Source organism: Cronobacter dublinensis subsp. dublinensis LMG 23823 (assembly GCF_001277235.1).
Classification (GTDB): domain Bacteria; phylum Pseudomonadota; class Gammaproteobacteria; order Enterobacterales; family Enterobacteriaceae; genus Cronobacter; species Cronobacter dublinensis.
Genome location: NZ_CP012267.1, coordinates 115,343 through 173,013, shown reverse-complemented (window position 1 = coordinate 173,013; position 57,671 = coordinate 115,343). Strand labels below are relative to the sequence as shown.

The window sequence follows — 57,671 nt, the reverse complement described above, 5'->3', positions numbered from 1 at the left end:
GCCATGATAACCACCGTGATCGCAGGCAGCATCAATACCTTCCAGTACATTCGACAGGTTCGTGACGGCGAGATAACCGCCGAAGAAGCGACCGTGCAAATTCTCCAGAATACGGTGATCGCCGCCGGAGACAGCGCGCTGAAAGCGGGTGTCGGCACCGCGAGCGTCGCCATAGCCGCCCGCTCTCTGCCTGGCCTGTTTGCAGGCTCTGTTTTTAAACGAACGCTTGCGAACGGCGGTATTGCTGGCGCGGCCGTGTGTGCGGTGGATGTGGTGCAAAACGTCGTGCTTTTCGCAGCAGGAAAAATCACAGCGCAAGAGCTGGAATCGCGAACGGGCAAAGGCCTTTTCCAGACCGGCGCTGGCGTTACCGGGGCATCTGTTGGCGCCGCCGTCGGCGCGCCTGCCGGCCCTTTGGGCGTACTGGTGGGAAGCCTTATTGGCGGCGTTATCACCACCCTTGCGATGAATATCGCGCTGGATAACCACCTCGAAAAGAATTTTGAACTCACCCTCGCCAATACCGCGCTCGTCCTGAACAACGGACTCAAGATGCACGATGCGCTGGATTATCTGCATCAGTCGCAGAACTGGTATGCCGATTTCCATAAAGGGCTTTATTTATCTGAAAAACACTTTGCCAGTCAGGTAAAAACGCTGGCATCACAAAGTCATCGTTTAAAGAATAAAATCAAAGATCTGTAAGGAACAAAAATGACTGACATTACAGCAGAGTCTCAGCAACAGATATTTCATCAACCGCTGGAAGGCGCGGAGCTCGACGCCGTTAATGGCCTCGTCAGACAGCACAAAGCTAACGCGGCGCTCACACAACAGCTGGCGCTTGATGCATCAAAACTGATCGCCAGCAGCCAGGATCGTTTACAAAAACAGAGCAGCAGTGGTTTCTTTAAACGTTTTGCTGGCGCAGTGACGGGCAAAAATACTGAAAATCAGCTACAGAATCAGGCTGACACGCTGCAAATGCAGAAATTCGCGTGGCACTATCTGCAGCAGCTCCAGCAGCAAAATCTTATCAACGCGCAGAGCATCGCCCTGATCCGTAATAACCTGGGTACGATGAATGAATACCTCATCGAAACGCGGGACTTCCTTGAAGAAGCCATCGACAGAATAAACCAGCGGCTGGTGCACGTAGAAAATAACACCAGTTTCAGCAAATGGTCGCTCAATATAGAGGCGAATAAGCGCCGCTATAAATCTCTGCCAGGAACCATTCTGGTATTGAGCCTGACCTATGATTTTATGCGCACCCACCAGAACATCGCGCTGACAGCCTCTGATATCAACCATCTCATCGTCACGCTTGAGAATCTGGGCGTGAATTGTGATGAAGAGGTCCGGCTGCTTGATTTTATTCTGGATCTTATCGACCAGATTGAAATAGTCGGTATCGATCGCTATCGCTCAATGATTGCGCTGGCGGTTGATGAGCATCAGATTGACTCCCACTTCATTCAGAACAATATCTCCGGCATCGCTTTTAACGCCCTTTATTTCCTCTCTGAACAGTATGAAAAAATCCTCTCGCTCACGGAAGACGATACGCTGTGCATGAACGACGAGGCGCGCGAAAAGCTCATTTCCCGGTTCTTTGGCGAAGCGTTCTCCGGCCTGTCGACGACTTACAGCCTTCGCGATCTGCTGAGCGAAGCGCTTGGCGGTAGTCTGTTAACTATGGATATCTATAAAGACGTCAACGGGCTCAATGTGAGTGCGTATGATGAGCTCGCGGCTGACGACAGCGCCGCACTGACGCTCGTCTCCGCCTTACCCGATATTCATCACCACAGTTTCTTTGACGCAACGGAAAGCGCGGAAGAGAAACGGCAATATCTCCTGCTGCTGGCGCTCTGTGTCGAAAACGCCGCCGCATTAAGCCGGGAAGGCCAGGAGTTTCTGGCCCTGCTCAGCGAGAAAGCGGGCTGCCCTGCGGTGATGGATGAGCTCATTACGCTTGCTGATAACAGCGTCAAATTCCAGGCGCACCAGCAGACTTTACTGGATGTGCTAAAAGATGATGACGCGCGTTATACCTGGCTTTTTGATGCGTTTTTCCTGCTGGCGCGTTGCAACAAACCGATGGAAAACCCGCAGGTCATGCGCCTGCTGGGGATGCTCAAGCCTGCGCAATTTAAAGATAATTTCTCCCATATCCAGACGCTGCTGAAGGAAAGTGACGAGACGTCGCTGCTGGAGAGCGCCGCGAAACTGAACGCGTTCACGCATGGCTGGAAAAATATCGTTCGTTATCGTGAGCGGCATTTTCGCCAGTACTACGACGAGACGATTAAGCAGCTTTACGCGGCTGACAGCGCCGCGATGCGGCTCAGCCTTGAACTCATGAAAGTGACGGACAAGGCGTCCGACTACGGCTGGTACATGGGATCGTTTGAGAATGACGGTTTCCTGAGCAAAATGGGCTCTGCTGTTGGCAGCTCGGCTTACGCTATCGGGCGCAAATCCTGCCTTTCCAGCCTGAATGAGTTCCGTAAAAAAGCCGAAGCGTTTTTATCCGCCAACGCGGCGCCGTTCCATACGGCAAACAGAATGACGGCGCGCTGGGGCCTGCCTGTTTTTGCCTACGAAGACCGGCTCGGTTATGGCGATTATGAGCTGGATAACTCCACGGATAACGATGACTGGTATAACCAGTTCAGTGAGTATGAACAGCGTATTGACGGCACACTGACGGCGTTCTCGACCGCCTGTAGCGACGCCGCCGATCAACTCGAACGCTTCGCTAAAGGCGAATTTGACCAGTCTGTGATCCGCCTGAAAGCACAGAAGCATGCAGAGTGGCTGTTGCAGCAGGAACAGGAAAAGCAAAATAAACAGTCTGTCTCCGTGAGCAAAGAAGGCGAGACGTATCGGCTCAGTATCGACTGGCAGGACATCACTAACCCGCCCTGTGAACCGGAAAACATCCGTCACATCAAAACGGACGGGCGTATCTGGTTAATTGTGGATTCAGACAACCGGCTTTATCGCAGCGAAGATACGCAGAGCTGGCAGCACGTGACGCTCAACAGCACCGGCGATACGCCGTACATCACGAAAATTCTGCTTGTCGAACACACCTGGATTATCTTTGCGGGGTACGACCCAGGGTTCTACTACTCCTCTGATGCGTTGCAGTGGGCGCAGAGCCAGCATCCGGATGTTCCCAACACCTGGGATTACACCGCGACAGAAGATATCGTCTTCTTTAATAACCAGTGGCTGTGGCGTTTTAAAGAGCGCAAAGAGTATGAGTATAAAGAAGAAGGTTTCTTCTTTGATTCCACAAAAACCTCAACCTACGACAAGCCGCTGATTTACTGCGCCGATCAGCCGGGCGCGCCGTGGCGACGCTATGATGACGCGCCTCGTTTTAGCGAAGGCGTGGAAATAGAGCGCCTGGTGGCGCTGCCGGGCGTTGATTGCTTGCTCGCTTTTGCGAAATACAGCGGCTACTACATCATGGTCAAAAAGCGCCCGGAGGCCGAGCCGCTTATTGAGTACCATATGCCTGGCAAAGGCTGGCGCAGCAGCACCTGGAATGGCGATAAAGTTTTTTACAGCGATATCCTGACGACCCGAATGAAAGACAAACTGATGTGCTTTTATTCACAGCATCTGATGACATCGGATAAAGGTTATGAATGGGATCGCCACGTCAGCGAATTGCACGTCGCGAATTGTTTCCATTTGCAGGACTTCAGTCTGTTTCCGTCCAGTTACAAGCGTCAGTTGGTTTATATCAGCCAGGACGGGCAGGAATTTCAGGAGCTGCTGATGGGCGAAGGCGACTGGCAATACCTTGCCGCGAATGAGCAGGGCGTGCTGTGCGTCTATTCACCCAACTCGCATGAAACCTTCCTGCGGCTGGGGAAATATAACTGGCGTCGTCAGGCGTAACCGGACACCCCCTGCGTCTGCATTATCTGCTCGTACCGCTTACGCGAACGAGCAGATAATCTCGCGACACCCGCCGCCCCACTCTGCCGGTAAGGCCAGCCTGATGGCGCTAAGACGTTCCTCTTCTTTCCTGCGCCAGTAAATTCCCGCGAATGAAATCGTCGATGTCTTCCTGCGCCTGGCGGAACGCCTCGTCGGACGGCAGCGTGTAGAGATGATCGCTGTAGCCAAACAGCATGGCATCAAGCTGACGGGCGACACGCGAGGCATTGACGCGGCGGAACACGCCTTCGCTTTCACCCGCGACGATAATCGCCACCAGCGCCTCGTGCCAGCGCGTCAGGATAGCGTCCATCATCTGCGCATAGACCGGATTATGCGCAGCCAGTTGCCACAGCGATCCGTAAAGCCGGGCGGTCGGGTCGGGCGTCGGCGAAATTACGCCGTCGATAAACGCCTGCAATCTGTCACTTGCCGGTAACGACGCGGTCCGCGAGACAAATTCGTGAAGCTCATTGTCAAGAAACGAGGAAATCGACTCCACGCACAGCGCCTGCCAGTTGGTGAAATAGTGATAAATATGGCTGCGCGAAATCGCTAAATGCTCCGTTAAATCCCGCGTTTTGACGTTTTCGATACCTTTTTCAATAAACAGCGCGATCGCCGCGTTGACGATTTTCTCTTTCACGAAAAACTCACCCTGTATTTTCTCCGGTTGACTTTGAGCACTTGCTCAAATAGCATCCCACCCCACTTGAGCAGGTGCTCTAACGCAAGATTACCAGAAACCATGAATACGCACAGCCAGAATCTCCCGGCATCCGTCGCGGCCACCAGCGCCTCCGGCACGCTGAAAACCCTCGCCAGACGCCACCGGCATAAGCTCTTTTTCACCTTTTTGCTGGTGATTGCCGAGAACGTCACGTATCTGCTTTATCCGGTGCTGGCGGGCATCTGCATTAACGCCATTCTTTCCGGCAGGATGGTCAGCGCGATGCTGTACGGGCTAATGGTGCTGTTTATCTGGACGCTGGGCGCCATGCGCCGCAGCGTCGACACGCGCACTTTCGCGCGCATTTACGCGGGCCTCGCCGTCTCGGTGGTGCTGGCGCAGCGTAAAAAACAGCTGGCCGCGTCCACCGTCGCCGCGCGCGTGACGCTCTCACGGGAATTTGTCGACTTCTTCGAGCTGCACCTGCCGACGCTCATCACCTCGGTGGCGTCTATGGTGGGTGCCGCCGTCATGCTGCTGCTGATTGAGTTCTGGACGGGCATGCTGTGCCTTGCTGTCTTAGGCGTGTTGGCCTGCTTTCTCACGCGCTTTACCCGCCGCAACGAGGCGCTGTATGGCAGGCTCAACAACCGGCTGGAAAAAGAGATAGACGTCGTGACGCACGCCGCGTCGCACACCCTGCAACGGCATTATCACGTGCTGGCGCGGCTGCGCATTTCGCTCTCGGATCGCGAGGCGATGGGCTATCTCACCATCGGCGTGCTGGCGGCGCTGCTGTTCAGCGTTACGATTGTGCTGATGACGCGCTCGCCCGATATCAACGCCGGGCATATTTACTCGGTGATGACCTACCTGTGGATGTTTGCCACAAGCCTCGACGACGGCCCGCAGCTGCTGGAAAAGTATTCGCAGCTGAAGGATATCGGCAGGCGCGTGGCAACAGAAGCGGAAGAATAACGCGGCGGCATCAGCGCCTGAAATGAGACTGCTGAAGTTTGCCCGGCGTTTCGCCAAAACGTTCGCGAAACGCCTGAATATAGGCGCTGACATTACTGAATCCGCTTTCCATCGCCGCCTCACTTACCGGCACACCCGCGAGAATGCGCGACAGAGAGGCAATAACTTTCGCCTGCTGACGCCACAGGCTGAAACGAAGCCCCGTCTGCTCGCGAAAAAGCCGACTCAGCGTTCGGACGCTGAGACCGTACTTAACGGCAAGCTGCGTCTGACTGAGTCCGTTACCGGGATGCAATAACAGCGCATCGGCTATCTGCCTGGCGCGTCGGTCCTGCGGCATGGTCAGATGCAGCGGACACGGCGCCGCTGCCATTATCTCATCGCACAACACGGCCAGTAACCGGGCCTGGCGCACCTCGCTTACTTCGTGGAACAGCCGTTCAATCAGCATCAGCATGAAGGTATCAGCACTGAAAATCCCCTCTTCGGGCGGGAGTGGCGGATGATCGCCCGTGTTGAAGTAGATAGCACCGCCGTGCATCTGGCCTGGAAAAAGGGCCTTATGACGAACGCCTGCCGGGATCCAGCCAATAACGCCTGGCGTAACCGCCCAGCGGGCACGATCGGTTTCAATCATCATGACACCTGCGATTGCCCGGTAAATCTGCCCACCGTCGTGCGTGTGCCAGCGCGTTTCATGCCGGGGTGGATGGGTAAAGTGTTCAGACGTAAGAAGCATGGCCGGTTAACCGTATTTTTTGACGTAATACGGATAATAGCCTTTACGCCCCCGGCCGTATCCTGCTTTCTCACTACACTATGAGGAGAACCCAATGGATACCGCCAAAAAAAGGGTGACCGACGCCCTGGAGCAGGTAGTTTGTCATCCCGCGCATGACGAACGCACCATTGCCCGTTTTTTTGCACCGAACTATCAACAGGTTGTGGACGGCGTGTCGCTGGATTATGCGCATTTTGTCGAACACATGGCCGCGCTTAAAGCTATCACACGGCGCATTAACCTGCGCATCCTGGCGGCCGTTATCGAGGGTGAGCAGGTGTTTACGCATCATCTCGTTGAGGTGGAAAAACGTCACGGGGCTGACGCTCAGGTGGAAGTGTTCGCGCACTTTACGCTGGCGGAAGGAAAAATCGTCCGTTGTGAAGAGCTCACGCGCCTGATTAACGGCGATGAAAGCGATAAAGCGCTGGGGCAAATGCGCCGCACAGCGTCCCATTAACAAGATGGCGAAACGCCGCCCCGGCGGGCGGCGTGGTTAACGGTGACGCTCGCGCAGAAAAATGGTCATCACATCTTTAAAGGCGCTGCCGCCGCACTCCGCGACGAGCCAGCCCACCGCGCCCCGGTGATAGGTACCGTGAAACAGCATATGGGTGATCATATCAATAGCTTTCATTTCGCCGGGCGAGCCGTCGGTAAACTGGAAGCGGATCGTCCTGGTAAAATCGGCCTCAGACATCGCGCTTACATGGGCGATATACCCGTCAGTGCTCTCGCGCAGGTTCGCTTCAAGCTCCTCCACCGATGGGGTTTGCGGCGTGTTCAGCGCCGTGTAACCGTGCGGCTGCTCCGCCAGATTGGCCTGGAAAATCCGGTCCACCACATAAATATGGTTCATCAGCCGCTGCATCAGGCGGCGCTTCTCCGGGTGCGCGGTTTCATCAACCGCTCTGACCGACGCCAGCGTGCCGGCATCCGCCCAGCGTTTATATTCCAGTAGCGTAACCAGCGTGTCCCTGTCCATTTTCTTTCTCCGTTAAGGATGAGCGTAAGCCGTTAAATTAACTTAATGCGGGGCTTGCCGTCGCTACCAATATTCAGGGTTAAGAAACACCTGCACCTGCGTCCCATGCGGTTTTCGGTATACTCTCTGGCCGCTATCACCGAAACACGTGACGATTTAATCGCCCGCTATCAAGGAGCCCGTATGCGCACACGCCCCGCCGCCCGGTTGTTGATAATGAGCCCGGAAAAACGGCTGCTGCTGTTTCGTTTCAGCCATCGCGATGACGCGCTCGCCGGGCATTCCTACTGGGCGACGCCGGGCGGCGGCGTTGAGGAGGGCGAGTCGTTCGCCGACGCGGCGCTGCGCGAATTGTATGAAGAGACGGGCATCGTGCGCGACTTCCCCGGCCCGGAAGTGGCGCAGCGCACCTTCACGATGCGCCTGCCGTGCGGCGAAGACGTTATCGCCGACGAGCACTTTTTTATCATTGATGTCGCCCGCGAAGAGGCCGACTTCTCACGCTGGAGCGACAATGAAAAACGCGTCATTCACGACCACCGCTGGTGGACGCGCGATGCGCTCGCCGACGCCCGCGAGACGATCTACCCGCGGGAATTACTCCTTGAGCTGATGCCAGCGTCGTGATCCCTCACGCGTCAGCCTTGCCCTCACGACGCCGCTGAAGCAGCAGGCTGAACGCCGCGGGCAGTACGGTGAGCGTCACCAGCGTCGCCACTATCAGCCCGCCGATAATGGCGTACGCCATCGGCCCCCAGAACACCTGATGCGAAATCGGGATCATGCCGAGAATAGCCGCGCAGGCGGTTAACATGATGGGCCGCGCCCGGTGCTCTGCGGCGGTCGCAATCGCCGCATGCGCGTCCATGCCCAGTTGCAGGTTGCCATCCACCTCGGTTATCAGGATCACGGCGTTGCGAATGATCATGCCGGCGAGCGCGATAATGCCGAGCAGCGCGACAAACCCCAGCGGCGTGCCGGTCGGCAGCATCGCCAGTACGATGCCCGGCAGGCCGAACGGCGCCATCAGCAGCGCCAGCAGCATCCGTGAAAACCGCCGCAGCTGCGCCATCAGCAGCACCAGCATAACGATAAGCGTCACCGGCAGGACGTTGTACACCGAGCTGTTGCCTTTATCCGACTCCGCCACCGCGCCATCTTCTTTGATCTCATAACCGGCAGGCAGCCGCGCGCGAAACGCCTCTATGGCGGGGCGCAGCCCGGCGGACACGGCTTCGGCGCGCAGGCCCGGCGCGAGATCGGTCTGCACGGTGATAAACGGCAGGCGCTGTCGACGCCAGATAACCGGATCGTCCAGCCCCCACGCGGGCGTCGCCACTTCGCTGAGCGGCACTTTCCCGCCGCTGGCGGTCGGCACCATCAGCGCGGAGAACGTGGCGAGGTCAAGCCGCTCGGGGTCGTTGCCGCGCAGCACCACATCCACCAGCCGATCGTTATCGCGAACCGAGGTGACGGTCGAGCCGGACCAGACGGTGTTGAGCAACTGCGCCAGACGTTGCGATGAAACGCCCGCCGCCCGCGCCGCCGTCTGGTTAACCCTGAACGTGATGACCCGCTCCGGCTCGCCTGCCGTCAGGTTCACCTCGCGGGTGAGCGGCGATTTGCCGAGCGTGTCGGCTAACGCCTGCGCCGTGCGCTGCACCTGCGCATAATCGGGCCCGCTGACGCGGTATTTCAGCGGCCAGCCGACGGGCGGGCCAAGCTCCAGCGGCGACACGCGGGTGGTGATATCGCTAAAGCGCTTCGCCAGCAGCGCGTTGAGCTGGTCGCGCAGGCGATCGCGCGCCGCCAGGTCTTTTGCCACGATCACCAGCTGCGCCGTGTTTTCGTCGTCGTCGAGAATATTCATCGGCAGATAAAAGCGCACCGCGCCGGTGCCGACATACGCCGAGTAGTGGTCGATATTGCGGTTGCCGCGAAGCGCCTGCTCAAGGCGCACCGTCTGGCGTTGCGTCTCCTGCTGCGAGGCGCTGGCGGGCAGCGAGAGCGTCACCAGGAGCTCCGGGCGGTCGGACGCCGGGAAAAACTCGCCCTGCATAAAGGGGGTGCCCCAGAGCGACAGCGCCAGCGCCAGTAGCGCCGCGCCGCACGTCGCAAGCCGGTGACCGAGCGCGAGACGCAGCAGCCGCTGATAAAACCGGCCCAGCCTCCCCGGCCCCTGATGCGCCTTTTTCATCTGCGCCGGCAAAAGCCAGGTGCCGGTGAGCGGCGAAAACAGAATTGCCACCACCCATGAGCAGAGCAGCGCTATCAACACCACGGCGAACAGCGAGTAGCAATATTCCCCGGCGCTGGAGGCCGCGAACCCGACCGGAATAAACCCGGCAATCATCACCAGCGTGCCGGTGAGCATCGGAAACGCCGTGGTTTTAAACGCCCAGGAGGCTGCGCTTTTGCGCGAATCGCCCGCCTCCAGCCGCGCCACCATCGTTTCGACGGTGATCATCGCGTCATCCACCAGCAGCCCGAGCGCGATGATGAGCGCGCCGAGCGAAATACGTTGCAGGCCGATGCCCGCGAGCATCATCCCGGCAAATGTCATCGCCAGCACCAGCGGAATGGCGGCGGCCACCACCAGCCCGGCGCGCAGGCCAAGCGACACAAACGAGACGGCAAGCACAATCAGCACGGCCTCGACCAGCACCCGGACAAATCCGCTCACCGCCTCGCTCACCACGGCGGACTGATCGGCGACTTTTACCACCTCGATGCCGTGCGGCAGCTGCGCCGCTACCTGCGCCATCCGCGCGTTCAGCGCCTCGCCAAAGGCCTGCATATTTCCGGTCGGCGCCATTGAGATAGCAAGCCCGATGGCGGGCTCGCCGTTCACGCGAAACTGCGGCACGGGCGGCTCGGCAGGCTGGCGGCTGACCGTCGCGATATCCGTCAGCGGAATATAGCGGTTGTTGATATGCAGCGTGACGGCGCGCAGGCTCTCTTCGGTGGTCAGCGCGCCGCTGACGCGAAGCGCCACGTTGTCCTGCCCGGTGCGCAGGGTGCCCGACGGCTCAACGGCGTTCTGCGCCGCAAGCGCCTCGCCGACCTGCGTAATATCCACCCCCATACCGGCGAGCTGGCGCGGGGAAAACGCGATAACGATCTGCTCCTGCGGCTCGCCCAGCAGCGTGATTTTGCCGATATCCTGCACGGACATGAGCGTGCGGCGCACGGCCTCCACGCGGTCGCGCAACTCGCGAGGCGAAAAACCCTCGGCGGTAAAGCCGTAAATCGTGCCCCAGGTGTCGTCAAACTCGTCGTTCACGGCGGGCCCCCGCGCGCCCTGCGGCAGCGACGGGGCGATATCCTGCATTTTGGTGCGCAGCTTGTACCAGATGGCGGGCACTTCCTGCGGCGGCGTGTCGTCGCGCAGGTTGACGTTAATCACCGAACGCCCGGCGCGGGTCTGGCTCTCGATGTTGTCCAGCCACGGCAGCTCCTGGAGTTTTTTCTCCAGCACATCCGTCACCAGATGCGTGGTATCCGCCACCGTCGCGCCCGGCCACAGGGTCGATACCACCGCCGTTTTGATGGTGAACGCCGGATCTTCATTGCGCGGCAGCTTTTCATAGCACAGCACGCCGGTCGCCATAATCAGCAGCATAAAAAAGCTCACCAGCTGCTGATGCGCCAGCGCCCAGGCGGAGAGGTTGAATTTTTCTTTCAGTGACGGGGCGTTCATGGCGGCGTCTCCCCAGGAATGACCTTCTCGCCGGGGCGCAGCTTGCTGACGCCTGCCGTGATAACCCGATCGCCAGGGCTGACGCCGCCGGTGAGAAGAACGTCACTGGCGGTGTAGGCGGCGATGGTGACCGGTCGCGGCTGCGCCTGCTGGCGGGCATCAATGATAAACACGACAGGGCGGCCATTCAGCCGGGTCAGCGCGGCGGCGGGCACCCTGACGCCTTTCTCCCGCGTCTGGGGCAGCGAGACCATGACGTTCGCGCCCAGCGCCATCGCCGCAGGCGGCGACGGTAGCGTAAGGCGCACCCGCCATGTCCGGGTCTGCGGGTCGGCCTGCGGGCTGATGTCCCGCAGGCGCGCGGTGGCGGTTATCGCAGGCGACGTCAGCAGTGCGACCGGAAACACCGTTTGCGCCTGGTCGGCGAACCGCTGCGGATCGCTGACATCAAGCACCACATCGCGCGCGTCGCTGGTAGCGAGCGTAAAGACGCTCTGCCCGGCGCTCACCACCTGCCCGGCCGAGGCATTAACGCCGGTTATCACGCCATCGGCGGGCGCGACAAGCTGCGTCCATGAGAGATTCTCCCCGGCGTTACGCAGCGCGGCCTCGCTGCTTTTGAGGCGCGCGACGGCGCTCTGCCAGTCGGCGCGGGCGCTGTCGAGCTGGCTGCGGGCAATCGCGCCGGACGGCATCAGCGCCTGCATGCGCTTAAGGTTGAGCGCCGCCACCCGCTCCGCCGCCTGCGCGCTCTGGCGATCGGCCTGCGCGCTCGCCGCCTGATTCTCACCGGTCGCGCGCTCAAGCGTGGCGAGCAGCTGACCTGCGCGCACCGCCGCGCCGATATCCACCAGGCGGCGTGTGATGCGCCCGTCCGTGCGAAAGCTCAGCGTCGTTTCATCATGGGCGCGGATGTCGCCGGTGCGTACGCTGGCGGGCGCGGGCGCGTCAGGCGCTATCACGAGATAGCGCACCGGGCGCGGCGGTGCGGGCTGGTCGCTATGGTGGTCGTCGCCGCAGCCGGTTAACAGCGGCAGAGTGACGGCGAGCGCCACCAACGGCAACAGCGAGAGAAAAGAAAAATGGCGCGCCGCACCGTACAGATGATGCAGGCAGTGACGGAAATAATCGCTAAAGGCTTCTGACATGACGCCGCTCCTGAGTGAAGACGGCGCCATTTCAGCGTGCCTGCGTCGAGATTCGTTCGGTTTTTCGTCAAGAAACCATCAAGGGTGACAATTTTCTGCCGTGTCGCTGGTCGCGGGCAGCGTCACGGTCATCAGCAGCCCGCCCTCTGAAGGCAGCGAAGCCTGAATGTCGCCGCCGTGCGCCGCGCAGATAGCCCGTGCGATGGACAGCCCCAGCCCGCTGCCGCCGGAGTGCCGGGCGCGCGAGGTTTCGGCGCGGGTAAAGCGCTCGAACATCACCGGCAGAAAGCCCGGATCCACGCCCGGCCCGTCATCGAGAAACGCAATGCGGTAGCCCGCCTGCGTGCAGTGCAGTCGAATATCAAGACGCCCGCCGTGCTTGCCGTAGCGCAGCGTGTTTTCCATCAACACCGTGAAAACCTGCCCGAGACGCAGCGGATCTGCCCACAGCGGCGCGGGCGACGCGGCATGAATAACCACGCGGATCCCTGACGCATCGGCCTGCGGTTTTAACCAGGCGGCGCGCTCGCGCAGCAGTTCGCTCAGGCATATCGCCTCGCGATCGAGCGTCAGCTGCCCGGCGTCAGCCAGCGACAGCAGATGCAGTTCATCGGTGAGGCGGTTCAACAGCTGAAGCTGGCGCATCACCATTGTCAGTTGCTGCGCGTCGGGCGTGAAAACGCCGTCCAGCATCCCCTGCAGGCGGCCCATCGCGGCGGTAAGCGGCGATCTTAACTCGTGCGCCATCGCCACATGCGAGGCGCGCAGCTCCTTTTCATAGCGCGCGAGCTGGCGGGTCATGGCGTTGAAATCGCTCGCGAAGCGCACCATCTCTTCAGGCGCGTTTTCAACCAGCTCCGCCTGACGCCCGAACTCGCCCTGCGTCACGTCTTCGGCCACATCTCGCAGGCGGCTGAACTGGACAGAAAGCGGCCGGGCATATTTCAGGCCCATAAAAATGATAAAGGGGATCATCACCAGCACCAGCACGCCGAGCAAAATCCAGTCGCTGGAGGCGATAGACGGCGTGGAGTATTCAAGCCCCCACCAGGCGTCGACGATGTCATGAAAACGTGCCGGATCCAGCTGCGGGTTATCCGCCAGCCGGAGAAATTCCTCGCGCAGCGCAGGTGGCATCCGGTGCATTATCCAGTAATTCTGCACCGCGAAGCGCAGCCACATGCAGACCGCGATGACAATCACCGTGCCGAGCGCCAGCGCGATGATCCGCCCGCAGAGCCAGCGCCAGAGCGACTGATATGCGTGATTTTTCATGGTTGCCGGAACCTGTAGCCGATGCCGCGCACGTTGATAAGCACCCCGCGCAGGCCCGCGCTCTCAAGCTTTCTGCGCAGGTTATAGACATGCGTATCCACCACGCGCTCCAGCGCCTCGCTCTCCGGCAGGCAGTGTTCCAGCAGATAGTGGCGGGCAAACGGCCGCGTGGGGTGACGCAACAGCACGGTCAGCAGGGAAAATTCGGTGGGCGTGAGGTCCAGATGCGTGACGTCGCCGTCGCGATCGAGGGTTGCGGTGATCGCGACTGTGTCTACCGTCAGCGCCTCCCAGCGCAGGACTTCTTCCTGCGTCGGCGTTTTGGCAGTACGGCGCAACACCGCCTGGACGCGGGCCACCACTTCGCCGGGGTGGTAGGGTTTGACGACGTAATCATCGGCGCCGTAGCGCAGCGCGCCTATCCGGTCCGGCGTGTCGCCCATCGCCGTGACCATAATCACCGGCACGTCGCTTGCGCGGCGCAGCGCCGCCAGCACTTCCGTGCCGTTCAGCACCGGCAGCATCACGTCCAGCAGCACCAGATCCGGCTTCCAGCGCTGCGCGTTATCAAGCCCCGACTGGCCGTCCGCCGCGATCTCCACGTCGTAATTTTCACGCCGCAAATAGGCCTCCAGCACGCTGGCGGCATCGGCGTCGTCCTCAATAATCAGTACCCTTTTGGTTACCATCTGTTCACCTTGACAGTTTCTTAACAGTTTCCTGACCGTTCATTGATAAGAGTGGCCCAGAATGCGCATCGAACCCGGTAGCCAACCGTTCAAGCCCATTTCCCGTCCAAAAGGAGCCACGATGATAATACGAAACTGGACGCTGTACATGCTCATCGCGTTATCGGGCGTCGCCACGACCGCGGCGGCGCAGGAGAGCAGCCCTGACAGCCTGACGCTCGGCGTGGGCGGACAGTACGCGCCGCGCTACAGCGGGGCGAACCACCAGACGCTGACCGTTGCGCCCGTCGTGCAGGCCCGTCACGGCGCGTTCTTTTTCGATACCGAAAAGGGGCTCGGCTACGATCTGCAAAGCGACAGCGGCGTCTATTTTGAGCACGCGCTCGGCGTAAGCCTCGGACGCGCGGACAAAAACAGCGACTGGCGCGAAGGCGCGAATTCGCTCAAAGGCATGGGCACCATTAAAACCGCGCTGAACACGAGCCTCGCGCTCGGCTGGTCCGCCACGCCGTGGCTGGTGGTGGAAGGCAAAGCGACGCTGCCGTTAACCGACAGTCAGGGCGTACAGTATCAGACATCCCTCACCCTGCTGCCCTTCCAGAACACCACCGACACCGTCGCGTTTCAGTCGGCCGCGCTGTTCGGCGACAGCCGCTACATGAATACGTTTTACGGGGTCAGCGCGCGTCAGAGCGCGCGCACCGGTTACGGGAGTTACGACACGCAAGGCGGGTTTTACGGCGTCAGTACTAACCTGAGCTGGAGCCACCAGTTTGGCGAGCACTGGGGCACCACCCTGAGCGCCGGTTACACCTGGCTTGGCGATAAAGCGGCGGACAGCCCGATTGTGCGCCAGCGCCATCAGACGACGGCCGCCGTGGCTGTAACGTACACGTTCTGATGGCGTCGCCCGCTCCCGCATGAAAAAACGCGAAGTCGGGTTCTGGAGCATGGTCGCGCTGGCTATTCTGGCGACGTATATCGCGGTCTATTACGTCTACGTGCGGGCTTAATGTTTCCTTAACCCGACGCGACGACAATAGGCTTTTATTTCGCGCCTGAAAGCGCGCGCGATAACAGCGACTGACTTACACAGCAAAAGATTACAGGTGCGGTATTATGCAAGTTAAAACCGTTGTCGGCCGTCTGACTGGCTGGCAGAAATCCGACGCGCAGACTTATCAGCGTCTTTATCATCAGTTTGGCGGCTCGGTCTGCTGTCACCCGGACGTGCTGGCATTTTTAAGCCATGAGCAAAATCTGACGCTCGACTATTTCGCGCTGAAAGACGGAAATAACGACGTGGGCGCGTGCTTTTCCGTTAACGGTAAAAGCAGCCTCCAGCACAGAAATTTTCCGGTGGTCTTTGATGATGTGTGGTTCCCCGTGCGACCGCAGGGGCGCCTCTACCTGCCGATCACGAGCAAACGCCTCTCTCCGTCGCACAACGGCGCGTTTATCAACACGCTGTTCTCCGGGCGTCTGAAGCATAAAGTGGCGTATATCAAAGAGAAAATCTCGAATACGTCCGAGAAAAAACGCCGCAAAGAGTTTGAGAAATTCTGCGCGATGGGCGGCGTGGTCCGCGAGGCGAGCAGCTTTTCATCGCACGAGCTCGCCACGATTTACACCACGCTTTTTACCCTGCGCTGGCAGGGCAAAATATACTGCTTCGCCCATGACGATCTGGTCCGTACCTTTGACGCGCTGCGGCATCTTATTTTCGGCAGCGTGCTGTTTATCGATAATCGCCCGTGCGCGTTCGATATTATTTTTATGAGCCGCAACGCGTCGTGGATCTATTTCGACGACATTAACGGCGGTTACGATCCGCAGTACACCACGCTCAATCTCGGCAGTATTTTACTGTGGCTCAATACCAGCAACGCCCGCGCGCTCTGCGCGGCGGAAAATAAACAGATGCGCTTTTCGCTGGGGATTTATAAGGATTTCTGGAGTTATAAAAAGCAGTGGTGCGACATTATTCCGCTCGGCAGAACTTTTTTCTGACGCGCGGGAACCGGAAAACGGGCCGCGGCCCGTTTCCTTTTTGTTACGCCCGTGAGCGCGCCATTATTGCTCAGGGTTCAGAAAGCAGACGCGCAGGCGGTGGCCGTCCGGGTCCACTACCGCGAAGGTGTAACCAAAATCCAGCTCCACCGGGCTCTGGATCACCGTCGCCTGACGCTCCATGCACCACAGCGCGTAAAAATGGTCGACCTCTTCCCGCGCCTGCACTTTAAAGACGATTTCGCCAGCGGGCACCGGCGCGCGCTGGTTCACCACCGGCTCGACGGTATAGCAGGACCACAATCCGAGCTTAAAGCCATTATCCAGCACGAATAACGCGAACGTCGGCTGTTTCTCAACCGGCTGCGCGCCGAGCAGATCCGCGTAAAATTCAACGCTTTTCAGGACGTTATGAACGTAAAGAATAGACATATCGGCAGTTAACATGGTGCTCTCCTTGTGGGTGAGCCCTGACAATATCAGCCGGGTGTGTCAGTTTTTGTCAGTAGGTTTTCGCCTGCGCGATCCCCTCGGCAGTTTTCCACGCTTTCAGAAGCTGATAGCGCGACTGCGGACACAGCTCGTCGCTTATCGTCACCCCGGTGATGCGATCGAGACGGAAATGCCGGAACGCCTGGCGCAGCTCGCACCAGCACGCCAGCACCCTCGCCTCCTCGAAAAACCCTAACGCAATCGGCCAGACGCAACGCGAGGACGGCGCGCCGTGTTTGTCGGCATAGACCATGTTGAGCTTGCGCCGCTTATGGATGGCCTGGCGAATATCCGCCAGAAACCGCAGGCTGCTGTCATTGCCGGGCGGGGCCACCATCAGCGAGGGGTAGTTTATCTGCTGTGCGAGGGTGTCCGGCAGGATGGCGCGAATTTTCGCGACCGCGTTGCGTGCCGCCGCCTCAAGCTGCGGGTCGGTATGGCGCATCACCCAGTGCAGGCCTAGCATCAGGGCATCCACTTCGTGCGCGTCAAACATCAGCGGCGGCAGCTGATAATCTGACTGTAAAATGTAGCCAATCCCAGCGCTGCCTTCGATTTCAACACCCTGCATCTTCAGCGTATCAATATCACGGTAAACACTGCGCACGCTAACGCCGAGCCGCTCCGCAAGCGTCGTCGCAGTGACCGGGTAGCGATGAGACCGTAAAAGCTGCAGCAATTCCAGAAGCCGTTGTGTGCGGGTCATGTCGGTTCTCGGGTTACGCGCCTGTCGCAGGCAGAAATGTGATGAATTCAGTAGAGCAGATCGAGCGGCTCGGGGCTGCGCGTCAGCCTGAGTTTGCCATGCGCATCGCGCGTAAAAAAGGCCTGGTAACGCACGTTTTTGTTGCCGCTGATGAGATTATCGAGTTCTGTATCGGCCATGCGCAGCGAAGCATTCTTAGCCCATTCAGGCAACGCGGACAGTGCATAGGTAAACGTCACCTGGACGCCATCGCGCTGCGAGTGGATCTCGCGTATCGTGCCGACCCGCATTCTCCCGTAGCAAAAATCGTGATGACGGTGATATTCCGCGCGGCCTTTATGGCTCAGCGTCCAGACTTTCTGGTGGCCTTCCTGATGCGTAACGACAAGCCCGGCATCGACCAGCGCCTCCATGCGGGCGTTCAGCCACGGCTCGGTACCCGCACGGCTGGTCACAGGCCAGGTGGTTTCCCCAAGACAAAGTGACCTCTCGTCCAGCGCCTGCTGAATAAGCGAACGGTAGGGCTCGTCCTGTTGCGCGGCGCTGCTGACGCGGATAAAAAACAGGGCCAGCACCGCCCACGCTCTCACGAAAACTTATCCATGTTCAGCGTGCGGAACGCGTCGTCGATATCGTTAAAGGACGTATCGGTGGTATACGCCCCTGCGGGTTGCCAGAAAAACGCGGAGACGCCTGGGTCCTGCGTGTTGCTTGCTATCCGGTAGCGCGTGAATGTTACGGCAGTGGCATCGGTTAAATCAGCACTTTCTGATGCGTCGGCCACTTTCACCGCACTGACCAGATAAAAAATATGGTTCGCCTGATAGAGTTCGTAACCGCTGATTTTGGTCGTTGAAGCAGAGAGACGGAAATCGCTCCAGGTAAAGCCCTCGCCGTCCGGTACCGGTACAATTAACCACGCGTGGTCTTTCTGGATATATATCGTCAGCGTGCTGCTGGGGTGCGAGGTATTATTATCGTACGTGGCGGATAAAAGCAGATCGGCAATGCCGTCCTGATTCAGATCGAGCATATTCGGGCCATCTTTCAGCGCAACAGGCGTTATCGGTTCCGCATGGACGCAGGCGCTCGCAAGCAGCGAAGCGAAAAATAGCGCACTCAGTTTCATCTTAATCATTCCCTTTAAAATAGATGATTATGGTTATTACCTGTTGCGGTGCGCTGGCTTGACCAGGCCCGCGCACTACGATAACGGCTGCGAAAAATTAATCCAGCGTAACCGCTGCCGCTTTAATTGTTTAACGACGCCGGGACGGCGCGCTTATCGGTGATCAACGCCAGTAACGCGACCACGAGCGGCACCAGCGAACACCACAGCACCGCATTCCAGCCCACCAGGCTTAGCAACGCGCCGGAAGAAAACGAGCCCACTATCATCACGCCAAACACCACAAAATCGTTCAGCGACTGCACCTGCGTTTTCTCCTCCGGGCGATGGTAGTCAATAATCTGCGCCGACGCGCCGGTAAAGCCGAAGTTCCAGCCGATGCCAAGCAGGATCAATGACAGCCAGTAATGCCCGACCGCCGTGCCGGCAAGCCCCGCCGCCACCGAAAGCGCGGTGATCGCAAGGCCCACTGCGGCGATGCGTTTCGCGCCGAAGCGGCTAATCAGCCTGCCGGTAAAAAAGCCGGGCGCGTACATTGCAATCACGTGCCACTGAATGCCGAGGTTCGCATCCTGCTGCGACAGGCCGTGCATGTGCATCGACAGCGGGGCGGCGGTCATCAGAAAATTCATCACCATATACGCCACCGCGCCGCTGAAAACGGTGCGGCCAAAGCCTGGCTGGCGCACGATTTCGCGAAGCGGCCGCCCGCGCACCTGATGTTCAGGGGCGACCGGCGCGGGGGCTTTCACGCCCCACAGCACCAGCGCGGAGACTGCCGCCACCAGCGCCTGGGCGAGATACGTGGCGGCAAACGTATAGGGCGGCCAGAGATCCATCGTGCCGGTCACCAGCATCGGGCCGACAATGCCCGCCGCGACGCCGCCGCCCATCACCAGCGACAGCGCCCGCGCGCGTCGTTCGCGGGCCACGCCGTCCGTCGCCGCAAAGCGAAAAGAGATAGCGACAGCGGCATACGCGCCGCTCATAAATCCGGCAAAACAGAACAGCCAGAAAGAGCCGATGACCACCGCCAGCGCCGCCGTCAGCCCGGTCAGTACGCCAGTGCTGGTGCCCGCGAGGAACGCCGCGCGTCGGCCATACCGGCGCGCCAGCGCGCCAAAGGGTAAAATCAGCGCCGCCATGCCGACGACAAAAATCGTCAGCGGCAACGTGGCGAGCGCGCGGTCGGGCGCCATCGCGTCGCCGACTATCGCGCCGGTGGCATAAAACACCACCGAGTTGGCGCCCGCCAGCGCCTGGGCCGTCGCCAGACGGACAATATTCTTATTCTGTTGCCCGACGGGCAGCGTCACTTCCGCACTCATTACAGCTCCTTTAATAATAAGCGCCGGGTAACGCGCTTTCAGTGTGGCTAAATTATCAACCATACCTGTAAATTGATACTTCGTTTTTTTATATTCGTCATTGAAATACTTGGGATATATGCCCTCTCAGCGCCACGCGCCGTCGCGTTCTGTCGTGCAGGCGTTGTCACAACAGCCATACAATCCTCAGGAAATGCTTATGTTTTTGCAGACGACGCGTTTACTTCTTCGCCCGGTTTCAGCAACGGATGTGGACGATTTATTTCGTATTTACGGCGATCCGGCGACGAACGCCTTCAACCCGGCGGGCCCCTACCCGGATCGCCTGCATGCCGAAGACGTGATGGGCCGCTGGCTGGCGCACTGGCAGGCCAATGGCTTTGGCAACTGGCGCATCGCGTTAAAAACCGCGCCCGATGAGACGATTGGCTTTGGCGGGCTCAGCCTCAGCCGCTATGCGGACGTGGAAATCAACAACCTCGGCTACCGTTTTGCAACCGCGGCGTGGGGACAGGGGCTCGCGACGGAGTTCGCCCTGCGCGCCGTGCGCTGCGGGTTTGAGATCCTGGAGCTTGGGGAGATTTCAGCGGTAGTGCGCGGCAATCACCTCGCGTCGCGCAAGGTGCTGACCAACGCCGGGCTGCGCTATGTACGCGACATTCATGATGTGCCGGACGCGCCGCCGAGCCTGCTGTATACGCTGACGCGCGACGACTGGCGCGCCGGTTGAGGGTTACCCGGCGCTCTCCGGCGGGGTTTCCGTGCCGTTCAGCACATTCTTGAGATGCATCTCGTGCCCGTGGCGGCGCAGGTACGCGGTGACCTCCCGCGCCCAGCCTTCGCCGTTGCCGAGAATGGCGCGGCTGTGGGTTTCGGCATAGAGATAGCGCCGGTCCCAGAGGTTAATCAGTGTCTGGTTAATGCCGTCGATATTGCAGCCGGGGTTTTTCGCCTGCTGCAATGCCAGTGCGCGGTTGACGCGCTCGCGCTGTTCTTCATCCGCCGGGAACTGGCGTTCCGCGAATTCGCTCAGCACCAAAAATGTCGGCGGGATGCCCTCTTCCATTGCCGCATGCAGACGATAATGGCCGTCCAGCACCACATAGGATGACAGCCCGGCGATATACCAGACCAGCACCGGCGGCAGCGCGCCCTCGCGGCATTTTTTACGCCACCACTTGAGCCGCCCGGCATCCGGATCGACCGGATAACGGCCCATCAGCAGATGACCGCCCCACCACCAGTCCACCAGACGGACCACGTCAGGGTCGGTCAGCGAGCGAAGATCCTCGCCATATAACGCCCAGTCCAGCCCCCAGTCGCCCGCGCTGGCAGGCGTTTTAAAGCGCCACTGGTCGATGTCAGGCGTCGTACTGAGAGCACGGGGCGCCTTCGTCTGCACGGGCAGCATCGGGCGCAGCAGCCAGTCGCGCGGGGCCAGCAACGGCGTGGGCGCGTCCATCAACTGGCGCGCGAAATAGCGGCACCATTCGCCCGTCCATGCGGCCTCGCCTTTGCGTTTAATGGCTTCGATATCTTCGGAGCGCACCGGCGGCAGCAGGTTCTGCTGATCGGGATGTTCGCGGTTGGTCACCAGCCAGACGCCGGAGTAATCCTTCAGGACCGCCCCCCAGAAGAGGGTCTCGCCGCGCAGCTGGAGCGCCATACGTCCGTGATTGCCGCTCAGCATCTCCAGCGCAAGACCGGCGGGCGTTTCGCCCTTCACGGTCAGCGCCAGCCCCACCCAGGCCTCGTTGCGATCGTGTAAATCTTTCCACCAGTAGTGTGTCATGCGAGCTCCCTGCGTGTGTAATAACAGACAGTGTACGACACGGGAACGTGAGGGCAAAACCGGCGTGCGCAAGTGAAAACGACACACCCGCGGCGTGCGCCGCGGGGAGCAGGAGGGATCAGAAGACCGGCGTGCGTTTTTTCAGCGCGGCGCGATGCGGAAATATCCACAGGCAGAGCAGGATCAGGCCAATCAGCGTGGCTGACGCGCCATAGCGGCTAAGTTCAAGACCGCCATTCGCCACCGGTTTATCGAGGAAATCGCCCACCACTGCGCCAAGCGGACGGGTGAGGATAAACGCGGCCCAGAACAGCACGGTGCGTGAGACCGTCGTAAAGCGGCTTGCCAGCCAGATAACCGCCAGCGCGCCGACGAACAAGAGGATGCCGCCGTCGTAACCGAAGCCTTCGCTGTCTGCCGTCCAGTCGCCAAGCGCCGTGCCGAGGGTCTGGGAGAACATAATCGTCACCCAGTAAAAGCTCTCGGTACGCACGTTATTCACTGAATCCACCGCGATGGTGCCGCACGTCACGCGCCAGACCAGCAGCGAGATGACCAGCAGGCTGCTTAACAGCACCGTGCCGCCGAGGTAGCCAATGCCTAACGAGCGGTCGGCGAAATCCGCAAGCGTGGTGCCAACCGTGGTGGTGGCAATCACCGTGAACCAGTAGATCCACTTATTAAAGCTGCGATGGCGAATTTGCACGACCACCGCCGCGAGGAAGATCGCCGCGAAGATGAGCGTGCCGGTGAGATAACCGAGATCCATCGACATCGTGACCGCGTCGCCGCCGGTTTCACCGAGCGTCGTGGCGGCGATTTTCGTCAGCCAGAACGCGGCGGTGACGGCAGGAACTTTGCTGAGCGCAGAGGTAGAGTTTTGCATAAGGTGTGCTCCGGTACGGCCCGACAGGGGCAGGATCCAGAGTGAAGTTATAGGATTAATCTTAAGGAAGACTTAAGGACGGGAAGACTTTTTACGTTTGTGACAGGTGTCGCAAATGGGTGGCGATGCCCCACTGAATGACGTCGCACAGGTCGGGAGCGACGCTTAACCGCGCATAGCTCGCATTCGGCTGCGCATAGCGCGGGAAGTTATCGATATTGCCATCTTTGAGGAGCGCCAGCGCGCCCTGAAGGATATGCCCGTGCGTCACAACGCAGCAGGTGGTGTGAGGGGTTGCGGCAAGTTTATTGTTAATAAAAGACAGCAGACGCTGCGCGGCGGCTGCGAGCGATTCCCCGCCAGGCGGTGTGAATGCGGCATCGGTTGAAAACAGCGCCTCTGCGCGGGCAGGCTCATCACGCTGCAACTGCACCCTCGACAGGCCTTCGTAATCGCCGAACGACTGTTCCTGTACCAGCGGCTCAACAGAGAGCGGGCAGCCAAAATGGCTCGCGATGGCGTCACCCATATGACGTGCGCGGCCCGCAGGCGAGGTGTACACCCTGTCAACCGAGGGGAAATCGTGCGCCAGGGCTGCAAGGAGCGCGGTGGTTTCCTGCACGCCACGCGCCGTCAGCGCGCTGTCCTGATGCCCCTGAATGAGTCCGCCGCGGTTCCACGCTGTTTCAGCGTGGCGAATAAGGATAAGGTTCATGGGTTGGAGATTTAATTAAAACATCATATCGAAATATTTTAGCAAACCTTATCAAAATAACTCAATGTCTGTATAACCATAACCGTGTAGAATAAAAAAATATTTAATATGATTTTATTTTTTTAAGAAATTAATCTCCCCATATGGATACATGGGTTGCAAAAGAAAGTCGTTGTTGTAAATATATATTTTAGGGCATAAAGCTAAGACATCATCAGCGTTTGCAGCGATAAGAGACAGGGTTGTTTCAAAAATAGGGACATCTACATCATCCGCAAAAACAAAAACCTTATCATCCTTTACGACGCCACTTTTCAAAAGCTCCTGGAAGTCATTATAAAGCGTATAGCTTTTGATACCCCAGTCAATATATCCATTGGTGGCCCCATGCTCATATAAGATTTTAATTGCCATTTCCTCATCATTACCAGCTACGATGGTAAAGTTAGGCTTCAATACTTCCGCACACTCTTCGAATAAGGTCATGTCAATTACCTGTTCAGTTGATTAACTATATTTACGAACGTTTCTTCATTACCTTCAAATGGTATAACTATTTTTTCTGCCTTTCCAATGCCTTTACCTTTAGTATAGTTCCATATATTTATATATACACCTTTTTGTGGGTCGTAATCCACTCGCCAGTTTTTTGTCATGAGATTGCCAGCCAATGACTCTACTATATCCCGCGCTAGTTCCCTTTCGCCCGATTGCTGGGGAAGAACCCGCCCCTAATCCCTAACGATATAGACAGTTTTACTACGTACTCTTTCCCTATTTTTTCCGGGGAAAGAATTTTTTCAATTTCAACATTATCATTTACCCCAAAATTTTTGTTGCATCCATTAGTTCCTTTGGATAAATTCACAGGCGGCATTGAATTCTAAATTTCTTTATTAAATAGCCAAACCACGAATTATCAAGTGCGTTTTTTGCATCTCCAGCGCTTCCGCTTCATTTGAATGATAAATAAGATATCTATCAAGATATCCCTCATTGTCATTAGCAAAATTTTCTAATATCTCTTTTACGGTCATCATATCAGAACAATACCATTAAAATTCATGCGCTTATCTAAAAAATTCGCACGCACCCCGGCAGGCCTATTAGATGGATTACGGGTCATATAACAATCTACCCCATCAACCTTTTTCTTTGAGTCAACCACGATAAAATGGCCGCCTTTATCAGTATCAATGTTTAAAATAGTGATACGTCCTTGAGATACGTAATCTCTCAGTTGATTGGGTGATAATGTGTGGCTGGCTGATTCAAAGCTCCATTATCCGTATACATTTCATTTTCCCCTTAGAAGTTGAAAAAGATAAATCAGTATCCTGGATAAAAGGCACCAGACGCGGTACCCGCGACAGGCCTTCGTAATCGCCAAACGCCTGCTCCTGTACCAGCGGCTCAACAGAGATCGGGCAGCCAAAATGGCTCGCGATGGCGTCACCCATATGGCGCGCGCGGCCCGCAGGCGAGGTGTACACCCTGTCAACCGAGGGGAAATCGTGCGCCAGGGCTGCAAGGAGCGCGGTGGTTTCCTGCAAACCACGCGCCGTCAGCGCGCTGTCCTGATGCCCCTGAATGAGTCCGCCGCGGTTCCACGCTGTTTCAGCGTGGCGAATAAGGATAAGGTGCATGGGTTGGGCTCTGTGTTTAATCGCTTGTTTACGGCCATGATACCTTAACGTCGGGATGAAGAATCAGGTTTTAGGGCGGTTAAGTGAAACTACCTATGTTGGGTATTGGTGCAACGCACAATGTACAGAATAAGTAGAATGTTGCTTTTATTGTATAAAGCATGTTCATCACACATTTAAGTCAAACCTGGATAATATAGCAGCTAATTATTTTATTCCGAACAGGTATATTGAAGGAGTCATTGTTTACTTCAATATTAAACTTTTCATATGAACGATGCTGATGTCATTAAAATCTAGCTCTAAATCGTTACAAAGAGAGAGAGCTCTGGCATACTCTTTCTCAGTTATAGGAATATCATATTCACTGATGTGATCGCATATCGTTTCAAAGGCCAACCCTCTCTCGCCATGTTCGACATATCTAATCGCATCCTGCAACATTTCTGTGTCTATGCGGTCAAAAAAAAGAGCGCCAAATTCTTTAATCTTACAGTCTAATTCATACATCGCTTTCCCTCTATTTATATTCATTTGAACCTTACCAGGTTTTAAAAAACGTTATGATGAGTTGATTCATTTAGTCTTTCAGGCACATTCACCTGAGGCTGCTGGGACATCTTTACCGAACTGCTGGCTCTCAACATCTTGTTCAGTAAGCCTATGATAAAGAGCGGTGACAGGCGTATTGGATAACGCTGAAATCTGATAAAAGCTCCGGGCGCTGTGAATGCGATTCGAGTTCAGCTGTAGAAGTAGATATCGATAGAGCTTTCCGCACCGATCTCACCTAAAAACCGGTTTGTATCTATTGACCAGTAAATCGCTGGTTTTTCTCCATTTTCAACTTCTATTAGAAGAGAAAAAATAAATGTAACATTATCATTTTCTTTTATTTTATTCAGAGTAGAGACCTTATCCTTTAATAAGGATAACAACTTATCGGTTTGTTCTCCAACATCATAGGATTCTTCTTTCTCAGTACATTTTGACCAACTGGTTTCTGTACTTGGTCTCTTTCTTGTTCCACTTATAACGCCTTTTAGACAAACTTCCGTTGGTTCAATCTGTAAAAGAGTCGTTATTTCATGAGGATCAAAAACATCCCCACATATTGAAAACTCCGCCTTTACTGTTGTTTTATCCATGATTAATTCTACTTATTGATGTATTCACCGGTTGGAATGCCTTCGCCTTTACCGCCTTTTCTAAAAATCCATAACTGCCTACTGTTTTTATCGACATAAATATCGTAAAGCTTGATTTCCGCCTTCGCACCAAGAAAATATTTTTTGATCCGATGAGCATCAACCCCGTTGTTCTTTGAGAATTTATCATCAGCAACTTTGATATTAGTTGGCTTCTCCGCGCCATTATCTTGTCCGGCACTTTCATAATGAGTCGGTAAATTAGGAGCATCTTCCGTATTCCCCGTATCGCTCGACAGCTGTTCTGCTGTCTGATTTCCACCGTTATGATTTGGCCCGGTATCGACCTGACTATTGCTATTACCAGTATGGTTCGTTTGCTGTACTGGTAGCTGATTTCCCCCGTATTTGTGGGGCCAGAATCAGCTATCTGATCGCCTCCCGTATTATTGGGCACTTTTGGCACATCATTCCCAAATATCGCCAACAGTATTGCAGCAAAAGTAATTGCGCCACCGCCGCCGCTAGACATGTTACTGCCAATTGTGCTGCCTCCGTACATGAATTCGTCACCGAGCCTTGAGCAGCACACATCCTTGGGTCGCAGCCCACAGAATTATTCTCAACCTCAACCCTGGCGGCGTTTGAACCACTGCTGATACTGGTGCTGTTCCCTGCGGCCATGCTACCGCCCGCCGCGCCCAGTGCTGCAACGAGGTTAACAATGACCGTTTTTTCATCCGGAAAGAGTTCTTCTGACTTTGTATTATAAAACGCCGCAGACAGCCTTTCCGAACCTGACGCGGCAACAAATCCTCCGGCTGCACCTGCGGCGGCATTTCCTCCCTGGGCTTTTACCAATACGGCAGAAGCGAGCGTATGCAGAGCGATACGTGCAGGTTCACTGCCGTTGGCGACGCTTTTCTTTTACACAGACCTGTCACACAGGGCGCTGCACCAGCAGCCATCCTCCCGGATTCCCATTAAGGGTAGAGTTGGGTCGAGGGCTTAAGCCTGCTACCCGTCAGTAAGAAGAAAATGAAACAGTGCATCAGGGCGTTTCCGGGCGCGCTGAACGACACCAGCGATCTGCCGATGTACAAGCGCGGGGATGGGCACTGTGGGTAAGTCTGACGACTAAAAAGAAGATCCCGGCTCGAAGGTCGGGATCTTCTTTAAAAAATTTTTAAATCAAATTACAAGACAAAAAAACACTCTCGGCATCTTTTGCCATAGAAAGTACATTTTCCCATTCATTCTTAGCAAGATATTCTTTATCTGATAATTCTGTCCCGTATTTATCAAATATTATATCCAATGCCTTCACTAAGTTGGTTATAACATCAGCTTCATTTTTTCCCGTTAGTATCCAACCAATCAATGACATGGGATCGTCAGCTAAGTCTGTGTCATCGTACAAAAAATGGATAGCGTAATCTAATTCGTCATGTCCACCGCCGGGGCGATTATCTTCAACCCATGCTTGATACTGATATTCTCTATCACTCAATCCATGAATATAATCGATAAGTTCTTTACGCATTTCTGGATACTTTAATTGGGAGAGTTCCAATTTTTCCATGTCATATACTCACTTAAAGGAATATGGGCTTTTTCTGCATTATCAGCTATTGAACCTTGTATTGGCTTACCATCCCGTCCAATAACTTTACCGTTGAAACGAACAATTACATGATCAACTTGCTGAGTTGGTTGGCTTATATTTGGGTTCCCCTGATCGATCCGAACGCCATTGCCTTTATTGTTTGGATCTTGCCATCTAAAACCAACACCTTTTATATTTGCGGTCGAGCTTCCCCAGCCAGAAGGAAATTTATCAGAGACAGAGCCGGGGACACCCCACGCTGCGCTAGTTGTTCCTTTACTCCCCGCGACAATCTCAGCCAGCTTACCGCCTATCGTCTGACCTTTGGCGATAATCAACACGCCCAAACCCGACTCAATCAGCTTCCAGCCCTTCTTGTTTGAGCAGGCCTCCCAGCCCATACCTATGCAGTCGATCGCATTCTTGAATGTCTCTACGCCCAGACCTTCCTTGTAGGTATTGGCCGCATCTGAACCTATCTGAGCTGTAAGCGCATCATAACCTGTTGCTTTCTTTATCCCGCTCAGCTTGTCATTGATGCACGCCTTGTCCCCTGATTTCAGGCAATCGCTAAACCCGCCGATATTCTTGTTCGACGTCTCCGCCATCTCCTTCATGACGTTAGCTCGGCAACTACCATCATCACCGCAGGCGGCCAGTTTCTTCGCGAACTCCTCCGGTTCCTTGCCGCTCAGATAGTTATTCTCCACCCTGGCGGCGTTTGCACCACTGCCGATACCGGTGCTGTTCCCTGCGGCCATACTACCGCCCGCCGCGCCCGGTGCTGCAACGAGGTTAGCAATGACCGTTTTTTCATCTCTTCTGACTTTGTATTATAAAACGCCGCAGACAGTCTTTCCGAACCTGACGCGGCAACAAATCCTCCGGCAGCACCTGCGGCGGCATTTCCTCCCTGCGCTTTTACCAATACGGCAGAAGCGAGCGTATGCAGAGCGATACGTGCAGGCTCACTGCCGTTGGCGACGCTTTTCTTTTACTCAGACCTGTCACACAGGGCGCTGCACCAGCAGCCATCCTCCCGGATTCCCGTTAAGGGTAGAGTTGGGCCGAGGGCTTAAGCCTGCTACCCGTCAGTAAGAAGAAAATGAAACAGTGCATCGGGGCGTTTCCGGGCGCGCTGGTACACCGGCGATCTGCCGGTGTACCAGCGCGGGAACGGGCATTTTGGATAAAGGCTGATAGCAACAACGATACCGGCCAGAACATGCTGGTCGGAATTCGGGCTACATCTGTAATTTCCAAAAATTCATGCCATCAATTAACCAATATTGTTCTTTATCCGGAACAAGCAGGCCAAAGTTATTGTTTGCCTGAGTTTCCCATCCTGAAGGAACAGAACTTTCATGGTTTCTATCCCAATCCGTATGGCGAAAGATTTTTTTATCAAAATTAATATAAAACTTAGGCAATCTCATTCTCCAACTGTCCCACTTATCTGACACTGGTTCATTTAGATTAGATAAGAACCTTTCGATGTAATCATAAAATCCCGCAAACTCGTCATTTCTTCTATTAAAAACAAAAATGATTTCATCCAGTCAGAAGAACGAATTATCACGTTATTTCTATTGATGCAATCTGAATAAGTCTCTTTTGTTAATAGGGGGACACCACTCCTGAAAGCATTAACTGCATCATCGTATAGAGCTTCATTCAACCATCCTTTAGCTATATAATTTTTAATTCCATTCTGACATCAATGCAGTAATTATCCTTAGTATCAATTACGTAATGATGCTTGCCATCAATGACAAAAATAGCGATTTCCTTCTCACCATTAAAAATGGCATCAATCTTTTCCAGATAATCATTTTCCCAATTCATTCATTAACTCCTCTTTAGTTAAACATCGAGATGTCGATGAATTCTGCTCAACCAGTCTACCCTGTACCTCTGCTAATTCTAAAGATAAACCTGTATCCCTTGCCCAGGAATAATATTACCATTAATTATCAAATTAAAAATACCGCTGGGAGAACATAGCATATCTATTTTCCTGTCTGTATAGAAATTTAATACGAACCACCCATAATTATTACCGCCCGCTTCCTGCTTACGTAGCTATGAATTTTTTATCGTCCATAACTAAAACCTGTTCAGTGGTCTGTCCCCATGTTCTCTGGAAAATCGATGTGTTACACTGCCTTTATTCATTCAATAATGTGAATATGGCTATTTTTTCATCAAATACGTGATGTATCTTTTAAAAATAAAATAATTTTTAGCAAACTTAATCACTTTTGGCATTGTTTTTTTGTTTCCCACTCATCAACCACTCTCAAAATCACGATTCTTGCGCCGCATGCAATCCCTATAATACAACTAACTATAGAAAAATAGTACAAGGAATCGCCTGACAAATTAACACCACCTGTAAATATAAAATCAATAATCAAATCACAAACAACAAAAAGAAATAAAAATGAAAAAACACCATAATAAAGAGACAGCCAAATAAATAGCACAGCTTTATTTAGTTTCTTGATTTTTGTTATTCCCATTAGCTTTGTCCTTAACACGATTACTTATCACCTCCGCTACCAAGCCACCAAATATATCATTAATCGGCTCATAGAAAATTTCCAGCTCTCCAAATTTTCCGCCAGCCCATGCACCAATTGTAGAACCTGCAATAGACCCCATGTTAGGACCATCAGTAAAAAAAGCGCTACCAGCAGCAATCCCCGTATTTGCCCATAAAGTTCGACCTGGTGCAAGCAAGCCTGATATCCCGGCACTGAAACTGCTTTTATAATCCCACTTTTTCCTTTCATTCCCCGGCTGACTTAAATCGAACCACTGGTAGCTTCCATTAGCGATTTCTGCAATGATTCCGCTGCTTATCACTTTGCGTACTGATGCAGCGGGTCCGAGGTACCAAGCCCCAGCAATCATGACCCCATCCTGATAGCCTTCAACAATAACCTTCGTGATGTTAGCGCCCTCAGGCAAATCACCTCTTGCAAGCTTATCCAACCCCAACTAATCAGTAATCTTAGACTTATTAATAGCATCTTTTAATACATCACGGGCATTCTTTTTAGCCTTACCTTTTCCCTGTATCGTTTTCATATACTCGTCTACTGAAATAATTTCATTTTTAACTATTGTGTTATCTATTTTTGACAAGTCGAACTCAATAACATGCTTACCGTTAACGAGATAAGCATAAATATCCACACCTTGATCTATTGCTTGATATAAAAAACAAGCAGAATCAACCACACCAAACTCTTTTTTTAAAAATGGAATGATGTAAAATGCCTCTAATTTATTAAAATCATACAACATTTCATCCACTGACTTATCTGTTTCCATATTACATCCTTCCCGGAGTGGCCGTTATCAAATTACCTTTTTTATCGGTTAAGATCGTCATAGTATTTGTCGGATTACCCCCACTGAATTCATCAATACCAATATTCTTATCAAAAATAATAACACGCTCACAAAGTGTTTCTTGCTGACCAGTCGCTTTATTAATTGATTTGTGAGTATTGCTGATTGGTATTTTAGCCACATCAGAACTTTGAAGAATACTTTTCACTTCAGTCTGACTGAGAGTAAATTGACTTGCATTCTCTTTACCAGAGAAATGACGTTTTACAACATGCTCCCAACCTTCTCTGGCATTACCATTCTGGACATTAATCCGAGATTGAACAATTTGATGCTCCAAGTCAGCTTTAGAAATAGCCTTATCAGCACCATTAGAGATATTATACCCGTTAGCTGTCGGTCCTTTACTTCCCGCAATCGCCTCGGCCAGCTTACCGCCTATCGTCTGACCTCCGGCGATAATCAACACGCCCAAACCCGACTCAATCAACTTCCAGCCCTTCTTGTTTGAGCATGCTTCCCAGCCCATACCCATACAGTCCAGCGCGTTGTTGAATGTCTCTACGCCTAACCCTTCCTTGTAGGTATTGGCCACATCTGCACCTATATGTGCTGTCAGCGCATCATAACCAGTTGCATTCTTATCCCGTTCAGCTTGTCACTGATGCATGCTTTGTCCCTGCTTTCAGGCAGTCGCTGAACCCTTCGATATTCTTGTTCGACGTCTCAGCCAGTTCCTTCATGACGTCTGCCCGACAACTGCCATTGTCACCGCAATCGGCCAGTTTCTTCGCGAACATTTCCGGTTCTTTGCCACTCAGATAGTTATTCTCAACCTCAACCCTGGCGGCGTTTGCACCACTGCCAATACCGGTGCTGTTCCCTGCGGCCATGCTACCGCCCGCCGCGCCCAGTGCTGCAACGAGGTTAACAATGACCGTTTTTTCATCCGGAGAGAGTTCTTCTGGCTTTTTATTATAAAACGCCAGAGACAGCGCAGCAGAACCTGACGCGGCAACAAATCCTCCGGCTGCACCTGTGGCGGCATTTCCTCCCTGCGCTTTTACCAATACGGCAGAAGCGAGCGTATGCAGAGCGATACGTGCAGGCTCACTGCCGTTGGCGACGCTTTTCTTTTACTCAGACCTGTCACACAGGGCGCTGCACCAGCAGCCATCCTCCCGGATTCCCGTTAAGGGTAGAGTTGGGCCGAGGGCTTAAGCCTGCTACCCGTCAGTAAGAAGAAAATGAAACAGTGCATCGGGGCGTTTCCGGGCGCGCTGGTACACCGGCGATCTGCCGGTGTACCAGCGCGGGAACGGGCATTTTGGGTAAAGGCTGATAGCAACAACGATACCGGCCAGAACATGCTGGTCGGAATTCGGGCTACATCTGTAATTTCCAAAAATTCATGCCATCAATTAACCAATATTGTTCTTTATCCGGAACAAGCAGGCCAAAGTTATTGTTTGCCTGAGTTTCCCATCCTGAAGGAACAGAACTTTCATGGTTTCTATCCCAATCCGTATGGCGAAAGATTTTTTTATCAAAATTAATATAAAACTTAGGCAATCTCATTCTCCAACTGTCCCACTTATCTGACACTGGTTCATTTAGATTAGATAAGAACCTTTCGATGTAATCATAAAATCCCGCAAACTCGTCATTTCTTCTATTAAAAACAAAAATGATTTCATCCAGTCAGAAGAACGAATTATCACGTTATTTCTATTGATGCAATCTGAATAAGTCTCTTTTGTTAATAGGGGGACACCACTCCTGAAAGCATTAACTGCATCATCGTATAGAGCTTCATTCAACCATCCTTTAGCTATATAATTTTTAATTCCATTCTGACATCAATGCAGTAATTATCCTTAGTATCAATTACGTAATGATGCTTGCCATCAATGACAAAAATAGCGATTTCCTTCTCACCATTAAAAATGGCATCAATCTTTTCCAGATAATCATTTTCCCAATTCATTCATTAACTCCTCTTTAGTTAAACATCGAGATGTCGATGAATTCTGCTCAACCAGTCTACCCTGTACCTCTGCTAATTCTAAAGATAAACCTGTATCCCTTGCCCAGGAATAATATTACCATTAATTATCAAATTAAAAATACCGCTGGGAGAACATAGCATATCTATTTTCCTGTCTGTATAGAAATTTAATACGAACCACCCATAATTATTACCGCCCGCTTCCTGCTTACGTAGCTATGAATTTTTTATCGTCCATAACTAAAACCTGTTCAGTGGTCTGTCCCCATGTTCTCTGGAAAATCGATGTGTTACACTGCCTTTATTCATTCATTCAATAATGTGAATATGGCTATTTTTTTCATCAAAGACGTGATGCTTCAATGATATGTTTATTGCCACTTACTTGTTATTATCTTCGTATACAAAAGAGCGCAGGACTCATTAACATCCGCAGCTTCCGAAGAGACTTTCAAATCAAGAATGTCGCTTATTTTTGCCTTATCATTTTTCGTTACCGATAATATACCACTCGTATCAATAAGATAATCACTCATGGAAAATTCAGCTACCGCGATCAATATTGAAAGGAACATTAAAAACTTACCGCAGTGAGGGTCAAAATTAATTTCGGTAATCGAAAACTCGTTTAGTTGCTCTTCACTATGGTACTGCCAGTGTTCATCAGACCCGTATAAAAAATACCCACCACTTAAAAAGATATTATTCTCAATGACACTGTACACTTGAGTTACATCAGGTTTTACTTTTTTTTATAACGTTGCCTTTTGCAGCATAAACACCAAAATCAAGGTAAGTATCCTTTTGCCCGGATAAAATCCTAAATATTTTACTTGCTTCTATAATTGGCTCAGAAACATCTATGTTTAATGATTCGTTAAAAAATAGACTTAGCGATATGCTCATTACTGCCTCTCAGGCTTTGAATTTATTATCGTACAAATGTGATAGTGATTAAATTTTTCTTTGTAACAACGATTTGATTGATAATTTATATTTCTGTTTATTTTATTACGGGCGCGATTTATTAATAAGCACACCGATTCCCACCACCAGCATCAGGTAATACAGCCGCGCCGAGAATATAGCGTGTTTTACATCAACCGGCAGAAGGTGAAGCTGTGGCTGGAATGGGTGCCGGTGCGCTGAATGACAACGGCGATCTGCCGGTGTATAAGCGCGGGGATGGGCGTTTTGGGTAAATTTAACGTCGAAAAACACGAAGATCCCGGTGTGAGAACCGGGCTCATTGATGACTAATCGTCGTAACGGAAATCTATACTGAGCTTCATTTTATCCACATCCAGCGTCACCTCACATCCATGCCACGCAGGGCGGCCATTGGTCAGGTTGTTTTCAATATAGTAATGACGGAGTTTCACGAGGCAATCCATCAACTCACTGTCGGTCTTTGCACTTTCGGGAGTAAACCAGTTCTTCTTTCCCGCATTATCAATGTAATCAAATGAAAATTTAACATGATCACTTTCTGGAGACAACTCTGCATCTAATAATACAGCTTTTGCATTATCTGGTGCCGTGCTGTAAAGGGAGCGCCCAATACACAAGTACAATTCATTTTCAGTAGACATAATTACTTCCCACCTGGAGCATTCTGGAATGTTTCTCTTATAGGCTTATTGTTACCGATCTGATTTTGAATAGTAAAATTATCCGGCCTCACACTACTACCAGAATAAACTGGATCTATCTTAAATTTCACCTGTTTACCCTCCTTCAGGGCAGTAACCCACGTATTTTCCATTTGTTTCCAGGCTCCCTTATTCAGATTGCCATTCATTGGAACTATATTAAGCTTCTCACCAAATCCACCAAAAATGCTGGCTATCAGGTGCCCACCTTCATCCAAAAATTATTGAATGGGTTTACAGGGATAACTTTTACTGTCCGATTACCATGAAGAATTTCGTTTTCATCTTCATCGCTGAGAGCATTATTCTCAACCACTATAGCGGCTAATTTATCTTTGTAATTATAATATCATTAGTTTTATCCATAATTAGCGTATCTGCCAAAGGCAATGTCCTGATTAATTTCTCTATCGTCCCTCTAGGAAAGCGACTCTCGTTAAAACCACTTTCAAAATCTAAAGTATAGATTAGACGATCTTCATTACCGTCAAATCCCAACCAAAAAGCACACCCGTAATCATATAATTCAGCAACATTCAATGATATTAATTTTTCAGGTGTTCCTTCGGAAAAATCAATTTTATCTATAGAAACATTGCCAATATCCTCATTTATTTCTCGGACTCCAGCTTCCAGACTCTCTTTTAATGAAGATATTACAATATAAAGATCTATAGTAACTCCTTTGCCGGGGATGAACATATCGTTGATAATAAAATTAAAAATTCCACTAGGAGAGCATAAAACATCTACCTGCTCTACTTGTATTGCAATTTGATAAGGATTACCAATTATCATTTAATTTTCCATCCTTCTTGCTTACGAAATTGGGCATTGGTCTTATTATCTAGTCGCATCTGATTTTTTGAATCACCCGGACTTCCAGACCAATGATAGGTTCCTGTATTATCAGGAAAATAACGGTGAATAGAACCATCATCGCTCATATTATAACGAGCTTTATCTCCATCAATTGATACTGAATTTTCAAATAAATCTAAGGAATTTTTGGTTCAATGCCAGCATTAAGTCTAAACCCTTGTGCGCCGGGTGTGTGTTTAGAATTGGATTCAACTTTTAATCCATTGCTTGCCACAAGAGGTTCAGGAATAGGCAATCTGTTATCTCTACCCTCAGCCAGATAAGCCAGATCATCCTTACCCGGCCCGTCAGGGATCGGTGTTACCGTGGTGTTTCCGCCTGTATCTGGCGCACCACTGGTATTCCCGGTATGACTGGCTCCATTCTGACTTTGCTGATCCGGCGTTGTCAGCATCGTTCCCTTGTTCTGATCCTGAGCCGGGTTAATCAGCTTATCGTCTGTTAAATCCCTGTCCGGTTTCGGAAAGATGGTGATTAAACCTTTCTGATCCTGACCCACCATATAATTATAGGCAGCCCGTTGTTCTGGCGTCAGTTTTTCTATTAAATCAGCCTTACCCGACATCGCCACACTAAAGACATAGTCCCGCTCTGTTGAAGAGAGATTATCTAGCGCGGTTTTAGCTGCTCCCACACCCAGCAGCGCACCAAGACCTTTTTCAACCAGCGCATTACGACAGGCTGCTACTTTGGCACATCCTTTAATCGCCAGTACACTACCCCGGACAACCACACTCAGCGCATTATTCTCAACCTCCACCCTGGCGGCGTTTGCACCACTGCCGATACCGGTGCTGTTCCCTGCGGCCATGCTACCGCCCGCCGCGCCCGGTGCTGCAACGAGGTTAACAATGACCGTTTTTTCATCCGGAAAGAGTTCTTCTGACTTTGTATTATAAAACGCCGCAGACAGCCTTTCCGAACCTGACGCGGCAATAAATCCTCCGGCTGCGCCAGCAGCTTATTCTTCCCCGGCTCCGGTGAATAGTAAAGTTGCGCCGAAGGCCATCAACGGCAAAAAAATGGAATGGTAGCTTCGGTAGATTCCGGCGTACTAAACGACATTAGTCATCTTTCGTTTGGGTGCACAAGCGCAGCACCTGAAGACTCACCGTAGCATCTCACTGCTGGGTCCAGATAAACATTCAAGTGATTAAATGTAGTTTTGTCTCATTAAAGACCGCATGGACTCCACTGGCTAATATATCCATGCGATTAATTCTTCGTAACAGGAGTCGTTAAAAACGCATGTCTTCGGATCCTGAACAACTGAAGTGTCCCATCTGAGTTTTACCGTGAGGGCCTGTACCCTCAGGCAAGCGATATCGCACTCTCTATTTTATCTTGTAATGTTACACAAGCTTTTTTAATAAAAAGAACAATACCCCCTGTCATTCTATTCTCCACGCATCACTTATTATTCTCTCATACAAAAGAGCACAGGATTTTTTAATGTCATCATCGACTGAAGTAATCTTTAATGCAAGGATATCGTCTATTTTAGCTTTATCATCGTTAGTAATAGAAAGTATGCCACTTGTATCAAAAATATAATCGCACCCTGAATAATCGGCTATCACAATTACCATTGACAGCGCGATTAAAAAAATGACGCTGTCAGAGTTAAAATTAATTTCAGTAACCGAAAACTCATTCAATTGCTCTTCACTATGATATTGCCAGTATTCATCCGGACCGTATAAAAAGCATCCACCACAAAATGCAATATTGTTTTCAATGAACCTATACACCTGAGCTGCATCTGGCTCTATTTTTTTTATAGCTGTTCCTTCCGAATCAAATATTTCGAAATTCAAATATGCACCATCACATCCTAACAAGGAATTAAACACCCTGTTTGTATCCACAGTGAAGGTGGAAACGTCAATGCTTAATGCTTTTTTAGAAAAAACACTTAAGGATACACTCATTACCACCCCTTAGGCTTCTGATTCTTAACAGCACCAGCTTCAATGGTTACGAACCCATCGTTTGTTCTTACCACTACGCGATCGATGACGCCTTGCTGCAATGCTTTCCCGCTCAAAGGACCATTATTAGCAAATTTTATTAATTGTTCACTGGACATGTTTTTCGCGTCAACAAACATAGTTGAATTAGAAATCCCAAATTCTTTACCCGTTTTATTCGCTTTACTAACGTCCTGTAATATTGACAAAGGGTTTCTTGAAGACAATTCTTTCAAACTAACAGAAATTTTCTCTCCAGACGAGGTTTTGTACCACCCATCAATCACGGGGTAATCAGGTGACGTTACTGGTTTTCCATTTAGTTTTTCACCGACGTTAAGTTTAGGTACCCCTTCAAATGCCCCACCGAGCTCATTCACTATACTTTGCGCCTGCTTAAGCTCGTGCGGTTTTAAGTCATTTGCGATAACGGTTCCTGCGTTACCCTTAGCGATTGCAGATTTGCCAGCAGCCAGGTTAGCCGCGGCATTTAAAGCCCAGGTGATACGTTCAGCATCAGTCGGTACCTTACCGCTGATAGGGTTTGCGCCGCCGAATGCACTGTAAGACTGGCACAATGCGGAAGCAACGCCTGGCATTCCGCAACCACCTTCAAAGTAGGCTGCGCCTAACGCTTTGATATAATCTTCTGTCTTTTCGTTCTTATATTTCTCTGTAATTGCTTGTACTTCGTTTGCGGGCTCAAGCTTCCACTCCTTTCCGTCTACGGCAGACACATCGGTCACTGTGCAGTATCCGTTGCTGGAACCAACACAGGAGACTACATCACCAGGGCTGTGCTTAATGCTGTCCACTCCGCCCAGCTGGAAATCCGGTCCAAGCTCACTGTATTCGGTCTTATCAATGCTTTGCCCTTTTTCGTTCAGCTTATCGATATCCTGCTTAAGCGCTTTGCATGATTCATTATCAGCATTCTCGCCCTGGCAGGATGAGCTGTATTCTTTTTTCTTATTACTCAGCGACAGTTTTTCCAGGGTATTAAGATGGTTGTTCTCAACGGCATTCTTCCCGGCTTGCGCGCCAGTAAATGCGCTGTCGCTGCTATCGCCAACAACCCCACCTGCAAGGCCTGCCGCCAGAGTTGAGAGCGCACTGAGCGTTTGCTTTTCTTCTTCGGACAATTGCGAGGCCGTTTTACCTGGGTAAAGCTCTGTCATTAACGCTTTGGCTGCAAGCTCCCCGGATGCCGCACCTGCGGCGCCTGCAAGACCATTTCTGCCAGAAAGCTCTGCGACGATGCCACCGACTATCGCGTGAGCAATCGCATTGGCAGCAATGTTGTCTTCACCAATCTGCTTTTTAACCTGCTCTGCCAGATAGGGTGCGGCACCACCAGCGAGTGCAGCCTGAACGTTACCCCCCGCCAGGCCCTGCACTGCCGCCGTCACTGCCTGAACGGCTCGCTGATATTTGCCGCCAGTGCCATAGTCACTGTTTTTTTGCGCATTATTGAAAAAGTTTTGCCAGACCTGCTGGTTTATCTCCTTGTCGCTGTACTGCTTTTTCGGGTTCTGTGCTTTCAGTTCTTCCAGCGCTTTATTTTTCTGAGCCTGAGTAGCGCTCGCCATCTGGCTATTCGCTTTCTGTGCAGCCTCTATAGCACCCTGCGTTTTGACAATATCCGAGGCCTGTAAACCGATATCGCTAATCAGTTGTGCTGCCTGCAGGCGATTCTGTTCTTTCTCTTTATTGAATATTGGGCTAATGCTGTCATTGGCATGAGCCGTATCACGGCTTAAATCAGCCAGGTTCTGCTGCTGATTTGCCTTATCACGAATCGTAATCGTGCCTTCTGAGACTGCGGCTTGTGTCGTGCCCTCGGCATGACCACTGCTACCAAGTCCGGCCAGTGCAGTATTCGCTACGTTGCTAATGATATTGCCTGCAATACCGCCACCCGAACTGAAGCCCGCGCCCTGATGCTCAACCTTATAATCCGCTTTATTACGGATATCGGTGAAGCCCAGCGTGCCGGTCTCCAGGCGGTTTTTATCGGCGGTGGCGGTTGAGCCAATCACTGCGCCGTTAAGCTGCGTGTGGTTGCCAACGGTGATATCGAAACCACCTTTGCCTGCATAGATACCCGCCTGTTCGATGACCGAGTCGTAATTACTCTTTATGGCGTCGCGGCTGTAGCTGACGTTCGCCGAACCGCCCGGCGCGCCAATGGTTACGCTGCCACCCGCGCTGACGCTCTGCTGCTTACTCTTATAGTTGTCACTGTCCTGCAGGCTGGTGATGTTAAGATCGCGGCCAATGTCGGCTTTCACCGTCTGGCCGTTCACCTGCGCACCGGAAAGCGTGGCATCGCGTCCGGTAGTGAGGTTGACCTGCCGCCCCGCATCAAGTGTGGTCTCATTCCAGGTGGTGCCATTGCCCTTTTCACTGCCTTTCGCGGCGTTCATGCTGGCGGAAATGTTAATCCCCGTACCGCCAGAGCCCGCCGTCAGCCCAACGCCAATGGATCCGCCTTTACTGGAATTGCTGCCTTCCAGCTTCTGGACGTTGGCAGAGGAGACCAGGTTGATATCGCGCGCCGCATTCAGCGTAATGTCGTTGCCCGCTTTCAGCTCACTGCCGCCGATGCGGATGTCGCCACGGTTGGCTGTCTGGCCTTTTCCTGTGGCGGTGATGCTGAGATCTTTCCCGGCGTTGAGCGTGCTGCCAGTCGTTGTGTCCTGTTCAAATTGGGATTTGGATTTTGATGACTGCGCGCCAAGCGAAGCCATCACGCCAATAGATGCATTGTTAGAAGGATCTGTCCCCTTCGCTGCATCAAGTCGTCCCGCCTGAGCTGCCTGCGCGCCAGAAAGCACAGCTTTTGTCGCCTGCAACCCGGCAAGGCGGCTGTCGCTCTGCTCTTTCGCGGCCATCGCCGTGGTAACGGCGCTGTTAACGGCATCGCCCACCGCGCCCGAGAGCGCCACGGTAAGCCCGCTGGATTTCTGCTCGAAAGTCTCGGTGCGGGTGCGTTTGTCGTGTCCCGGCTCGATAATGACGCTGTCGCCGGTAAGCGTGAGGTTTTTCCCGGCCACCAGATCGGCGCCGCTGACGCGCGCCTGTTCACCTGCGGTGATGCTGACGTTGCCGCCGGTCGAGCCGATGGTGCTGACGCTCTGACTCTGGGTCGTGCCCTTCTCTTTCAGCTCATGACGCGTTTTGCTGCTGCCGATGGTAAAGCCGATCCCGCCGGATCCCATCAGGCCGCTCTTTTTCTTCTCTTTGAGCTGCCAGTTCGCATCGGTATTGGTCGCCGCCACGATATCCACGTTTTTACCGGCGCTCAGCGCGACGTTACCGTCGCCCGCCACCGCAGAGCCTTTGACGAGCAGGTCTTCACCCGCCTTCAGCGTGACGTTATCGCCGCTCAGCAGCGTGCCCGCTTCGCGCGTGGCGCTCTGCTCAGACACCGTGTGCGTGGTGGTTTTCTTCAGGAAGCCTTTTTTGGTTTTGGTTTCTTCTTTGTAGTGGTAATCGCTCTCGGTGGCGGTCGCGAGGTTGATATCGCGCCCCGCCGTCACGCCGATATCGCCCTTCGCCGTAGCCTGCGCCGCTTCGGCGTTCATATCACGCCCGGCGACAATGAACGTATTCCCGCCACTCGCCAGTTCCGTGCCCTGCTGGCGCACGGACTCGTTGATGGTGGTTTTCTTCTTCGAGCGATAGCTATTGCCTGCGGTGGTAGCCTCGGCCTCCAGGTTGACATCGCGGCCAGCCTGAATACCGAGATTATCTTCCGCCGCCAGAGCCGCCGCACGGGCGTTGATGTCCCGACCCGCGCTCAGCGTCAGGTTGTCACCCGCGGAAACGGTCGTGCGATCAAGCCCGGTGCTGTGCGTTTCGCTCTTGCCGCTACGGCTGTTGTTGCTGGTGTGCAGCGCGTCGAGATTAAGATCGCCGCCTGCGGCGAGTGCCGCGCTGCCGCCTGCTTTGATATCACTTGCCGCCACGCTGAGGTTATCACCGGCTTTGATGCCGAGATTGCCGCCTGCGCTGATGGTGCTGCCCTGGTAGGTCATCGAAGAACGGCTGGTATTGGTGTTATTCCGCAAGCCCGACTGCCCGTAAGCATCGTTTACCTGGTTGGCATTCACCGCGATATCGCCCCAGGCGTTCATCAGCAGATCGCCGCCAGAGGTCAGGTTCGCGCCGATGAGCGTGATGTTTTTACCGGCCTGCAAGGCCAGGCTGTCCTGCGCGCTGATGGTGGCCGTGCTGCCGAGCGTGGTGTCTTTCAGCATGACGCTGCCGTACTTACCGCGCGCGTCAATGCTGGTCTGTTCGGCAAGCGTGATGTTATTAATGCTGCCGTCGGCGCTCTCCAGCGCCACGGTTTGCCCGCGAATGGCCGAGCTGATGTTATTGATATCGCCAATGGCGCTGAGGTTCAGGTTGCCGCCCGCTTTCATCAGGCCGTCATTGAGGTTGCTGATGCTGTTCTGGCTGTCGAGTTTGAGATCCTGTTTGGCCAGTAGCGTGCTGCCGCTGTTAGTGATGTCGCCGCCTTTCAGGCTGACGTTGTTGCCGGCGATCACGCTGCCGTTGTTAACCGTCACGTCTTTCGGCGAGAGATAGAGTTTCGGGATCATCACCGTCTCGCCATTCACCGTGGCGGTTTCCCACCAGAGAATGCTTTTATCAAGCGAGGCGATTTGATCGCGCGTCAGCGCCACGCCAAACTGCAGGCCGAGCGACTTTTGCTGCGCCGCCGCGCTGTCCATCAGGTACTGCATCTGCTGGAGATCGGAGCCGACGCCGTTGAGATAGCGGTTACCGGTCTGGTTCAGCAGCGTATTGCTGACGTAACGGGTGTCGAACGCGGCGTCGCCGAGGAAGCGGTAGTCATAGTCCGGGTTGAGGTTGAGCCGCCCGAGCATATAAGACGAGCCGAGGAACTGTTTTTCATTGGTGAAGCTCGCGCGCGTTTCACGCGGCGCAGCGCCAGGCTGAACGCCCAGCAGTTTATTGAGATCGCCGAACAGCGCCGGATCGAGCTCGCCCAGGCCGTCCAGTTTCGGGTTGACGTTGATCAGGTACGGGCTTTTCGGGTTATCGGAGACCACGAAAAAGCCGTTATTGCCCGAAGGCAGCGGATACGCGCTGGTATCAACGGGTTTGCTCTGGTAGCTCGCCAGCGCGCCCCCTGCGATGTTGCCTGTGCTCGCCGCCGTGACGCCCGCATTCGCCAGGCCGCCCACGCTGCCGAGGTTCGCCTTGCCCGCTTTGCTGGTGGAAATATTCGCAAGCGAAGTGCCGCCCGCAGTGTTTTCCAGCGCCCCGCCGCCGTTAATCTGTTGCAGCGCGCCCTGGAGCTGATCTTTCCACTCCGGCGAGTTGACGGCGACGGCCGCACCGCCTGCCAGCGCCTGTTTTTGCACGCTACCGCCAATACTTTGATGGCTCAGAATATTCAGGGACGGCGCGGTAATGGTGTTGCTGGTTCTCCCTGCGTTCGCAGTGGTGCTGGTGTTACTGATATTATCGGCAAAATTCGCGGTGATGTTACCACCGGCCTGAATAACGGCGCGGTAGAGTTCACCGTTTACAGTTTCTGTCACATAGTTTTCAAATTTATAAGCGATATCCCTGAGATAACGAGTGCCGTTCATCGTATAACCAGTGGCATCAACATTCCGCGATCCAGGTTTTGGACCCGAATAGTTATATACAGCATATTTAATATGGCTACCGGATTGATAACTCTGGTTATTTAAACTTTGGCCTTCCAGATTAATGTTATTATTTGCAATTATGTTACTGGCCTGGTTATTAAGCGAGCCTGCACTAACAACGAGATTCCGACCTGATGAAATAAGAGCACTACTACCTTCGGATGATATTTCTTGTTGCGTTTGTTCTAATATAAACTTCCGCGTTTCATACTCTTTAAGAGGATGATAATAAATAATGTTGTATGCATACCGGAAACAAGGCACACCACTGCAGCTACCTGAAGTTTCGTTAGAAAGCCCAATATATGAATCCTGAACCAGGGTATCTATTCCCAGGTCAGCGACAGGAATATTTACATTCGGTTGTCCCATCCATGCATAAGTAGTGCCTGCACTCTGGGTCTGCATGGTTGATTTAAGCCCCGCACGCTCATTGCGCAAATTTACGGTCTTAATCGTAATATCGCCATTCTGCGTCTCGATATTACCGGAGGTATTCACCACTTCCGCATTCGCATTGCCCGACGCGTCTTTCTGCATCCACAGGCTGTTGCCCGCGAGAATATCGCCGCGCTGGTTAGTGATGCTATTGGCATAAAGCGCGAGATTATTTGCCGCGTAGAGCAGCGCGGTATTGATGATGCTGCCCGGCGCGGTGAGCGTCAGGCTGCCGCGGGTGCCGGTAAAGCCGTCTACGGTGATGTTTCCGCGGCTCACGATATTCACATCGCCGCCGCCCTGTAACGTGCCTGCGCCGTTCAGCGCCACGCTGCTGCCGCTGAGCGTGCTCGCGCCGCTGCCGGTCGTGATCTGTCCGTTGTTGGCAAGCGCGCCGCCCGCGCTGACGTTCACCGCCTGGCCCTGCAGCACGCCGCGGTTGTCGATAGCGCCATTGCTGGTGACGGTAAGGGTTTTCCCTGCCGCCAGCGCGTTGGTATTGGTAAACGCGTTGGTGAGCTTAAGGGTCAGGTTGCCGAGCGCCACCAGCTGGCCCGCCGCGTTCAGCCCCGAGCTGCCAATCAACAGATCGCCGCCAGAGAAGAGCTTGCCTGTCGCCTGCTGGTTCACCTGATTTGCATTGACCGTCAGCTGGTTATTCCCGAGCAGCGTGCCGTTGTTATTGAGTGTGCCGTAGTTGACCGTCAGCGCCCCGCCCTGCGTGGTGCCCTGGTTGGTCAGCGTGGTGCCGGTGAGCGTACCCTGATCCGCAAGCCAGGTGCCGCTGTTGGTGGCATTCGCGGCATTCAGGATGAGCGTCGCTGCCTGCAACCAGCCCGCGCCGGTGAACTGCGGCGTGGTGAGCGTCAGCTGGCCGCCGGAAAGCAGTTTGCCGTCGTTACGCGCGGAGGTGGTGGCGTCCACGCGAGTGTTGCCGCCGCCCTGTATCAGGCCGTTGTTTACCAGCACCGGCGTGGTCACGGCGAGAGCCTGGCGGCTGATAACCTGCCCGCCCGCGTTATTGGTGAACGCGCCGCGCGCAATGAGCGTCGCGCCGTTATCGCCCTGCAACCGGCCGCTGTTGATGAGCCCGCCGGTGGTGATGCCAAGCGTGCCGCCCTGCACCGCCCCCTGGTTGTTTACCGCGCCTGCGTTCAGCGTCAGCGCGCCGCCGGTTAACATTTTGCCGTTGCTGGTCTGGGTGACGTCATTACCGATGGTCGCCGTCAGGCCGTTGACGCCGGTGATAGCGCCTTCATTGCGCAGGCTGTCGCCGGTGAGCGTCAGGTTTTTCGCCGTCCATTCGCCCTGGTTGGTCATGGCGAGGGCGTCCAGCGCCGCCGCGCCGAGCGCCGTGATTTTACTGCCCGACAGGCTGTTAAGATCGCCGGAAAGCGTGATGTTCAGACCGTCGGCGCTCTGGATAGCGCCGCTGAGATCGAGGCGCTGCGCGTTCAGCAGAATCTGTTGCCCCTGCCAGCGTCCGGCGTTGGTCACCGCGCCGGAATCGATACGCAGCGTACCGCCGGTGAGCAGCGCACCGTTCGCGCCGTTGATAAGCTCACGCGCCGGTGCGGCCAGCAGCATCCGTGCCATCCGCGGCTGTGGCCGGGCGGTGAGCGTCAGCCCCTGCGCGCCGGTCATGCTGCCCTGGTTGTTGATCTGGTTCTGGTACGCGGTCAGGGTGTCGCCCTGCAGCGCGCCACGGTTGGTCAGCCGCTGCCCGTCGAGCGTCAGCGCCCCCTGGCTCAGCAGGTCGCCATTGTTGGCAAGCTCGCCCGCCGTGACGGTCGCCGCGCCCTGGCTTAACAGCGAGCCGTTGTTGGTCAGCGTACCTTGCGTCTGCGCGCCCAGCCCGCCGAGGCTGATTAACGTGCCGCCGTGGGTCCAGGTGTCGGCATCCACCGTGACCTGCTGGCCCTGCAGCGTGCCCCCGGTGGTGAGCGTACCGGCATCGAGCGTCAGCGCCCCGCCGCTAAGCGTGCGGGCGTTCGCGCCGGTGGTGATGGTGTCGCCCGTGGCGTTCAGCGCCGTGGTGCCCTGCCACAGCCCGTTGTTGGTGAGCGTATCGGCCCGCAGCGTGAGGTTATCCGCCACCAGACGGCCGCTACCGGTGAGGCTGCCCGCCGTGAGCGTCGCGTCGCCACGGCTGACTATCTGCCCGTCGCTGGTGAGCGCGCCCTGCAGCGTGCCGGTGACGCCGTGAATGCCGTTGATGACGCCGCGGTTATCGAGGCTGTTGCCGGTAAGCGTGAGCGTATCGCCCTGCATCTGCCCGGCGTTGGTGAGGTCAGCGCCGCGAAGCGTGAGCGCGCCGCCTGAAAGCCAGGTGCCGCTGGCGTCGTTCGTGAGCGTCTGCGCCGTGGCACCGGCGCTGTGCGTGCCCTGAATCAGCCCGCCGTTGCGGATGGACGCCGCGCCAAGCGTGACGTCTTCGCCCGCCAGCGAGCCGCTGTTGGTGAGCGTGCCCGCCGTCATCTGCGCGCGCCCGTCGGCAATCAGCCGTCCGCTGTTGTCCAGCGCGCCGTTGAGGGTGAGATCCAGCGCCCCGGCCTGCATATCGCCGCCGTTCGTCAGGCTGCCCGCCCGGAGCGTCAGCCCGTCGTTCACCGACAGCAGGCCCTGGTTCTCTAACTGACTGAGATCGAGCGTCAGGCCCGCGCCGGTGGCAATCTGACCGCCGGCACCGTTATAAAGGTTGCGCGTGGTGAAGGTGAGGCTGTCGTTGCCCGCCAGCGTGCCGCGGTTGGTGACGTCCGGCGCCTGAATATCGAGCGCGCGGGCCGCCAGCGCGCCGTCGTTAATAAGCGTCGCGGCGCTTACGCGGGCCTGGTTCTGGCTCAGCAGTTTGCCCTGATTATCCAGCTGCTGGCCGAGGGTCGCGGTGAGGCTGTCGGTCGCCTGCAGCGTGCCGCCGTTACGCAGGATATCGCCGGTCACCGTGACGGCGCGCGCCTGCATCTGGCCCTGGTTGGCGAGCGTCGTGCCGTTGAGCGCAAGCGTATTGCCGCCGGTAAGCTGGCCGTCTGCGGCGTTAGTGAGCGATGCGCCGTCCCAGCTCAGGGCGTCGCTGCCCTGGAGAAGACCGCTGTTTTGCAGGTCGCCGTGTAGCGCCAGCACTTTCGCCATCAGCGCGCCGCCGTTGTCAGCATGCCCCGCGTTCACCGTCATCGCCTGCTGGCTTAACACGTTGCCCTGGTTGGTCAGCGTACCGGCGATGTTTGCCGTCACCCCGTTTTGCCCGAGCGCGTTACCGTCGTTGCGCCAGTCGCGCGCGGTGAGTGCGAGCGTGTCGCCCTGCAACAGCCCGGCGTTGTTGAGCGTGTCGCTCACGAGCGTCAGCGCGCCGCCCGTGAGCACCACCCCGCCCTGCTGGTTATCCAGCGCTTTACCGTGCGCACGGAGTTCACGGGTGCCCTGCAACGTGCCGCGGTTGGTGAGCGTATCGCTGCCCAGTTCAAGCGTGGCGGCCGCCAGCGTGCCGCTGTTGGTAAACGCGGGAGTTGTGAGGCGCAGCGCATCTGTTGCAATCATCCTGCCGCTGTTGTCAGCGCTCTTCGCGAGCGCGAGCAGCAGCGCGGTGGCGCTGAGCTCACCGCGGTTGGTCAGCGTCTCGCCCTGTAAATCAAGCGTGCCGCCCGTGCGCAGCGCGCCCTGGTTCTCCGTGTCACCGGCCGTGACGTTCAGCGCGTTATCTCCCTGCGCCAGCCCCAGGTTGTGCAGGCGATCGGCGGTGAGGGTCAGGTGGCGGGCCGCCAGCGTACCGTCGTTGTTGAGCGTGGCGGCACTGAGCGTCATGGCGTTGTCCGCCAGCAGACGGCCACGGTTATCGAGCGTGGCGAGATCGCCCCGAACATTTACCCCGTTGATTTCACCGCCATTGGCCAGATCCTGCCCGTGCAGCGTCAGATCGCCGTTGGTAGAGATAAGCCCCTGGTTACTGAGCGTGGGGAGCGTCAGGCGCAGGCCGTCTGCGCCGTACAGCGTGCCGCCGGAAAGGTTATCAAGCTGCCCGGCCGCCACCTCCAGCGCGTGCTGGCTCTGTAACAGCCCGCCGTTGGTGATGTGCCCGCCGCGAAGCGTCAGGTCGCCATCGGTGGTGATAAGCCCCTGGTTGGTAAGCGCAGGCAGATCGAGGCTCAGGCTGGCCGCACTGTAAAGCGTGCCGCCGTTGAGGTTGTCGAGACGATCGGCGAAGAGACTGAGCGCGCGATCGCCCTGCAGCAGCCCGCTGTTGGTTATCTGTTTGCCGCGCAGCGTCAGCGCGTCGCCCAGTAGCGTGCCGCTGTTGGCAAGGCGTTCTTCGGCCGTCACGCGGGTGGTGGCGGCGTCCGATTTGCCGCTGTGGCTCAGGCGCTGCGCCGTCACGTCCAGCGCGCCTTTCGCCGCCTGGGTGCCGTTCAGCGTGGCGTCGCGGGCGGTGACAGAGAGATCGCGCCCGCTTTGCAGCTGCGCGCCCTGCTGCGTGGTGACGGCGTCACCGGTCAGCGTCAGGTTGCCTGCGGCCATCGTCTGGCCATTCAGATCGGCGTCCTGCGTGGCATCCAGCCGGATGTCGCCCTGACTGGTAGTAAGCGCTCCCTTACCGGATGTGGTGCGCTGCGTGCGGGCCTGAATGCCCTTCGTGCCGGAAAGCGTGCCGTTTTGGGTGAGCGTACCGGCGTTTACCGTCAACGTGCCGTCAGTGAGGATGTTTCCGCTGGCGCGGTTATTCAGGTTGTCGCGGGCCGTGAGTGCGGCATCGCCACGGGCGCTGAGGGTGCCCTGTTGATCGAGCGTCGCGGCGTTCAGCGTAAGATCCGCGCCGCTTTGCAGCGTGCCGCTGTTGGTCACGGCGTCGCTTTCGACGTTCACGCCGTTGCCCTGCAGCGTACCGCTGTTGGTAAGGCGCGTCGCGCGGGTTTCCAGACGGTCCTTTGCCGCAATCTGCCCGCTGTTGGTGAGGCGCTCGCCGCTGAGTTGCGCACTGCCGCCTGTGCTTATCTGCGCCTGGTTTTCGAGCGCACCGCCGTTGAGCGTGACGTCGTTTCTGGCATCAACGCGGGTGGCGTTATCCAGCGTGACGGTTTTGCCCTTCAGCGTCTGGCTCTGGCCGCTGGTGAGCGTGCTGGCGGCTGAGGAGAGCGTGCCATCGGCGGCAAGGGTTATTGCGCCGTCGCTCGCAAGCGACGCATCACGGAGCGCCACATCGCCGCGGCTGCTGACCGCGAGCGCGCCGCCGGTTTTATGCTCGCCGCTGAGCGTGACGTTGTCGCCTTTCGCCGTCAGCGTACCGCTCGCAAGGCTGTTTTTAACGGCCAGCCTGCCGCTGGCGTCGAGCGTGATGTCGCCCTGGCGGGCGTTCAGATTCCCCAGGTTGACCCCGACGCCTTTGTCACCGGAGACGAGCCGGATACGGTTAGCGTACATGCCGCCGAGCGCGCCGGTATCGACCGCCACCACGGGAGTTGCGCCTTCACCGGCGATCGCCGTGCGGCTGCCGCTGGCGCCCACGCGGTTCGCACCCACCGTGACGTTCAGATCGCGCGCGTGGATAGCCGCGTTCACTTCTGTCGCGCGGGAGATTATCGACAGTGCGTCGCTCTGGCTGGCGTCAAGCCCTTTACCTTCAACGGTAATGGTGCCGCGGGTGACATCGAGGTTGGCAAGATTGCCTGCCGCGTCGAACGTCGGTTTGCCGGTGGTGAGCGTCACGTTCGGCGTATTGATAAAACCGCAGCCGTTGCAGGTGATGCCATACGGGTTCGCCACCATCACGTTGGCGGCTTTGCCCGCCACTTCGGTATAACCGTTGAGCTGGGAGCGGCTGCCGCCCGTCACCTCGTTGATAATGCCGCGCGCTTCCTGGCCCGCTCTGAGGTTCGGGTTGTTCTGGATAATCCCGCCGAGCTGCGTCTGATTCATCTGACCCGTGGCGTTATTGAGGATCACGCCCTCTTTGCCGACGTTATAGTCCTTAAACTGGTTATGGGAGATCCCCGCCGCGTTGGGTCTGGCGATATTAACCACCGGCACGCCGTTCGCCGCTTTGTCCATCCCTGTGGGGCCTGTCGGCGTCATGGCCGCCGCAAACGCAGGCGCCACCGGCTGCCAGACCAGCAGGGAGATGATGAGGTAGCTCAACAGACGAGCGGAAAAACGCACGGGCGGTTGACGGGTATCCATGACCTGAAGCCTCTTAAAGCGTGAATGCGATGCGATAGTTAACGGTGAAATGGTCCGGCCCCAGCCAGTCCGGGTACTGTAACGGCGTGCCGACGGTCAGCTGGCTTGAAAACCAGCGCCCCGCGCTGCCAAGCCCGGCGGCGGCGCCCCACAGCGTGCCGCTGGCATAACGGTCGAGCTTGTCCTTCGCGAGCCAGCCGCCATCGAGCGCGGCGGTGGCGCTGACCTGGCCCAGCACCGGCAGCGTTACGAGCGTGTAGTTGAGCTCATTACGCCAGTAGCCGCCGTTGTCGCCGGAGAGGTATTGTTCTTTAAAGCCGCGCACGGAACTTTCGCCGCCGAGCGTCAGGCGTTCAGCACCGTAGAGACGATCGGGCGACCACTGACCATAGGCGCTCGACAGCCACCAGAGATCCTGACCGAACGGACGCTGCCAGCTGAGGCTAAGACTCCATTTACGAAACTGCGCTTTGGGGTCGTCGCCGGTTTTGCCTTCATCCGTTTCGCTGTCAAACCACGGCATGCCGCGGCTGAATGCCGGGTTGAAGGTCGCGACGCCGCCGCCGGTTTTCTGGGTATGATTGACGCCGAGCGTCAGACTGGAGAGTTTGCGGCTACTGCTGACGAGCGGCGCATCATTAAGCCAGTTGCGGCTTTCACGCCGGGTCACGCCCGCTGTGAGCGCGGTTTTGATATCTCCGTTGCGGAACACGACGCGGGACAGATTGAGGCGGTGCGTTTCGCTGTCGCCGGTCGAGATCCAGGTGAAGCCCTGATTGATAATCGTTGAGCGGTAGTCGCTCCAGCTGTAGCTGTAATCGAGAAGGCTGTACCCCCAGGGAATGCTGACGCCCGCCTGCAGGCTACGGGCATCGTAGGCGGTGGCGAAATCGCTGCTGCGCCCGCCGCTGACAAACCACTGATCGGCAAGGCCAAGCACATTACTGGCCGTGACAGAGCCGTTGAGTTGTCCGGTGCCGGTGCTCTTCTGGCCGCTGTTATCGAAACTGACGGTGGCGCGCAGCGGGAATTCGGGCGTCGCGGTCAGGTTGACGACTGACCAGCCGGGCGTGCTGTCCGGCAGAATATCTATCTGTACCGGCGTGGCGCGCAGGCGGTTGATTTGCTCCATGCCCTGCTCAATATCGCGCAGGTTGAGAATTTTGCCTTCCAGCCCCGGAAACGCCATCTTCAGCTGGCGCGGGGTTTCGCCTTCCAGACGGATCTGGCGCAGCCGCCCTTCCAGCACCACGATCCGCAGCTCGCCCCGGGAAAGATCCTGCTCGGTCAGAAAAGCGCGGCTGGTGATATAACCGCGGCTGAGATACCAGTCCGATACGCTGTTAACGAGCTGCGTGATGCGCGGCATATCGAGACACCGATCCTGCCACGTGCGGGATAACCTGGCCTGCTCGCGCGCATCCAGAAGCGTCGCGCCGGAATAATGAATGGTGTGAATGGTAAAACAGGGGCCGGATGAGGGCGCGGGCACCACCGGCGCGTCGGCGCGGGGCAGCGGCGTGCTGCGCTGCAGTTCATCGCGCTGCTGCTGGCCCTGTAATAACAGCTGCTCCTGCTGCTGGCGGACAGCATCACGATCGGCAGGCGAAAGGGGTGCCGCAAAAGCAGAAGGGAAAATCAGCGTCAGCAGTAGTCCATAATATACGCGAGCAGTCATCCGGTTGACCTGTAAAATTAAGGAGATAGCGCAATAAACAGCGTTATTCCGCAGATGGTTTTAAGGTTTTTCCTATAGTAATAGTTAATTACATTTCTTCACAAAGATATATTTTTGCGTCGGCGTGCGGGAGTTTTATTAAGGGAAAGAGAATCTCAATCCCCTGTGCAAATTGCGAATACGGACCGGGATAAAATAGGGCAAGTTAGGGTTAATAAACCGATTAATAGCGAAATGGACATTTAATGCGCTTTCCAGCGCTGAAGGGAATGCCGTTTTTTACCGGGCAACATTCATTACCCCGCAGGGCGAAATGCGCAGGCTATTGGACGTAGTTACGCGGAAAGTTAATGCCGTCTCGCCAGCCTGTTTCACGGTTAACTGACTGTATTACCAGCACTAAGCAAAAGGATTTCACGCTGAAATCGCCAGCGCGATTGCGCTATGAGGAAAGATCGGCTTAATACCTGTAAAGGATCTATCCACTGTGATGAGTCAGTGCTTAACATTAACCACTGGAGTGAGTAACATCCACTACAGGGAGTAATAACCACTGTAGTGAGTAAGGCGGCGAACGTGCCTGTCAGCCTGCTCACTACAGTGGATGATTCAGATCTGCCCCTTGCGTATTTTCTCCAGCAGCGCCAGCTCTTCTTTGGTCAACATCACCATTTCGCCCTGCTCTTCCACCGCGGCGGCATTATCTGCCGGCAACTCTTCACCCGCAGGCAGCGCGCCAGGCAAACTTTGCGGGCGCAGTTTCGGCCTTCTGTAGTGGATATGAAAGTACACCACCCGCCCGCGTTTGATTTCGGTGTAGTCGAGATAGCCTATCTCTTTGAGCTGCTCCATCGCCTTACGCACCGTAGAGTTTTGCGTGATGGTGCGCGAGGTGAGATTCAGTCGTGCTCGCAGACGTGCCAGCGAGACGGGTGCCGGGTTAGGCGGCAGACTTTCAATAAAGGTATAGAGCGCCTGGGCAGACTCCTTACGCGACAGCTCGTTAATGGCGCGAAGCTGCAGCAGTACCTTTTTGTCGAACTGATAAAGCTCGAAGATTTTCGGGTCGGCCTGTAACGTCACCTCATCCTTTTTGGCGCTGTACTTGGCGGACTGCACCAGGTGCGTGACGTAGTACTCCCCTTCTTTGTTACTGAAGGAGATGGTATTGGTGGCGATGCGGGTGAGAGAAGCGTCAAGACGCTTGCGAAGCTTCGCGGACGAACGCGCAGAAGGGATACCACACAGCTTCACAAATTCCACAAACGGCAGCGTCACACTGTCACCGAGGACATTGTATTTGGCGAAGGCATGGATGATCCCAACCCAGGTCTTAAAATCATTGTCCATATCCAGGCGCGCGCCGGTGATTTTAATATTCTCATAGCCTTCGGACTTCACCAGCGAGAGCTGTTTAAGCTCTTCAGTGACATCCATAGAGGACATCTGGCCCTTACGACCACGGGCCGTGGATTTCAGCGTCGGGACGAACAGGCCAAGGCGCATCAGCGCGACCGGCTGCACCGTGTTATTGCGGTTCGGTACCAGCGTCACGAGTTCGCCAGTTTTACGGTCCAGCTCACTGAAGGCGTCATTGATATTAATGCTCTCGTCATCAGCCACGTGCGGGTCTCCTGTCCTTAATGTCCGGTGCTTACTCACCATAGTGGATATTAACTTCGCCAGTGAGAGTATCACTCACCATAGTGGATATGTCACACGCTTATACGCGCCGATTGCTCTCCACAGTGGATGTTTACTCTCTACAGTGGTTATTCACTCTCCCCAGTGGATGTTATGCAGGATCCGCACGCGCGATCAGGGGGGTTACTCGCTACAGTGGATATCCGAAAACGTACGTACCGCCCGCGATCTGGTACAGTGAAAGTCGCTTAAACGCAGGATTCTGCAGCGCCGGCTGTGAATAACGGTGTGAATGTGTCAGAACAGAAACAGGCGATGAAAATAAAAAAACTTTTATAACAGTGCGTTACAGCGAAATGCAGCGAGCGGATAACGCTGCGGCGCTACTCACTACAGTGGATGCAGACCACTCTCTTCAGCCGTTACCGGGCTCGCTACAGTGGATGATCGGCTCACTCCAGTGGATATTCTACTCACTATAGTGGTTAAAAAGTTCTGCAACACCATGATCTGAATAAGAAAATCGGGAATGGGATCTTTAAGGATCTCATAGGGGATCTTTCTGGGATCGACTGCTTTGATCTGCCCTGTGGATAACCTGACAACCCGGATGCCCCTGAGCATCTCTCTCCCGTCCCTGCCTCCGCGCTTTTGCGCTTCCTCAAACGAACGGCGACGCCGTCCGTTTTTGCGGTGAGCGCTGCGATCTTTCATGAATCATCCACAATGTCAGTGATTTGCACTGACGCACAGAAGCACAACATTTATGTTTACCGCCTGGCTTTTATGCTGTATTTTCGTTTAAATCAATAAATCCTGCATACAGTGAGTTTTATGATGGATAGTGAGCAGCAGTTGACGAAAGTTGCCGAACGTTCAGAAAGAATGCTTCTGGGCCTGACAGAGCAGATCCAGCATCAGAAAGATGAGCTTCAGGAAAATACCTTTTATCAGGTCTATGCCAAAGCCGCGCTGGCCAAACTCCCGCGCCTGACGCGCGCCAGCGTCGATTACGCGGTCAGTGAAATGGAAGCGAACGGTTACGTGTTTGATAAACGCGCCGCGGGCTCTTCCACCAAGTATGCGATGTCCGTTCAGAACATTATCGATCTCTATCATCATCGCGGCGTGCCCAAATACCGGGACCGCCATGATGAAGCGTTCACAATTTTTGTCGGTAATCTGAAAGGCGGTGTGTCCAAAACGGTCTCTACCGTCTCTCTGGCACATGCGCTGCGCGTTCACCCTCACCTGCTGTTTGAAGATCTGCGTATTCTGGTTATCGATCTCGATCCCCAGTCATCGGCAACGATGTTCCTTAACCATACCCGTGCGGTAGGCACCGTGGACACCACCAGCGCGCAGGCCATGCTGCAGAATGTGACGCGCGAGGAGCTGCTGGAAGAGTTTATCGTGCCATCTATCGTGCCGGGCGTGGATGTGATGCCCGCCTCTATCGAAGATGCTTTTATCGCCTCCCGCTGGGAAGAACTGTGTGCCGAACACCTGCCGGGCGCCAGTATCTACGCCGTGCTGCGTAAAAACATCATCGACAAAATCGCCACCGATTACGATTTTATTTTCGTCGACAGCGGCCCGCATCTTGACGCTTTTCTGATGAACGCCATTGCGGCGTCGGATGTGCTGTTCACGCCGGTCCCGCCAGCACAGGTGGATTTCCACTCGACGCTGAAATACCTCACCCGCCTGCCGGAACTGATTGCCCTGATTGAAGCGTCCGGCTGCCAGGTCAGGCTGCAGAAAAATATCGGTTTTATGTCGAAGCTCCTTAACAAGGCAGACCATAAGCTCTGTCACAGCCTCGCCAAGGAGATTTTCGGCGGCGATATGCTGGATGTCGCCCTGCCCCGCCTGGACGGGTTTGAGCGCTGCGGAGAATCCTTTGATACGGTGATCTCTGCTAACCCCGCCACCTACATCGGCAGCAGCGAAGCGCTGAAGAATGCCCGCGCCGCCGCTGAAGACTTTGCCAAAGCGGTTTTCGATCGCATTGAATTCATTCGTATGAGCTGAGAACACTATGAGCACAAAAAGAGTCACCATTGGCCGTACACTCACCCATTCGCCGTTTAAGGAAAGCACGGACGCCGAAACCTTCACCTCGGTGTTTGTTCTTAATTCCGGTCGCAAGGCCACATTCCGTCTGGAAACGGTCGCCCCTGCCGACGTTGGCGATAAAACGTTTGTACGGCAGGAAACCAACGGACGCGACCAGTCGGCGCTGACGCCGGAATCGCTGCGCGATATCACCCGTACCCTGAAATTCCAGCAGTTCTTCCCCGCCATTGGCGTGAAAGCGGGTGACCGCATCGAGATCCTCGACGGCTCCCGTCGTCGTGCCGCGGCGCTTATCTGCCACACCGGGCTGACCGTGCTGGTAACGGAAGCCGCGCTGAGCGCGGAAGAGGCGCGAAAGCTTGCCAAAGATATCCAGACTGCCAAAGAGCACAATATCCGCGAGGTAGGGCTGCGTCTGATGGCGCTGAAAGAAGCCGGACTGAATCAGAAAGAGATCGCGGAGCAGGAAGGGCTGTCGCAGGCGAAAGTAACCCGCGCGTTACAGGCTGCGTCGGTCTCGGCCACGCTGCTGGCCTTCTTCCCGGTACAGTCCGAACTCACCTTCAGCGACTACAAAACGCTCTGCGCCGTCGAGGAGTCGTTACTCAAAAATGAGATAGCGCTGCAGACGCTCATTGACACGATCTCCGGGGAAGTCGACATCGTACTGAGCGAACCGGATCTGGCGGAAGACGAAGTAAAAAATCGTATTGTGCGCATTATTGCACGCGAAGGCGAGCTGCTGACCTCCCCAGGCCCGAAGGACAAAGCCGTGATTGCCTCGCTCTGGCGCTTCCCGGACAAAGACCGCTTTGCGCGCAAGCGCACCAAAGGGCGTCTCTTCAGCTATGAATTTAACCGGCTGTCGCGCGAGGTTCAGGATGAGCTCGATCGTGCGATTGAAAATGTGCTGAAGAAGCATCTCTCCTGAGCGGACTGCCCCTCGCCGTGGTGATTTCACCGGGAACCCGCTGAAATAGCGTCTTTTTCAGCAGAGATTTCACGGTGAAATCGCCAGCCACTCTCCCGGCTGGTCTGTTCTTCTCCTCTAATATTTACTCTTCATAGTGGTTGTTTAGTCCTTTTTCCTCTGAGCTTCCCGATGAAATTTCACGGCGTTCGCCATGGCATGTTTTTACGTAATTAACTGATTTTATTTGTTTTTTAATGAGGATTTCACGCTGAAATCGCCACATTTACGCTTATCGACCGTGCCTGTCCCGCATCCAAAACGCTAACCCGCCGGGATTGCGTTAATGCAACTGCGGCGCTCCTGGCGTTTCGCTGGTGCTGGTATTAAACGTGCCACACGCGTTGCGCTCTTTTCAGTGATTAATTCGGCAAAGCGTTTTTTACCGCCCATCCCCCTTCGTTGCAGCGAACGGCACTGGGTCGCGCGCCTGCCCGGCGCGGCGTTTCAGATGTTCTGTGTCTGGCTGGGTGGGAACTGGCGGTGAGTAAAAGAGACGCTGACAGTGTAATACGGCAGGAAAAATGATATCCACTACGGAGAGCTGTAACGCATTACAGTGGTTCTGCGAGAGACCTTCCGGGAAAGAACAAAAAAAGGCCGCTCGCGGCGGCCTTTTTCGCATGTTGCGGCTGTCAGAACAGAACGGAGTAATTCACACCGAACGTACGGCCGCGCCCTTTGTAGGTATAGAGATCCGGTGAGCCATAGGTCGGGCTGTACAACCCCGGCGCACGCTGACCCCAGATCGTGGTGTAATCTTCATCCAGCAGGTTTTCAATACTGAAGGCGATTTTGCCGACAGGGAGCGCATAGCTGCCCATAAAGTCCACGGTGTTGTAGCCGTCGATTTTTTTACCCGCATCGTCAGAAACATCGAAGGTCTGAGTGCTTTGCAGGCGCAGCGTCCAGTTGTCCGGTGCCCAGTTGACCCAGGCACTGACTTTTGACGGACTGGCGCTGTCAACCGTCAGCTTTTTCCAGTCGCCATCGACACGGGTTTCAGATTTGATGGCGTTAAAGTTCGCGCCGGTGCTCCAGTCGCTGTCGCTGAAGAAGTAATCCGCCTGGCCTTCCACCCCATAGATACGACGCTTGTCATCGTCCAGGGTGATGGTCATATCGGTTTTATTGATGTTGATGGTTTTGTCAGAGACAGAATAGTACGCGGCAAGTTGCGTACGCAGATTATCGCCTGTGTAGCGCCAGCCCAGTTCATAGCTGTCGACTTTAATGCCATCCAGCCGCGAATCATTGACGTTAACGCTCTTGAGCAGGCGGTAATGCCCATTCTCCAGACGATAGGTGCCGGAACCGTAATATTTGGCGAGATCCGGCAGTTCAAAGCCCTGAGAAAAGTTAAACCAGAGCTGCTGGCGTTCACTGAGGTGACCAAGGATACCTGCGTTAAACAGCAGATTGTTATAATCCGTTTTACCGCCCGGCACCGCATCAGCGGAGGTGGCTTTGCCGGTAGCAATGCCT

At 54.8% G+C, this 57,671-nt stretch carries 55 protein-coding genes (2 of these 55 running past the window's edge); 12 read left to right on the top strand and 43 right to left on the bottom strand.

Going from position 1 to position 57,671, the window contains the following annotated elements:
- Positions 1 to 705, top strand: the 3' portion of a protein-coding gene (locus AFK67_RS21220; protein WP_007727766.1) for a tape measure protein. It extends 708 nt beyond the left edge of the window; only the last 705 of its 1,413 coding nucleotides appear in the window; its start codon lies off the left edge, out of view; it ends in the stop codon at positions 703 to 705.
- Positions 706 to 714: 9 nt separating this feature from the next.
- Positions 715 to 3,921, top strand: a complete 3,207-nt coding sequence (locus AFK67_RS21215; protein WP_007727751.1) for a beta propeller repeat protein — start codon at positions 715 to 717, stop codon at positions 3,919 to 3,921.
- A gap of 109 nt (positions 3,922 to 4,030) precedes the next feature.
- Here AFK67_RS21215 and AFK67_RS21210 read toward each other — a convergent pair whose 3' ends face one another.
- The gene (locus AFK67_RS21210) at positions 4,031 to 4,609 is read right to left on the bottom strand and encodes a TetR/AcrR family transcriptional regulator (RefSeq protein ID WP_007727749.1); all 579 of its coding nucleotides are present in this window, start codon (positions 4,607 to 4,609) and stop codon (positions 4,031 to 4,033) included.
- 102 nt (positions 4,610 to 4,711) lie between these two features.
- Here AFK67_RS21210 and AFK67_RS21205 point away from each other — a divergent pair, with 102 nt between their 5' ends.
- Positions 4,712 to 5,611, top strand: a complete 900-nt coding sequence (locus AFK67_RS21205) for an ABC transporter six-transmembrane domain-containing protein (RefSeq protein ID WP_007727747.1) — start codon at positions 4,712 to 4,714, stop codon at positions 5,609 to 5,611.
- Positions 5,612 to 5,621: 10 nt separating this feature from the next.
- Here AFK67_RS21205 and AFK67_RS21200 read toward each other — a convergent pair whose 3' ends face one another.
- Positions 5,622 to 6,350 carry a helix-turn-helix domain-containing protein gene (locus AFK67_RS21200; RefSeq protein ID WP_032967477.1) on the bottom strand — a complete coding sequence of 243 codons (729 nt, stop codon included), beginning with the start codon at positions 6,348 to 6,350 and terminating at the stop codon, positions 5,622 to 5,624.
- 94 nt (positions 6,351 to 6,444) lie between these two features.
- Here AFK67_RS21200 and AFK67_RS21195 point away from each other — a divergent pair, with 94 nt between their 5' ends.
- Positions 6,445 to 6,852, top strand: coding sequence for a nuclear transport factor 2 family protein (locus tag AFK67_RS21195; protein WP_007727745.1), 408 nt, complete (start codon positions 6,445 to 6,447; stop codon positions 6,850 to 6,852).
- A gap of 36 nt (positions 6,853 to 6,888) precedes the next feature.
- On the opposite strand, the gene AFK67_RS21190 is transcribed toward AFK67_RS21195, so the two are convergent.
- Complete coding sequence (locus AFK67_RS21190; RefSeq protein ID WP_007727744.1) at positions 6,889 to 7,377, bottom strand: DinB family protein; 489 nt, start codon at positions 7,375 to 7,377, stop codon at positions 6,889 to 6,891.
- Between the two features lie 183 nt (positions 7,378 to 7,560).
- Here AFK67_RS21190 and AFK67_RS21185 point away from each other — a divergent pair, with 183 nt between their 5' ends.
- Positions 7,561 to 8,004 (top strand): NUDIX hydrolase, encoded by a 444-nt coding sequence (locus AFK67_RS21185; protein ID WP_007727741.1) that lies wholly within the window; start codon positions 7,561 to 7,563, stop codon positions 8,002 to 8,004.
- A gap of 4 nt (positions 8,005 to 8,008) precedes the next feature.
- On the opposite strand, the gene AFK67_RS21180 is transcribed toward AFK67_RS21185, so the two are convergent.
- The 4 genes from AFK67_RS21180 to AFK67_RS21165 all read right to left on the bottom strand — a co-directional run bounded on the left by AFK67_RS21180 (position 8,009) and on the right by AFK67_RS21165 (position 14,189).
- A complete protein-coding gene (locus AFK67_RS21180; RefSeq protein ID WP_007727738.1) occupies positions 8,009 to 11,077 on the bottom strand; it encodes an efflux RND transporter permease subunit in 3,069 nt (1,022 codons plus the stop codon).
- Positions 11,074 to 12,225, bottom strand: a complete 1,152-nt coding sequence (locus AFK67_RS21175) for an efflux RND transporter periplasmic adaptor subunit (RefSeq protein WP_053532930.1) — start codon at positions 12,223 to 12,225, stop codon at positions 11,074 to 11,076. Before AFK67_RS21175 ends, AFK67_RS21180 begins: the two co-directional genes overlap by 4 nt.
- A gap of 78 nt (positions 12,226 to 12,303) precedes the next feature.
- Positions 12,304 to 13,500 carry a sensor histidine kinase gene (locus tag AFK67_RS21170; RefSeq protein ID WP_038885090.1) on the bottom strand — a complete coding sequence of 399 codons (1,197 nt, stop codon included), beginning with the start codon at positions 13,498 to 13,500 and terminating at the stop codon, positions 12,304 to 12,306.
- Entirely contained in the window at positions 13,497 to 14,189 is a 693-nt protein-coding gene (locus tag AFK67_RS21165; protein WP_007727727.1) for a response regulator, read from the bottom strand. Before AFK67_RS21165 ends, AFK67_RS21170 begins: the two co-directional genes overlap by 4 nt.
- A 121-nt stretch (positions 14,190 to 14,310) precedes the next feature.
- On the opposite strand from AFK67_RS21165, the gene AFK67_RS21160 reads away from it, so the two are divergent.
- The gene (locus AFK67_RS21160) at positions 14,311 to 15,090 is read left to right on the top strand and encodes a MipA/OmpV family protein (protein ID WP_007727725.1); all 780 of its coding nucleotides are present in this window, start codon (positions 14,311 to 14,313) and stop codon (positions 15,088 to 15,090) included.
- 218 nt (positions 15,091 to 15,308) lie between these two features.
- The gene (locus tag AFK67_RS21155) at positions 15,309 to 16,199 is read left to right on the top strand and encodes a GNAT family protein (protein WP_007727722.1); all 891 of its coding nucleotides are present in this window, start codon (positions 15,309 to 15,311) and stop codon (positions 16,197 to 16,199) included.
- A gap of 63 nt (positions 16,200 to 16,262) precedes the next feature.
- Here the strand turns inward: AFK67_RS21155 and AFK67_RS21150 are convergent, their stop codons facing one another.
- From AFK67_RS21150 to AFK67_RS21130, 5 genes are all read right to left on the bottom strand, one after another.
- A complete protein-coding gene (locus AFK67_RS21150) occupies positions 16,263 to 16,646 on the bottom strand; it encodes a VOC family protein (RefSeq protein ID WP_007727719.1) in 384 nt (127 codons plus the stop codon).
- A 55-nt stretch (positions 16,647 to 16,701) separates the two neighbouring features.
- Complete coding sequence (locus AFK67_RS21145) at positions 16,702 to 17,397, bottom strand: helix-turn-helix transcriptional regulator (RefSeq protein ID WP_007727715.1); 696 nt, start codon at positions 17,395 to 17,397, stop codon at positions 16,702 to 16,704.
- A gap of 47 nt (positions 17,398 to 17,444) precedes the next feature.
- The gene (locus AFK67_RS21140; protein WP_007727713.1) at positions 17,445 to 17,987 is read right to left on the bottom strand and encodes an SEN1982 family lipoprotein; all 543 of its coding nucleotides are present in this window, start codon (positions 17,985 to 17,987) and stop codon (positions 17,445 to 17,447) included.
- Positions 17,984 to 18,526, bottom strand: coding sequence for a carbapenem self-resistance protein CarG family protein (locus AFK67_RS21135; protein ID WP_007727711.1), 543 nt, complete (start codon positions 18,524 to 18,526; stop codon positions 17,984 to 17,986). The genes AFK67_RS21140 and AFK67_RS21135 overlap by 4 nt, the downstream gene beginning before the upstream one ends.
- A 122-nt stretch (positions 18,527 to 18,648) precedes the next feature.
- Positions 18,649 to 19,854: an MFS transporter gene (locus AFK67_RS21130; protein WP_032967475.1), complete on the bottom strand. Its 1,206-nt coding sequence runs from the start codon at positions 19,852 to 19,854 to the stop codon at positions 18,649 to 18,651.
- 199 nt (positions 19,855 to 20,053) lie between these two features.
- Between AFK67_RS21130 and AFK67_RS21125 the strand changes: the two genes are divergently transcribed.
- Positions 20,054 to 20,584, top strand: a complete 531-nt coding sequence (locus AFK67_RS21125) for a GNAT family N-acetyltransferase (protein ID WP_007727707.1) — start codon at positions 20,054 to 20,056, stop codon at positions 20,582 to 20,584.
- 3 nt (positions 20,585 to 20,587) lie between these two features.
- Here AFK67_RS21125 and AFK67_RS21120 read toward each other — a convergent pair whose 3' ends face one another.
- The 13 genes from AFK67_RS21120 to AFK67_RS23505 form a co-directional block, all read right to left on the bottom strand.
- Positions 20,588 to 21,646 carry a ParB/Srx family N-terminal domain-containing protein gene (locus tag AFK67_RS21120; RefSeq protein ID WP_007727706.1) on the bottom strand — a complete coding sequence of 353 codons (1,059 nt, stop codon included), beginning with the start codon at positions 21,644 to 21,646 and terminating at the stop codon, positions 20,588 to 20,590.
- Positions 21,647 to 21,764: 118 nt separating this feature from the next.
- On the bottom strand, positions 21,765 to 22,532 hold the full coding sequence (locus AFK67_RS21115; protein WP_007727702.1) for a COG4705 family protein: 768 nt from the start codon (positions 22,530 to 22,532) through the stop codon (positions 21,765 to 21,767).
- Between the two features lie 91 nt (positions 22,533 to 22,623).
- Complete coding sequence (locus tag AFK67_RS21110; RefSeq protein ID WP_007727699.1) at positions 22,624 to 23,247, bottom strand: histidine phosphatase family protein; 624 nt, start codon at positions 23,245 to 23,247, stop codon at positions 22,624 to 22,626.
- A 114-nt stretch (positions 23,248 to 23,361) separates the two neighbouring features.
- Entirely contained in the window at positions 23,362 to 23,733 is a 372-nt protein-coding gene (locus tag AFK67_RS21105; RefSeq protein WP_038885080.1) for a CDI toxin immunity protein, read from the bottom strand.
- Positions 23,734 to 23,738: 5 nt separating this feature from the next.
- Complete coding sequence (locus AFK67_RS23125) at positions 23,739 to 23,903, bottom strand: hypothetical protein (protein WP_155885910.1); 165 nt, start codon at positions 23,901 to 23,903, stop codon at positions 23,739 to 23,741.
- A gap of 240 nt (positions 23,904 to 24,143) precedes the next feature.
- The gene (locus AFK67_RS23120) at positions 24,144 to 24,287 is read right to left on the bottom strand and encodes a hypothetical protein (RefSeq protein ID WP_007727693.1); all 144 of its coding nucleotides are present in this window, start codon (positions 24,285 to 24,287) and stop codon (positions 24,144 to 24,146) included.
- A gap of 231 nt (positions 24,288 to 24,518) precedes the next feature.
- Entirely contained in the window at positions 24,519 to 24,893 is a 375-nt protein-coding gene (locus AFK67_RS21100) for a histidine phosphatase family protein (RefSeq protein ID WP_007727690.1), read from the bottom strand.
- 246 nt (positions 24,894 to 25,139) lie between these two features.
- The gene (locus AFK67_RS21095; RefSeq protein WP_032967481.1) at positions 25,140 to 25,403 is read right to left on the bottom strand and encodes a MafI family immunity protein; all 264 of its coding nucleotides are present in this window, start codon (positions 25,401 to 25,403) and stop codon (positions 25,140 to 25,142) included.
- A 233-nt stretch (positions 25,404 to 25,636) separates the two neighbouring features.
- Positions 25,637 to 26,041 (bottom strand): DUF4279 domain-containing protein, encoded by a 405-nt coding sequence (locus tag AFK67_RS22450; RefSeq protein WP_071602807.1) that lies wholly within the window; start codon positions 26,039 to 26,041, stop codon positions 25,637 to 25,639.
- A gap of 8 nt (positions 26,042 to 26,049) precedes the next feature.
- Positions 26,050 to 26,244, bottom strand: coding sequence for a polymorphic toxin type 33 domain-containing protein (locus AFK67_RS22445; protein ID WP_234015210.1), 195 nt, complete (start codon positions 26,242 to 26,244; stop codon positions 26,050 to 26,052).
- A 223-nt stretch (positions 26,245 to 26,467) separates the two neighbouring features.
- The gene (locus tag AFK67_RS23685; protein WP_071882620.1) at positions 26,468 to 26,902 is read right to left on the bottom strand and encodes a VENN motif pre-toxin domain-containing protein; all 435 of its coding nucleotides are present in this window, start codon (positions 26,900 to 26,902) and stop codon (positions 26,468 to 26,470) included.
- A gap of 325 nt (positions 26,903 to 27,227) precedes the next feature.
- On the bottom strand, positions 27,228 to 27,623 hold the full coding sequence (locus AFK67_RS21085) for an SCO4402 family protein (protein WP_032967392.1): 396 nt from the start codon (positions 27,621 to 27,623) through the stop codon (positions 27,228 to 27,230).
- A complete protein-coding gene (locus AFK67_RS23505; RefSeq protein WP_235509001.1) occupies positions 27,596 to 28,408 on the bottom strand; it encodes a hypothetical protein in 813 nt (270 codons plus the stop codon). Before AFK67_RS23505 ends, AFK67_RS21085 begins: the two co-directional genes overlap by 28 nt.
- Positions 28,409 to 28,752: 344 nt before the next feature.
- Here AFK67_RS23505 and AFK67_RS23150 point away from each other — a divergent pair, with 344 nt between their 5' ends.
- Positions 28,753 to 29,061 (top strand): hypothetical protein, encoded by a 309-nt coding sequence (locus AFK67_RS23150; RefSeq protein ID WP_162490548.1) that lies wholly within the window; start codon positions 28,753 to 28,755, stop codon positions 29,059 to 29,061.
- 275 nt (positions 29,062 to 29,336) lie between these two features.
- Here the strand turns inward: AFK67_RS23150 and AFK67_RS23115 are convergent, their stop codons facing one another.
- From AFK67_RS23115 to AFK67_RS22430, 6 genes are all read right to left on the bottom strand, one after another.
- On the bottom strand, positions 29,337 to 29,492 hold the full coding sequence (locus AFK67_RS23115; protein WP_007714600.1) for a hypothetical protein: 156 nt from the start codon (positions 29,490 to 29,492) through the stop codon (positions 29,337 to 29,339).
- A gap of 410 nt (positions 29,493 to 29,902) precedes the next feature.
- Entirely contained in the window at positions 29,903 to 30,169 is a 267-nt protein-coding gene (locus AFK67_RS23030; RefSeq protein WP_134792904.1) for a hypothetical protein, read from the bottom strand.
- Positions 30,138 to 30,644 (bottom strand): adhesin, encoded by a 507-nt coding sequence (locus AFK67_RS21075; protein ID WP_235047952.1) that lies wholly within the window; start codon positions 30,642 to 30,644, stop codon positions 30,138 to 30,140. Before AFK67_RS21075 ends, AFK67_RS23030 begins: the two co-directional genes overlap by 32 nt.
- A gap of 6 nt (positions 30,645 to 30,650) precedes the next feature.
- Positions 30,651 to 30,986 carry a hypothetical protein gene (locus tag AFK67_RS21070; protein WP_007712502.1) on the bottom strand — a complete coding sequence of 112 codons (336 nt, stop codon included), beginning with the start codon at positions 30,984 to 30,986 and terminating at the stop codon, positions 30,651 to 30,653.
- A 1-nt stretch (position 30,987) separates the two neighbouring features.
- A complete protein-coding gene (locus AFK67_RS23500) occupies positions 30,988 to 31,602 on the bottom strand; it encodes a hypothetical protein (protein WP_050555332.1) in 615 nt (204 codons plus the stop codon).
- Positions 31,603 to 31,657: 55 nt separating this feature from the next.
- Entirely contained in the window at positions 31,658 to 32,077 is a 420-nt protein-coding gene (locus AFK67_RS22430) for a VENN motif pre-toxin domain-containing protein (RefSeq protein WP_071882619.1), read from the bottom strand.
- 177 nt (positions 32,078 to 32,254) lie between these two features.
- Between AFK67_RS22430 and AFK67_RS23145 the strand changes: the two genes are divergently transcribed.
- A complete protein-coding gene (locus AFK67_RS23145) occupies positions 32,255 to 32,563 on the top strand; it encodes a hypothetical protein (protein ID WP_162140671.1) in 309 nt (102 codons plus the stop codon).
- 275 nt (positions 32,564 to 32,838) lie between these two features.
- Here AFK67_RS23145 and AFK67_RS23110 read toward each other — a convergent pair whose 3' ends face one another.
- The 11 genes from AFK67_RS23110 to AFK67_RS21015 all read right to left on the bottom strand — a co-directional run bounded on the left by AFK67_RS23110 (position 32,839) and on the right by AFK67_RS21015 (position 53,158).
- Positions 32,839 to 32,994 carry a hypothetical protein gene (locus AFK67_RS23110; RefSeq protein WP_007714600.1) on the bottom strand — a complete coding sequence of 52 codons (156 nt, stop codon included), beginning with the start codon at positions 32,992 to 32,994 and terminating at the stop codon, positions 32,839 to 32,841.
- Positions 32,995 to 33,386: 392 nt separating this feature from the next.
- Positions 33,387 to 33,740 (bottom strand): hypothetical protein, encoded by a 354-nt coding sequence (locus AFK67_RS21055; RefSeq protein WP_032966614.1) that lies wholly within the window; start codon positions 33,738 to 33,740, stop codon positions 33,387 to 33,389.
- Positions 33,741 to 33,750: 10 nt separating this feature from the next.
- On the bottom strand, positions 33,751 to 33,921 hold the full coding sequence (locus AFK67_RS23265; protein ID WP_164474029.1) for a hypothetical protein: 171 nt from the start codon (positions 33,919 to 33,921) through the stop codon (positions 33,751 to 33,753).
- A 350-nt stretch (positions 33,922 to 34,271) separates the two neighbouring features.
- Positions 34,272 to 34,607, bottom strand: coding sequence for an antitoxin YezG family protein (locus AFK67_RS21050; RefSeq protein WP_032966601.1), 336 nt, complete (start codon positions 34,605 to 34,607; stop codon positions 34,272 to 34,274).
- Positions 34,608 to 34,609: 2 nt separating this feature from the next.
- The gene (locus tag AFK67_RS21045) at positions 34,610 to 34,885 is read right to left on the bottom strand and encodes a DNA/RNA non-specific endonuclease (protein ID WP_071602804.1); all 276 of its coding nucleotides are present in this window, start codon (positions 34,883 to 34,885) and stop codon (positions 34,610 to 34,612) included.
- Positions 34,886 to 34,991: 106 nt separating this feature from the next.
- A complete protein-coding gene (locus tag AFK67_RS21040; protein WP_032966597.1) occupies positions 34,992 to 35,465 on the bottom strand; it encodes an Imm42 family immunity protein in 474 nt (157 codons plus the stop codon).
- A gap of 199 nt (positions 35,466 to 35,664) precedes the next feature.
- The gene (locus AFK67_RS22650) at positions 35,665 to 36,402 is read right to left on the bottom strand and encodes a hypothetical protein (protein ID WP_235047951.1); all 738 of its coding nucleotides are present in this window, start codon (positions 36,400 to 36,402) and stop codon (positions 35,665 to 35,667) included.
- 538 nt (positions 36,403 to 36,940) lie between these two features.
- Positions 36,941 to 37,480 carry a hypothetical protein gene (locus tag AFK67_RS21030; RefSeq protein WP_032967668.1) on the bottom strand — a complete coding sequence of 180 codons (540 nt, stop codon included), beginning with the start codon at positions 37,478 to 37,480 and terminating at the stop codon, positions 36,941 to 36,943.
- Positions 37,480 to 49,815, bottom strand: a complete 12,336-nt coding sequence (locus AFK67_RS21025) for a hemagglutinin repeat-containing protein (RefSeq protein ID WP_050569295.1) — start codon at positions 49,813 to 49,815, stop codon at positions 37,480 to 37,482. Before AFK67_RS21025 ends, AFK67_RS21030 begins: the two co-directional genes overlap by 1 nt.
- A 13-nt stretch (positions 49,816 to 49,828) precedes the next feature.
- Positions 49,829 to 51,493 carry a ShlB/FhaC/HecB family hemolysin secretion/activation protein gene (locus tag AFK67_RS21020; protein ID WP_007733240.1) on the bottom strand — a complete coding sequence of 555 codons (1,665 nt, stop codon included), beginning with the start codon at positions 51,491 to 51,493 and terminating at the stop codon, positions 49,829 to 49,831.
- A gap of 609 nt (positions 51,494 to 52,102) precedes the next feature.
- Positions 52,103 to 53,158, bottom strand: a complete 1,056-nt coding sequence (locus AFK67_RS21015; protein WP_050555390.1) for a RepB family plasmid replication initiator protein — start codon at positions 53,156 to 53,158, stop codon at positions 52,103 to 52,105.
- 813 nt (positions 53,159 to 53,971) lie between these two features.
- Between AFK67_RS21015 and AFK67_RS21005 the strand changes: the two genes are divergently transcribed.
- Together AFK67_RS21005 and AFK67_RS21000 are read left to right on the top strand one after the other, a co-directional pair.
- Positions 53,972 to 55,171, top strand: coding sequence for an AAA family ATPase (locus AFK67_RS21005; protein WP_007733236.1), 1,200 nt, complete (start codon positions 53,972 to 53,974; stop codon positions 55,169 to 55,171).
- A gap of 7 nt (positions 55,172 to 55,178) precedes the next feature.
- A complete protein-coding gene (locus AFK67_RS21000; protein WP_007733234.1) occupies positions 55,179 to 56,147 on the top strand; it encodes a ParB family protein in 969 nt (322 codons plus the stop codon).
- A 674-nt stretch (positions 56,148 to 56,821) separates the two neighbouring features.
- On the opposite strand, the gene AFK67_RS20995 is transcribed toward AFK67_RS21000, so the two are convergent.
- Positions 56,822 to 57,671, bottom strand: partial view of a TonB-dependent siderophore receptor gene (locus AFK67_RS20995; protein WP_007733229.1) — the 3' end only. Its footprint extends 1,346 nt past the window's final position; the window shows 850 of its 2,196 coding nt (coding positions 1,347-2,196); its start codon lies beyond the right edge, outside the window; its stop codon occupies positions 56,822 to 56,824.

Bases quoted from the DNA above. Each gene is read 5' to 3' on its own strand.
- AFK67_RS21025 (WP_050569295.1), bottom strand. From the start codon at position 49,815: ATGGATACCCGTCAACCGCCCGTGCGTTTTTCCGCTCGTCTGTTGAGC.
- AFK67_RS21165 (WP_007727727.1), bottom strand. From the start codon at position 14,189: ATGGTAACCAAAAGGGTACTGATTATTGAGGACGACGCCGATGCCGCC.
- AFK67_RS21155 (WP_007727722.1), top strand. From the start codon at position 15,309: ATGCAAGTTAAAACCGTTGTCGGCCGTCTGACTGGCTGGCAGAAATCC.
- AFK67_RS21125 (WP_007727707.1), top strand. From the start codon at position 20,054: ATGTTTTTGCAGACGACGCGTTTACTTCTTCGCCCGGTTTCAGCAACG.
- AFK67_RS21180 (WP_007727738.1), bottom strand. From the start codon at position 11,077: ATGAACGCCCCGTCACTGAAAGAAAAATTCAACCTCTCCGCCTGGGCG.
- AFK67_RS21215 (WP_007727751.1), top strand. From the start codon at position 715: ATGACTGACATTACAGCAGAGTCTCAGCAACAGATATTTCATCAACCG.
- AFK67_RS22450 (WP_071602807.1), bottom strand. From the start codon at position 26,041: ATGGATAAAACAACAGTAAAGGCGGAGTTTTCAATATGTGGGGATGTT.
- AFK67_RS21145 (WP_007727715.1), bottom strand. From the start codon at position 17,397: ATGACCCGCACACAACGGCTTCTGGAATTGCTGCAGCTTTTACGGTCT.
- AFK67_RS21050 (WP_032966601.1), bottom strand. From the start codon at position 34,607: ATGTCTACTGAAAATGAATTGTACTTGTGTATTGGGCGCTCCCTTTAC.
- AFK67_RS21085 (WP_032967392.1), bottom strand. From the start codon at position 27,623: ATGGAAAAATTGGAACTCTCCCAATTAAAGTATCCAGAAATGCGTAAA.
- AFK67_RS21130 (WP_032967475.1), bottom strand. From the start codon at position 19,854: ATGAGTGCGGAAGTGACGCTGCCCGTCGGGCAACAGAATAAGAATATT.
- AFK67_RS21005 (WP_007733236.1), top strand. From the start codon at position 53,972: ATGATGGATAGTGAGCAGCAGTTGACGAAAGTTGCCGAACGTTCAGAA.
- AFK67_RS21030 (WP_032967668.1), bottom strand. From the start codon at position 37,480: ATGAGTGTATCCTTAAGTGTTTTTTCTAAAAAAGCATTAAGCATTGAC.
- AFK67_RS23505 (WP_235509001.1), bottom strand. From the start codon at position 28,408: ATGGCCGCAGGGAACAGCACCGGTATCGGCAGTGGTGCAAACGCCGCC.
- AFK67_RS21105 (WP_038885080.1), bottom strand. From the start codon at position 23,733: ATGACCTTATTCGAAGAGTGTGCGGAAGTATTGAAGCCTAACTTTACC.
- AFK67_RS21160 (WP_007727725.1), top strand. From the start codon at position 14,311: ATGATAATACGAAACTGGACGCTGTACATGCTCATCGCGTTATCGGGC.
- AFK67_RS21020 (WP_007733240.1), bottom strand. From the start codon at position 51,493: ATGACTGCTCGCGTATATTATGGACTACTGCTGACGCTGATTTTCCCT.
- AFK67_RS21205 (WP_007727747.1), top strand. From the start codon at position 4,712: ATGAATACGCACAGCCAGAATCTCCCGGCATCCGTCGCGGCCACCAGC.
- AFK67_RS21135 (WP_007727711.1), bottom strand. From the start codon at position 18,526: ATGAAACTGAGTGCGCTATTTTTCGCTTCGCTGCTTGCGAGCGCCTGC.
- AFK67_RS21120 (WP_007727706.1), bottom strand. From the start codon at position 21,646: ATGACACACTACTGGTGGAAAGATTTACACGATCGCAACGAGGCCTGG.
- AFK67_RS21110 (WP_007727699.1), bottom strand. From the start codon at position 23,247: ATGAACCTTATCCTTATTCGCCACGCTGAAACAGCGTGGAACCGCGGC.
- AFK67_RS21150 (WP_007727719.1), bottom strand. From the start codon at position 16,646: ATGTTAACTGCCGATATGTCTATTCTTTACGTTCATAACGTCCTGAAA.
- AFK67_RS21095 (WP_032967481.1), bottom strand. From the start codon at position 25,403: ATGTATGAATTAGACTGTAAGATTAAAGAATTTGGCGCTCTTTTTTTT.
- AFK67_RS21190 (WP_007727744.1), bottom strand. From the start codon at position 7,377: ATGGACAGGGACACGCTGGTTACGCTACTGGAATATAAACGCTGGGCG.
- AFK67_RS21115 (WP_007727702.1), bottom strand. From the start codon at position 22,532: ATGCAAAACTCTACCTCTGCGCTCAGCAAAGTTCCTGCCGTCACCGCC.
- AFK67_RS23030 (WP_134792904.1), bottom strand. From the start codon at position 30,169: ATGGGAATAACAAAAATCAAGAAACTAAATAAAGCTGTGCTATTTATT.
- AFK67_RS23125 (WP_155885910.1), bottom strand. From the start codon at position 23,903: ATGACAAAAAACTGGCGAGTGGATTACGACCCACAAAAAGGTGTATAT.
- AFK67_RS21170 (WP_038885090.1), bottom strand. From the start codon at position 13,500: ATGAAAAATCACGCATATCAGTCGCTCTGGCGCTGGCTCTGCGGGCGG.
- AFK67_RS23150 (WP_162490548.1), top strand. From the start codon at position 28,753: ATGAAACAGTGCATCGGGGCGTTTCCGGGCGCGCTGGTACACCGGCGA.
- AFK67_RS23145 (WP_162140671.1), top strand. From the start codon at position 32,255: ATGAAACAGTGCATCGGGGCGTTTCCGGGCGCGCTGGTACACCGGCGA.
- AFK67_RS23265 (WP_164474029.1), bottom strand. From the start codon at position 33,921: ATGAGCATATCGCTAAGTCTATTTTTTAACGAATCATTAAACATAGAT.
- AFK67_RS21070 (WP_007712502.1), bottom strand. From the start codon at position 30,986: ATGGAAACAGATAAGTCAGTGGATGAAATGTTGTATGATTTTAATAAA.
- AFK67_RS21175 (WP_053532930.1), bottom strand. From the start codon at position 12,225: ATGTCAGAAGCCTTTAGCGATTATTTCCGTCACTGCCTGCATCATCTG.
- AFK67_RS21185 (WP_007727741.1), top strand. From the start codon at position 7,561: ATGCGCACACGCCCCGCCGCCCGGTTGTTGATAATGAGCCCGGAAAAA.
- AFK67_RS21000 (WP_007733234.1), top strand. From the start codon at position 55,179: ATGAGCACAAAAAGAGTCACCATTGGCCGTACACTCACCCATTCGCCG.
- AFK67_RS21040 (WP_032966597.1), bottom strand. From the start codon at position 35,465: ATGATAATTGGTAATCCTTATCAAATTGCAATACAAGTAGAGCAGGTA.
- AFK67_RS23120 (WP_007727693.1), bottom strand. From the start codon at position 24,287: ATGATGACCGTAAAAGAGATATTAGAAAATTTTGCTAATGACAATGAG.
- AFK67_RS23115 (WP_007714600.1), bottom strand. From the start codon at position 29,492: ATGAATTGGGAAAATGATTATCTGGAAAAGATTGATGCCATTTTTAAT.
- AFK67_RS21015 (WP_050555390.1), bottom strand. From the start codon at position 53,158: ATGGTGAGTAAGCACCGGACATTAAGGACAGGAGACCCGCACGTGGCT.
- AFK67_RS21200 (WP_032967477.1), bottom strand. From the start codon at position 6,350: ATGCTTCTTACGTCTGAACACTTTACCCATCCACCCCGGCATGAAACG.
- AFK67_RS21100 (WP_007727690.1), bottom strand. From the start codon at position 24,893: ATGCACCTTATCCTTATTCGCCACGCTGAAACAGCGTGGAACCGCGGC.
- AFK67_RS21195 (WP_007727745.1), top strand. From the start codon at position 6,445: ATGGATACCGCCAAAAAAAGGGTGACCGACGCCCTGGAGCAGGTAGTT.
- AFK67_RS23110 (WP_007714600.1), bottom strand. From the start codon at position 32,994: ATGAATTGGGAAAATGATTATCTGGAAAAGATTGATGCCATTTTTAAT.